The following is a 56,906-nucleotide window of genomic DNA, read 5'->3' on the forward strand; positions in this document are numbered from 1 at the left end:
GTGGGAGAGGCATCCGGCGCGCTGAGGAGCAACCGGAGGCCAGGATGAGCCGACAGGACGTCGGCGAGAGGACGGCACGAGCCAGGGATGGCGAGTCCGGACGGTCCGTCGGCCGCAGGGCGTGACGAAGGCACCCCGCAGCGCGGGGCGCAAAGGCTGCCGGACGCCGGGATTGTTAAGGGGCGGGCGTCCGCCCCTTGACGCGTCCGCCTGCACGGGCGAACTGAAACTCCCTCACGCCTGGCGGGCGAAACCCTCTCAGAGCCACCCCGCCGCCAGGTAATAACTCCCACAGCCTGGCAGGCGAAACCCTCTCAGAGCCACCCCGCCGCCGGGTAATAACTCCCTCTCTGCCGACAGGCGAACCCCTCTCAGAGCCAGCCCACCGCCAGGTGAAACGTCCCCGGCCGCCAGGCCACCATCAGGCGCTCAGCCAGCCCAGCTTAATCACAAACAGAATCGACAGGATAATCAGCGCGGCATTGACCTCTCTGGCGCGACCGCTCAGCAGCTTCACCAGCGTCCAGGTGATAAATCCAAAGGCGATACCGTTGGCGATGGAATAGGTCAGTGGCATGGTCAGCGCGGTAACCGTCACCGGGGCAGCAGTCGTGATATCTTTCCAGTCAATATCCGCCAGACTGGATGTCATCAGCACAGCCACAAACAGCAGCGCGGGCGCGGTGGCATAGACCGGGACGCTGGAGGCCAGCGGCGAGAAGAAGAGCGCCAGCAGGAACAGCACGGCGACCACGATCGCCGTCAGGCCCGTGCGGCCACCCGCACTCACGCCCGCCGCCGACTCCACATAGCTGGTGGTGGTTGAGGTGCCCAGCAGCGAACCAAACAGCGCAGCCGCACTGTCAGCAATCAGCGCACGGCCCATCTTCGGCACGTTACCCTGCTCATCCGCCAGACCGGCGCGTTTGGTGACGCCCAGCAGGGTGCCGGTGTTATCAAACACATCCACAAACAGGAAGGCAAAAATCACGCTGACCAGGCCGACGTTAAACGCGCCAGCAATATCCAGCTGCATAAAGGTCGGTGCGATCGATGGTGGTGCAGAGAAGACCCCGGCAAACGGCGACAGGCCGATGCCCATAGAGATAAAGGTTACCAGCAGAATACCGATCAGCACGGCACCGGTCACCCGACGCGCTTCCAGCACCACAATCACCACAAAGCCAAGCATCGCCAGCAGCGGACCCGGTTTTGTCAGATCGCCAAGGCCCACCAGCGTCGCCGGGTTATCGACCACAATGCCTGCGCCTTCCAGCGCAATGATCGCCAGAAACAGGCCAATACCGGCACCAATCCCCGCGCGCAGCGGCAGCGGAATACTGGCAATAATCCACTCACGGATTTTAAACAGCGACATCGCAAAGAAAATCACTGCCGAGAGAAACACCGCACCCAGCGCAATCTGCCAGGTGTAGCCCATGTGCAGTACGACGGTATAGGTAAAGAAGGCGTTCAGCCCCATGCCCGGTGCCAGTGCAATCGGGTAGTTAGCGATCAGCCCCATCAGCGCACAGCCAATCGCCGCCGCCAGACAGGTCGCGACAAAAACGGCGCCCTTATCCATGCCGGTCGCGCCCAGGATGCTCGGGTTAACAAACAGAATATAGGCCATCGCCAGGAAGGTGGTGATCCCGGCGATAATCTCGGTACGGACCGTCGTGTTATGCGCTTTGAGTTTGAATAGTTTTTCTAACATCATCATCTCTCGATACAGGAGACCGCACCGGTGTGGGTCTCGCTTGCCAAAGGGGGTTGCATGCTGATTATTCTGTTTTCGGGACGCGGATACCGGCCGCTGCATACTGACCTGCCGGAATCGTCTGAAATCCCTGACTGACCCACTGCCCAAAGCAATTGCCATGCCACTTACCGACGCAATCGATTACCTGGCAGAGCCGGATGCGCCTCAGAGAATTCCGAACCAAAACGAGGCGCGATTATGGTGCAATGCACCGAGGATGCGCAATCGTTTTCCTGCCTCCCTGTGTCACCCCCGCAAAACTCTGCGCCAGCGCACGCTTCCGCATACTGACGGGCGAGGCGTGTCACGTTTCAGCACGCTGCCTCAGCGCACTTTTCTGGCCTGTGTAGACTCCTGAATTAACTCTTTCGTAACATTGAGGCCGCGCCATGAAGCCAGCGATTTTGGTGGTGGATGATGATCCTGCTGTCTGCGACGTCCTGCAGGATGCGTTAGGTGAACATCAGTTAAAGGTCTACTGCTGTCATCAGGGAAAAGAGGCGCTGTTGATGCTCAGCATGCACCCGGAGATCACGCTGGTGATGCTGGATATGATGCTGCCCGACACCAACGGACTGCTGGTGCTGCAACAGTTGCAGCGTCAGCGCCCCGAGGTGCTGGTGATCATGCTGACCGGTATGGGTTCCGAAGCGGAGATGGTGGTCGGCCTGGAGATGGGTGCCGATGATTACATTGCCAAACCTTTTAATCCGCGCGTGGTGGTGGCGCGCACCCGGGCGGCCCTGCGGCGCGGCGCACGTCCTGTCCAGAGCGAAGCGGAACCGGCGGGCTGGCGATTCGGCGGCTGGCAGCTGGACGACAGTCGCTGCCAGCTGTTCAATCCGCAGCGCGAGCTGGTGCCGCTGACCCAGGGCGAGTTCAGCCTGCTGCGGGCGCTGGTGCGTCACGCCCGCAAGGTGCTGACCCGCGATCAGCTGCTGGAGCTGACCCACAGCGAAAGTCTGGATGTGTTTGACCGCACCATCGACGTGCTGATCATGCGCCTGCGCCGCAAAATCGAAATCAACCCGCATCAGCCCGATCTGATCCGCACCATTCGCGGGCTGGGCTATGTCTTTTCGGCTGACGTAATGAAACCTGAAACCGCCCCGCGCACCAGCCAGATCGCCTGAGTCGCGCTGCGTCCTGGCAATGTCGCCGCCGTGGCGGCGGATGTGGGCGATGAAAGTCTGACGCAGTTTACCCGCGAGTACGCACGGCGGTCTGGTGAACCGCCCGCGCGCAGCATAAGAACGATGAGGCAGCCCGCTCCCGGCGATCACGCGCAGCGATGATCAGCGTCCGGAAGGGTCAGGTAAAGCCGCGGGCGTAGTCATTACAGAGCAGCCAGTGCGGCGCTTCATCCTCCTCAAGCGGATTGAAGCGGGCGAGTGGCGTCAGGAACACGTTGTCGTTTTCGTCATCATTGGGCATCGACACCTCGCCTACCAGCACGTCGCCAAAACCCGGTTCGCCCCAGAAGCTGTGCCAGAGGCCCGCCTCGAGCGTCACGCTTTCACCCGGCGAAAGCCGTAGCTGCGAACCCGCAGCGTGGGTCTGGCGCAGACCATCCAGCGACACCGTGACCGGCGAGTCAGCCAGTGCCGCGCCGTCGCGGTTATGCAGTTCGACAATCAGATTCCCGCCGCCGCGATTGATGATGTCTTCCATCTTGCGCGGATGATAGTGCATCGGCGTCAGCTGCCCGTCGCGCACGTGCAGGATCTTCTCCGCATAGGGTTTGTGCCACGGCTGTCCGCCGGGCGAACCGTTGCGCAGCGTAAACAGCGTCAGCCCGGTCTGCAGAAAGTCGTCCGCGCCAAAACTGGTCAGATCCCAGCCCAGCCGCAGTGCCAGAATCTCCGCCATCGCCTCAGACGACTGCGCCCGCCACTGACCTGACCCGAAATCGGCCCACGGCGGCAGATGCACATCCTGCTGGCGGAAAAATTCGCGCGTCTGCTGCAGGTAGTGATTGACCTCTGAACGTTGCATGGTGGCCTCCTGAGGGTGCTGACAAAGTCTGCCCCGGTTAGCTGCAGGACAGAGCCTGCGCAGGAAACACGGTCAGATCGGAAAGTCGTTTAAACCATCCCTGGCCACTCGGCCCGCGCCGTCCCTGGCGCGGGACGCTTTCCTCCTCTGCCCGTGTTCCCTGCGCGATAAAGTTATGCGTTGCTGGCAGATTCAGTCTGAAGCGGCACCCGGAGGCGCCGCCCTGCGCCTTATTTCACCGTCCAGCCCTGATAGCTGCCGATGTTGTCACGATCGATTAGCTTCACCGGGATCAGCACCGGCTTTTCGGGTGCCGGTTTGCCCTGCAGAATGTCGTAGCCAATTTCCACCGCCTTCGCCGCCATCACCTGCGGGTCCTGCGCCGGGGTTGCGACAAACAGGGAATTTTTGCGCTTCAGCGCCTCTTCACCATCCGGCGATCCATCGACGCCGACGATAAAGAACTCACTGCGCTGCGCCTGTTTCGCGGCTAAATCCGCGCCGATGGCGGTGGGATCGTTAATGGCAAACACCGCATCGATTTTGGGGTTAGCGGAGAGCAGACCGGTCATCACCTCCAGTCCCCCTTCGCGACTGCCTTTGGCATTCTGGTTGTAAGAGAGCAGCTTGATGTCGGGATGGGTTTTCAGTTCGTTCATGCAGCCTTCAACACGGTTCTGCACCGCAGACACCGGCGGGCCGTTGATGATCACCACGTTGCCTTTCGCTTTCAGCCGGTCAGAGATATATTTGCAGGCCATCGCGCCCGCCTGGGTGTTATCGGAGGTAATGGTCGCATTCGCTCCATCGGCCGCCACGTCGACCGCCACCACCACGATACCGGCATCACGCGCCCGCTTCACCGCCGGGGCAATGCCTTTCGAGTCGGCGGCATTCAGGATAATCATGTCCACTTTTGCCGCAATAAAGTTATCGATCTGCCCCACCTGCTGGCCGAGATCGTAGCCGCTGGAGACCAGCGTCACGTTGACCTTGTCCCCCGCCAGCTCACGCGCCTTCATCTCCGCCCCTTTGGTGATCTGCACGAAGAAGGGGTTAGCCAGATCGCCGACCGTGACGCCGATGGATTTGAGTTCTTTTGCCTGAGCCAGCCCGGCGCTGAACAGCGTTGCCGCCAGCAGCCCGGTTACAATCGGATTAAAACGCATAGACCTTCTCCTGCTGTTATCAGAGTGCCAACCGCTTAATGGCGTTTTTACAGAGACGGCGGCGACATCGCGCCTCCGCCTTTCAGCCTTAACTCACATGATGACGGGTACGGTATTTGTCGATCAGGACGGCGATGATGATCACCGCGCCCTTGATCACCAGCTGCCAGAAGTAGGAGACGCCCATCAGCGTCATGCCGTTATTGAGCGTGGCGATAATCAGCGCGCCAATCAGGGTGCCGGTAATGGTGCCGATGCCCCCGACGAAGCTGGTGCCGCCCAGGATCACCGCGGCAATCGCATCCAGCTCATAGCCGACGCCGAGGTTGCCGTTGGCGCTGTAAAGACGGGAGGCGCTCATCAGACCGCCCAGCCCCGAGAGCAGGCCGCTCATGCCGTAGACAAACAGCAGTACCCCGCCCACCTTGATGCCGGTGAGTCGTGCCGCCTGAATGTTACCGCCGACCGCATAGATATGGACGCCCAGCGTGGTGCGCCGCAGGATAAACCAGCAGAGGGCGATCACCGCGAAGGCAATCACAATCAGCCACGGCACCGGGCCGAGGTAGCCGTTGCCAATCCACTCAAAATTGATGTCGGAGTTGATGACCGTGGTGCCATCCGCCAGCAGGTAGGCCGCACCGCGCAGGGCGGTATAGGTGCCGAGGGTGACGATAAAGGGCGGCAGTCCGGCCCAGGCGACCAGCACGCCGTTGAACAGCCCCATCACCAGACCCGCGCCCAGCGCCATCGGAATGGTCATGGAAGCGAGCATAGGGTCGAGCGAGGCCACCAGCGCCACCACCGCCGTGGTGCCGAGCATCGACCCCACCGACAGGTCGATGCCGCCGGTGAGAATGACAAAGGTCATCCCCGCCGCCAGGACGATATTGATCGACGCCTGACGGGTAATGTTCAGCAGGTTCGCTTCGGTAAAGAAGTTGGGGGTAACGAAGCCAAAAACCGCCACGATGAGGATCAGAATCGGCAGGATCCCTACCGTCTGCAGCAGATCGCCCATCAGGGCGCGTTTCAGCGTGGGCGCGGGGGTGCGGGCCAGTTGTGTCATGGTGATCTCCTCAGATTCCGCCTGCTGCTGCGCTGTGCGCACCGGTTGCCAGCGTCATAATATTTTCCTGACTGATGTGGCTGCCCTCCAGCTCACCGACGATGGTGCCTTCGTGCATCACGTAAACGCGGTCGCTCATCCCGACCACTTCCGGCAGTTCGCTGGAGATCATCAGAATCGCCACGCCCTGCCGCGCCATCTCCTGCATCATGCGGTAGATCTCGCTTTTGGCCCCGACGTCGACGCCGCGCGTCGGTTCATCCAGGATCAGGATGCGCGGGCCAATCGCCACCCAGCGTGAGATCAGCAGCTTCTGCTGATTCCCCCCGGAGAGGCCGCCCGCCCGGACCTGCGCATGCGGCACCCGGATATTCAGGGAGGCGATCGCCTCGCTGGCGATGGTCTGCCCTTTGCGGCGATTGAGCATGCCGTAACTGGCATCCCGCTCCAGCGTCGCCATCACGATGTTCTCCTGCGCCGCCATCTCCAGAAACAGCCCCTGCTCTTTGCGGTTCTCGGTGAGGAAACCGATGCCGCGCGCAATCGCATCGCGCGGTGAGAGGATGGTGACCTTCTCGCCGTCGATCCAGATCTCGCCCTCCTTCGGCTTGTGAACGCCGAAGATCAGCTGCGCCAGCTCGCTGCGGCCTGCACCGACCAGCCCCGCCAGCGCCACGATCTCACCGGCGCGCACCGCCAGGCTGCTGGGGTGCACTTTGCCGCCGTCGGTCAGGTGATTCACCGCCAGCCGGATATCACCCAGCGGAATCGACCGGTCTTTATTAAAGAGATCGCTCAGCGGCCGTCCGACCATCATCCGCACCAGTTCACTGGCGTTGAGTTGATCGCGCGTCAGGCTGCCGACATACTCGCCGTCGCGCAGCACGCTAACGCGATCCGACAGTTCATACACCTCCGCCATGCGGTGGCTGATGTAGATAATCGCCATCCCCTCGCTGCGCAGCCGTTTGATCAGCGCGAAGAGCTGTTCGGTTTCGCGGTTCGAGAGCGCGGCGGTCGGCTCATCCATCACGAGGATGCGGCTGTTACGCTGCAGCGCCCGGGCGATCTCCACCTGCTGCTGCTCGGCAATGCTGAGGCGGCTGACCACATCCCAGGCACTGAACTGCGCGCCGAGCCGGTCAATCACCCGCTGCGCCTCCTCCGCCATCTGCCGCCGCTTCACCAGCCCGCCGGGAGCGATTTCGCTGCCGAGAAAAATGTTTTCCGCCACCGTCAGGTTGGGGGCCAGGTTAATCTCCTGGTAAATCAGGGTGATCCCGGCGGCCAGCGCCGCTTTCGGCCCTTTCAGCGCCCGCGGTTCGCCTTCGATCAGAATTTCTCCGCCGCTGGCGCTGTAGGCCCCGGCCAGAATCTTCATCAGGGTGCTTTTACCCGCGCCGTTCTCCCCCATCAGCGCATGAACCTCGCCGGGCCAGACCGTGAGATCCACCCCCTTCAGGGCGTAAAAGTTGCCGAAGCGCCGGGTAATGCCGCGCATTTCCAGTATCGGTGTGGCTGTCATCGCCTCGCTCCTGCGGACTGTGGATAGCCGTCAGTTAAGCAACGCCAGATAAACGGAAAATGTCAGCGGCCATTCATATTTGTCATATTCACCCGGCTGCCCGCTCCTATACTCGGCCCATCGTTGCCGTGATAAAGAGGGCGTGAGATGCAGCGCACCTATCCGTGGCAGGCTGGCGCGCGGGGCCGCCTGTTGATGTTCAACCTGCTGGTGGTCGCCGTCACGCTGATGGTCAGCGTGGTGGCGATCGTCGGTTTTCGCCATGCCGGTTCGATTCAGGAGCAGGCACAGGCGCAGACGCTGGCGGACATGAACGGCAGTCTGGCGCTGGCGCGTGACACCGCCAATGTGGCGACGGCAGCCGTGCGGCTGTCGCAGGTAGTGGGCGCGCTGGAGTATCAGAGCGAATCACAGCGGCTTCAGCAGAATCAGCAGGCGCTGCAGCAGTCGCTGAGCCTGCTCGCCAGCGCCCCGCTGGCCGCGCGTCAGCCGGAGCGCATCGCCCGTATCCGCGCCCGCAGCCTGGAGCTGGAGCAGACGATTAACCGCCTGCTGCTCACCGGCCATCAGCGCCACCTGCAGCGCAATAACATGCTGAGTGACCTGTGGCAGTCGCAGATTCTGCTCGGCCACATCAGTCAGCGGCTGCGGCGGGAACCGCAGCGCCCGCCGGATAGCGGACTGCGCGAGCAGACTGAGCGGCTGCTCAGCATCGCCATCCGCACGCCGTCGCCGATTGCGGTGATTGAGCAACTGCAGCAGGTGATGACGCAGTGGCGCAGCGTGCCGCTGACGGGCACCACCGGCGAGAACATTGCGCGACTGCTGGCGACCCAGCAGCGCCTGCTGCCGCTGGCGGAGGCGCTGGAACAGAGCGATCTGGCGATCGCCTACGCCACCTACCGGATTAAGGCGCTGGTGGCGATGCTGAATGAGGATATCAGTGCCTCGGTACAGCAGGTGGCGTTGCAGAGCGAAGCGCGAACCCTGGCGACCCACCGCGAGCTGGACTCCATCATCGGCTTTATCGCCCTTTTCGTGCTGCTGGCGCTGGCGATCACCGGCTATGCCGGGATCTACATCTACCGTAATCTCGGGTCGAGCCTGACGGCGATTGCTGCCGCCATGACGCGGCTGGCACAGGGGGAGCAGAACGTCAGCGTGCCGGGGTTGCAGCGCCGCGACGAACTGGGCGAACTGGCGCGGGCCTTCAACGTCTTTGCCCGCAATACCGCCTCGCTGGCGCACACCTCACGCCTGCTGAAAGAGAAGAGCAGCCAGCTGGAGTCCACCTTTCTGGCGATGCGCGACGGCTTTGCCCTGTTTGACCATCAGGGTCAGCTGGTGGTGTGGAACGCGCAGTATGCCGAACTGCTCGGCATCGCGCCGCGGGAGCTTCATCGCGGCGTCCACTATCAGCAGCTGCTGGCTCCGCTGGCGGGAGATCTGCACGATCCCGGCGAACCGCAGGAGATCCGGCTGGCCGATGGCCGGACGCTGGAGCTGCGCTTCAGCCCGATCCCCCGGCGCGGCATGGTGAACACCGTTCTTGATCGCACCTCGCGCAAAACGCTGGAGGAGGCTCTGCAGCACAGCCAGAAGATGAAGGCGGTGGGCCAGCTGACCGGCGGCCTGGCGCACGACTTCAACAATCTGCTGGCGGTGATTATCGGCAGCCTGGCGCTGACCGAAGGGCAGCTGATGCCCGGCCCGCTCGCCAGCCGGATTGAGCGGGCGCGCCAGGCTGCCGACCGCGCCGCCCAGCTGACCCAGCGGCTGCTGGCCTTTTCACGTAAGCAGGCGCTGTTTCCGCGCGCGGTGTCGGTGGTCACGCTGGTGGACAACCTGCAGGGATTATTACAGCACTCGCTGCTGCCCGGACAGCAGCTGATTATCGATGCGCAGCGTCCCGGCTGGCCCGCGTGGATCGATGCCGGTCAGCTGGAGAATGCGCTGATGAACCTGGTGGTCAACGCCCGCGATGCGATGCAGCAGCAAAGCGGCGAAATCCGGCTGCGCATCTGGAATCAGCGGCGGATCGAGGGGAGTGAAAAACGTGACCGGGTCACAATTGAGGTGATCGACACGGGCTGCGGCATGTCGGCGGAGGTGCGTGAACAGGTTTTCGAGCCCTTTTTTACCACTAAGGCCACCGGCAGCGGCAGCGGGCTGGGCCTGTCAATGGTCTACGGTTTTGTACGGCAGTCGGGCGGTCAGATCGAGCTGGAAACCGCGCCGGGCCAGGGCACCACGGTGCGCCTTCTGCTGCCGCGCGCGCAGGAGGCGGTCGCCGCAGCGGTCGCGCCGCCTCCCCCGCAAGCCCTGCCGGCGGTGGCCAGCAACCGGCTGGTGCTGGTGCTGGATGATGAACCGGCGGTGCGGCAGACCCTGTGCGAACATCTGCACCAGCTGGGCTATCTGACGCTGGAGTGTGGCGACGGCGAAGCGGCGCTGGCGCTGCTGCGCCAGACACCCGATATAGACCTGCTGATCAGCGACCTGATGCTGCCCGGCGAGATCAACGGGGCGGAGGTGGTGCGTCAGGCACAACAGAACTGGCCGCATCTCGCCACGCTGTTAATCAGCGGTCAGGATCTGCGCCACCAGCCGGTCACGCTGCCGCTGTGTGAGCGGCTGGGCAAACCCTGGCAGCAGGCGCAGCTGGTGCAGGCGTTACAGCGCGCCTGGCAGCGCAGCGAACGGCTTAATCGCGCGCAGCAGGCTGCCACAGCGGCACCGGCTTCCCGATGATATAGCGTTTGCGCAGGCGACTGGAGATGATATCCATGACCATCACCACCCCGACCAGTATCAGCGTCAGGAACATCACCACATCCCAGTTCCAGAGCCGCATATTCTCGGCGTAGACCAGGCCCACCCCGCCCGCGCCGACAAAGCCGAGCACCGCCGCAGAGCGGGTGTTGGACTCGATCTGATAGAGGCTCAGCGCCAGAAACTGCGGAAAGGATTGAGTGAAAATGCCGAAACGGTGTTTCTGCAGGCTGTTAGCGCCCACCGCCCCCAGCCCGCGGCCCGGTGAACGTTCGACCGCCTCATGCCCTTCGGCGTAGAGTTTGCCGAGCAGGCCGACATCCTGCAGGATAATTGCCAGCACCCCGGCCAGCGGCCCCATGCCCACCGCACGAACGAAAATCAGCCCCCAGATCGCCATGTCAATGCCGCGCAGTAGGTCGAACAGTCGCCGCATCAGAAACGCCAGCGGCTTCGCGGCGCGATCGTGCATCACGTTGCGCGCAGCCAGGAACGACAGCGGCAGCGCAATCAGCGAGGCGGTCAGCGTACCGGCAAACACGATCCCCAGGGTGATCCCGACCTGCGACAGATAGTAGCTGAAGGGCCAGTTCATAAAGTCATGCCAGACAAACATCCGCAGAAAGTAGCGCCCCAGCTGCTGGCAGCCCGCCAGCAGGCGCGATCCCTCCAGCCCGAACACCGAAAAGAAATAGAGATAGTAGAGCAGGAGTGCCAGCGCCATCAGTGCCAGACGACGCAGATAGCGCGGCTGCGCGGCAAACAGCTCGCGATGCTGCTGCTTCAGCTGCGCGATGGCGGGAACGGAACGAATCATGCGCGCTCTCCTGTGACACGACGACGCAGCTGACCGGACAGCGTATCCAGCAGCGACACCACAATCAGAATCAGCAGCAGGGTGATGCTGACCTGGTCGTAGCGGTCGAGTTTGATGTTGGTCATCAGCTCCTGGCCGATGCCGCCCGCCCCCACCAGCCCGAGGATGGTGGAGGATCGGAAGTTAATCTCCAGCCGCATAAAGCTGTAGGAGAGAAAGGCGGGTTTCACCTGCGGCCAGAAGGCAAAGCGCATCCGCTGCAGTTTACTGGCTCCGCAGGCGGCCAGGCCGCGCACCGGCTTATCTGACGCGGACTCAATCGCCTCATAAAAGAGCTTGGTCAGGCTGCCCACCGTGTGCAGCGCCAGCGCCAGGAAGCCGGGTATCGCCCCGATACCAAACGCCATGACAAACATCACCGCCCACGCCAGTTCCGGCATGGTGCGCAGAAAGGCGACAAAGGCGCGAATCGCCATCCGCACGCTGACCGGCGTCTGCGTATTGTCGGCGGCGAAAAAGGCGAGCACCGCCGCCAGCCCCACCGCCAGCAGCGTCGCCGCCAGTGCCAGCTGCAGGGTTTCCCAGATCAGCGGCAGCTGGATCGGCAGACGGTAGCCCCAGTAGGCCAGCGAGCCTTCTGTTTTGCCGTAGGCAAACAGCAGCGGCAGATGCAGCACCGGCAGGATCTCATGCAGGTAGTCAAAGAAGTGCGGCAGCGACTGCCAGACGGTGAGCAGATTAAATTCTGCCACCCTGCCCGCCGCCAGATAGAGCGTGACCAGCAGCAGTGACCAGATAAGCGTGTCGCGTTTTTGCTGACGGCGGATGCGCTGGTAATAGTGTTCGAAGTCGGTCAAGGGGGATCTCCGGCGTGAAAGCAGCGGGACGCTGGCCGCGTCCCGCTCTCCCCGCAAGGCGGGGAAGTCAGGAAGAATCGTCAGCCGCGGCTGCCTTTCATCAGGTCGCGCTTCATATCGATAATGCTCTGATAGTCGGCAACGGTGGCCGGGCCGATATGCTGCTTGCCGCCCACCGCTTTCACGAAGCAGTCGTGATCGTCTTTATCCAGCTTTTTAATCGCCGCCACCACTTTCGCTTTGAAGTCGGCAGGCAGTTTGTTGCTGACCAGCACCGGACCGTTGGGGATCAGCGGCGACTGCCAGATGATGCGGATCTGCTTCATCAGGTCGGGGTGATCCATGCGGATCAGGCGGCCAAACGCGCCCGAGGTATAGCCGCTGTTATAGTCCCCCACCAGCGAGGTCCAGGTGACCGCGCCGTCAAACTGGTTGTTCAGCACGCCCAGAATGTCCTGCTCATGGCCGCCGGAGAAGGTGACGCTGGAGAAGGTGTTGTTATATTTGTCATCCACCGAGCCGCCGAACATCTTCTTAAACGCCTGATTCGGCATCAGGAAGCCGGAGGTCGAGTCCGGATCGGCCATGCCGAACGATTTCCCCTTCAGGTCTTCCAGCTTTTTGTAGGGGCTGTCCGCTTTGACGATCACCACTGAGTGGTAGCCGCGGGAGTTGTCTTTGTCATCCACCACGATGCCGACCACCTCCACCGCTTTCGGGTCCTGCAGGTAGACCGAAGCGAAAGAGGCGGGTGACATGCTCAGCACCATATCGATTTTGCCGCCCAGCAGTCCCTGAATCACGCCCGAATAGTCAGAGGCGTTGCGCATCTGAGTATCCACACCCAGCTCTTTATCAAAGAAGGTCTTCACGCACTGATTATCACCAATCTGCTGGGTGGCGTTCTGACCGCCCAGAATCCCCAGATTCAGCTGTTTTGGCGCATCCGCTGCGCTGACACCCGACGCCATAACGCCGATCAGTAGTGCTAAAGAAGTCAGTTTCATTCGGAGTTGTTCTCTTGCTGTGGAAGTTAATGGATCTGGTTAAGTTCATCGCCGTACAGCTGTTGCAGCAGGCTGTCAGTCAGTCGGGAAGGATGACCGTCAAACAGCACCACGCCGCGCTGGATGCCTATCACCCGGGTGCAGTAGCGTTTCACCAGCTCAATGGAGTGCAGGTTGACCATCACGCTGATGCCCTGCTCGCTGACCTGCCGCAGCACATCCATGATGCGCGTCGTGTTTTTCGGATCGAGTGACGCCACCGGCTCATCGGCCAGCAGGATTCGGGGGTTCTGCATGAGCGCCCGGCAGATCGCCACCCGCTGCATCTGTCCGCCGGAGAGATTCTCTGCCCGCTGCAGCGCCTGCGGCAGCATGTTCATCCACTGCAGCAGTTCGATAGCGTGCGCCCGGTCGTGGTCGGAGAAGATTTTAAAAAAGGATTTCAGCGTGCTGGTCTGGCTCAGGCGGCCCAGCAGCACATTGGTCAGCACGTCGAGGCGCGGCACCAGGCAGAAATCCTGAAAGATCATGCCGCACTGGCTGCGCCATTCCCGCATCTGGCGGCTGTTGAGGGTGACCACGTTACGCTCGGCTTCCCCTTTATGCAGGCTGATAATCGCCCCCGCCGTCGCGCTGATGGTGCCGTTAAGCATATGCAGCAGCGTCGATTTCCCGGCGCCGGAGCGGCCGATCACCGCCACCAGCTCACCGGCATGGAGATCGAAACTGACCCGATCCAGCACCGGCGTGTCACCGTAGGTTTTGCTCAATCCCTGCACCGACAACACTTTTTGTCCGCTGAAACTGACCGGGGGCCGATCGTGGTCGACCACCGTTTTCAGAAGTGCCTGTGCCATGCTGTTCTCCGTCATCTCTGATTGCGTTCTGCCGGTTATTAAGGCGTGGCACGATGAAAGCGGGATGACAGTCAGATGATCAAACTGTGACAGGCCAGGGCGCGCCGCACAGCAGCGTCTGGCCATCACGCGCAGCCTGCACCCCCTCCGGCAGCGGATTTTCCGCCAGCCAGTTATCCATCTCATGACTGAGATGGGTCAGCCAGCTCTGGCGCGGCCGCAGCAGCGCCACAATGGCCAGGGCCTGGGTGACATCGTTGTGGTTGCGCGGTCTGGCAGACGGCGGGTCGTTGCAGTCGATCACCAGCTGATCCAGCGGCTGACCGCGCAGAAAGTCGGCGGTGTCGGGGGGCAGCCCGCAGGTGTCACACAGCCAGGCGAGCCGGTGACCGTGCCAGTCGAACAGATAGCCGTGCGTCAGCTTTGAGTGCTGAAGCGGCAGCGGCGTCACCTGTAACTCGCCAAAGGCGTGTGCCACAAACGGGGTTAAGGCGGGACGAAAGTCGAGCAGGCCGGGATGTTTATAGAGATCGTCACAGCCGCGCGGGTCGGGCGGCCCCCAGACCGGAATCGGTGCCCCCCGCCCCCAGCGCAGCGCAAACAGTCCCTGCACATGGTCCATGTGGTAGTGGGTGAGCAGAATACGCGTCAGCGATCCGGGCGGAAAGCGCGACGCCAGCAGTGGCAGGCCGGCATCCAGCAGGATGCGCTCGCGCCCGGTCTCAATCAGCGCACTGCAGGGCGCACGGGCGTAATCGCTATGGCGCTGCGCCCGCTGGCAGGCACGGCAGTCGCAGCCCGGCAGCGGCGCGGCGGTCACCCCACCGGTGCCGAGAAAAGTGAGTTTCATTGCGCCGTCTCCACTATCTGACGCAGCTGCCGGACGGTCTCTGCCAGCGCGCCATCGTTGTTAAGGATCAGGCAGCCATCGGGCTGCGGCTGGGCGGCACGCGCCAGTCGCCGGGCGATTGCCGCCTCATCTTCCCGTCCGCGCAGGCGCAGGCGCGCCGCCAGCACCGCTGGCGTGACCTGCAGGCAGACCGGCAGCAGCTGCGGACCGAAGCGGGCCTGCGCCTGCGCCAGATGCAGCCGCGAGCCGTTGACCACCACGTTCTGTCCGCGCAGCAGCCACTGCTCTGTCTCACAGCCAATGCCATAGCTGAAACCGTGCGCCTGCCAGCTCACCGCGAACAGCCCCAGCGCCGCGCGGCGGGCGAACTCCGCCTCGCTCAGCGCCACGTGGTTTTCACCGCCCGCATCCGCTGCGCGGGTGATATAGCGATGGGCGATCAGCAGGCGCGGCGGCGGTGCCGCCCGCAGCGCATCCAGCAGGCTATCCTTGCCTGAGCCCGAGGGACCGGTGAGCCAGATCAGCCGCGCCATCAGTAGACCTGCCGGCCTTTGCTCCAGACGTGGCGCACATGCGGGTAGCCATGTGCGGTGTGCGCCAGCACCAGATCGGCGCGACACCCTTCGGCGATTACCCCGCGATCCTCAAGCCCCAGCGCGCGGGCCGGATTGCAGGTGACCAGCGCAATCGCCTGCGCCGTGCCGAGCGTGTTGCGCTCATCCTCAGCCAGCCGGAACGCCGCATCCAGCAGGCTGGCCGGGTAGTAATCGGAGGAGAGAATGTTCAGCAGGCCGTGAGAGGCCAGCTCCCAGGCGGCGACGTTGCCGGAGTGCGAGCCGCCGCGCACGATGTTGGGCGCCCCCATCAGCACCTGCATATTGCGATAGCGCGAGGCGCGTGCCGCCTCCAGGGTGGTGGGAAATTCGGCGATGCGGCTGCCCGCCGCATGGGACTCCTCCACATGCGCGGCGGTGGCATCATCGTGGCTGGCAATGGCGATGCCATGTTCCCGGCAGAGTCCGGCGATCGCCTGACGATTGGGCTGCGACCAGGCCGCCGCCAGCGTGAGCTGCTCGTGCTCAAACTGATCCATCTCCGCGTCATTCAGCTGGTATTTGCCCTGATAATATTCGCGATATTTTGTCAGCGACGCATACTGCCGCTGCCCCGGCGAATGATCCATCAGCGAGACCAGCGCCAGTTCCGGCGTGCCCATCAGCGCCTCAAACAGCGGCGCGGTGGTCGGGTGCGGCAGTTCACAGCGCAGATGCAGCAGATGCTCGGCGCGGTTCAGCCCTTTACGATTGCTGTCGCGGATGGCGTCGATCATCCTGCTGAGATTCTCCAGACGGTGACCGCCGTCGCGCACATCGCCGACGCCAATGGCGTCCAGCACCGTGGTAATGCCGCTGGAGACCATCAGCGCATCGTGGCTGCTCATCGCCGAATGCGCAGGCCAGTCCACTTTGGGGCGCGGGGTGAAAAACTTGTCGAGGTTGTCGGTGTGCAGCTCCACCAGCCCCGGCAGCAGCCAGGCCCCCTCGCCGTCCAGCGCGCCCGGCTGCTGGCTGCGGGTTTCGCTGAAGCTGCTGATACGCTCATCGCGGAACTCCAGCGACCCGCTGATGACCTCATTTTCCAGCACCAGTCTGACATTGTTGATGATCATGCCTGCGCTCCTGTCTCAATGGGGTGCATCAGATGCAGCCGATCGGCCACCTGCTCGCGCACCGCCCGATCGTGAAAAATGCCAACAATGGCGGCACCCCGGGCGCGCGCCTCTTCAATCAGACTCACCACCGCCGCGCTGTTGACGCTGTCGAGGGAGGCGGTGGGTTCATCCAGCAGCAGCACCGGATAGTCAGCGATAAAGCCGCGCGCAATGTTCACCCGCTGCTGCTCTCCGCCGGAGAAGGTGGACGGTGCCAGCGACCAGAGGCGCTGCGGCACGTTGAGCCGGCTCAGCAGGTCGGCGGCGCGCGCTTCGCAGAACCGGCGGTCGACGCCGCGCTCCAGCAGTGGCTGCATCACAATCTCCAGCGTCGGCACGCGCGGGATGACCCGCAGAAACTGACTCACCCAGCCCAGCGTGTCGCGGCGCAGCGCGATAATCTGCCGCGCCGGGGCCTGCGCCATATCGACCCATTCCCCCTGGTGCGCGACCCGGATATAGCCGCTGTCGGGCTGATAGTTACCGTAGAGCGTGCGCAGCAGGGTCGATTTGCCGCTGCCCGAGTGACCGTGCAGCACCACGCATTCGCCCTCGCCCACCGTCAGGCTGGCGTTGTGCAGCACCGGCAGCGCCGCGCCGTTCTGGTTGTGCAGCACAAAGGTTTTACACAGGTTTCCGACCTGCAGACGCGGATTGATAGTCGTCATTTAATTGAGCACCGAAGAGACCAGCAGTTGTGTGTAAGGATGATGGGGATCGTCAAGCACCCGGTCGGTCAGACCGCTCTCCACCACCCGCCCCTGTTTCATCACCAGCAGACGATGTGCCAGCAGGCGCGCCACGCCGAGATCGTGGGTGACGATCACCACCGCCAGGTTCAGCTCCCGCACCAGGGTGCGCAGCAGATCCAGCAGGCGTGCCTGCACCGAGACATCCAGCCCGCCGGTCGGCTCATCCATAAACAGCAGCTGTGGCTGCGTCACCAGGTTGCGGGCGATCTGCAGACGCTGCTGCATGCCGCCGGAAAAGGTGGTGGGCAAATCGTCGATGCGGCCGGGGTCAATCTCCACCGCCTGCAGCCAGCGGCTCGCCGTTGCGCGGATGTCGCCATAGTGCCGCGCGCCGGTCGCCATCAGCCGTTCGCCGATGTTGCCGCCCGCGCTGACCTGCGGACGCAGTCCGTCCATCGGATGCTGATGCACCACGCCCCACTCGGTGCGCAGCAGGTGACGGCGCTCGCTTTCACTCATCTGCCAGAGGTTGCGCCCCTGATAGAGAAGCGAGCCCTGCTGCGGTGCGAGGCGTGCCGAGAGGCTGTGCAGGAGCGTGGTTTTACCGGAGCCGGACTCGCCAACGATGCCCAGCACCTCGCCGGGATAGAGATCAAAGCTGACCTGCTCAAACCCTTTGCCCGGCGCATAAAGATGGGTGAGCTGGCTGACCGCAAGCAGCGGCTGTTCACTGTGCATGTTGCTGTTCCTGCTGCTGGTGGCAAAAGTCGGTGTCGGAGCAGACAAACATCCGCGTGCCCTGATCGTCCATCACCACCTCATCGAGATAGCTGTGGCGCGAGCCACACAGCGCGCAGGGTTCATCCCACTGCTGCACGGTAAACGGGTGATCGTCGAAGTCGAGGCTCTCGACGCGGGTGTAAGGCGGCAGCGCGTAGATGCGCTTTTCACGTCCGGCACCAAACAGCTGCAGCGCGGGCATCATGTCCATTTTCGGGTTGTCGAATTTGGGGATGGGTGACGGGTCCATCACGTAGCGGCCGTTGACCCTGACCGGATAAGCATAAGTCGTGGCGATATGGCCATAGCGGGCGATATCTTCATAGAGTTTCACCTGCATGATGCCGTACTCCTCCAGCGCATGCAGGAGGCGGGTTTCGGTTTCACGCGGTTCGATAAAACGCAGCGGCTCCGGGATCGGCACCTGGAAAATCAGGATCTGATCCTCCTCCAGCGGCGTTTCCGGGATGCGGTGACGCGTCTGGATCAGCGTGGCATCGCTGGTGCGTTCGGTGGTGGCCGCACCGCTGACCCGCTGAAAGAAGTGGCGGATCGACACCGCATTGGTGGTGTCATCAGCCCCCTGGTCGATCACCTTAAGCACATCCTGATCGCCAATCACACTGGCGGTGATCTGGATGCCGCCGGTGCCCCAGCCGTAAGGCATCGGCATCTCGCGCCCGGCAAACGGCACCTGATAGCCGGGGATCGCCACCGCTTTCAGGATAGCGCGACGAATAGTGCGTTTGGTCTGCTCATCGAGATAACCGTTGTTGTAACCCGTGAGTTCAGCCATGTTTTCGCTCCTGATAGTCATCCTGCAGCTGTTTGAGCAGCGCCAGCTCCGCCTGAAAATCGACGTAGTGCGGCAGCTTGAGATGGGAGACGAAGCCTGCCGCTTCCACGTTGTCGGCGTGCGACAACACAAACTCCTCATCCTGCGCCGGGCTGGTGACGCGCTCCTGCTGTTCGCGGCTTTGCAGCGCCCGGTCCACCAGCGCCATCGCCATCGCCTTGCGTTCCGCCCGGCCAAACACCAGCCCGTAACCCCGGGTAAAGTGCGGCGCGGCGTCTTCGCGGTGGGCCACGCCGTTGACCATCTCACACTCGGTCAGCAGCACTTCCCCAATCTCCAGTTCAAAGCCCAGCTCTTCGGGACAGATGCTGACGCTGACATAGCCGGTGCGGATCTCCCCGGCAAACGGGTGGGTGCGCCCATAGCCCCGCTGCGTCGAGTAGCCAAGCGCCAGCAGAAAGCCTTCGTCGCCGCGCACCAGCTGTTGCAGCCGTGCCGCGCGCGAGGCGGGAAACGCCATCGGTTCGCGGGTGATATCGGTCGGCTCACTGCCGTCATCCTCCTCCGCAGCCGCCAGCCCTTCGCGGCTCATCATGCTGAACATGTGCGGGCAGCTTTCCGCGACCGGCCGATCATCCCGCGGCGCGGCAGGCGTTTCGCCATTGGCCAGCAGCGTGAAGTCGAGCAGACGGTGGCTGTAATCACAGGTCGGGCCGAGCACCTGGCCGCCCGGCAGATCTTTATAGACCGCCGAAATGCGGCGTTCGATACGCATCGTCCCGGTCGCCAGCGGGCGACTCTCCGCCAGCCGTGGCAGCGTGGTGCGAAAGGCGCGCAGCAGAAAAATTGCTTCGACCAGGTCGCCGCTGGCCTGCTTAATCGCCAGCGCCGCCAGTTCCGGATCGTAAATCCCCCCTTCGGTCATCACCCGATCCACCGCCAGACCCAGCTGCTGCGCCACCTGATCGCAGCCGAGTTCAGCCACGGCCCGATCGCCACGCCGCAGATCGGCCTGCAGCTGGTGGGCATGCGTAATCGCTTTTTCGCCCCCTTTTACCGCGACATACATCAACACACCTCCACAACGGTGGTACGCGGCACGGCCATGATCGCTTCGCCGCAGGTGAAGATGAGATCCACCCCCTGCGGAAACGGATGCGGCCGGGTGCGCAGATAGTCCAGCACGCTCTCCGGCAGCTGCGGCGCAATGGCGCGGGTTTCGCGCAGGCCGGGGCCGGAGAGTCGCAGCGTCAGACCGCCATTCAGCGAGGGCACTTCGATAATCAGCGTGGTGCTTTTTTCCGGTGACAGGTTATCCCCCGCCGCAAACGCCGTCGGGTCGGGCTGCGCCGCCGCATGGCTCAGGGCAAAAGGCGCATCCTGCCGGGTGGTGATCGGCGCGCCGGTATGGAAGCGCAGATTGTTGCGCAGCTGTTCGTTGTCGATTTTCGCATCCAGCCAGACCGGACTCTCCTGATCGACCAGCGTCAGCAGCAGCGCCGTGGCTGCCGGAGAGAGCGCACCCCAGCCCTGCTGCAGCGGCAGCGAGACCATCACGCCCGGCTCACTCATCGCCTTCAGGATGCGGCGAAAGGCGCGCTGCGCGTCCGCAACAGGGTGGTTGAAACTTGCCAGTAAAGTCATCAGTTATCTCCGCGAACCAGCGTAAAGAAATCCACTTTGCTGCTGGCGATTTCGCGCGCGCGCAGCTGTCGCTGCTCTTCACGCCACGCCGCCAGCGGGGTAATAATCTTCTCTTCCAGCAGCGGCCGGGTTTCCGGCTGCTGCAACAGTGCATCCAGCAGGGCGCAGCGCTCAGCGTGCGCCTTGTCGCGTCCTAACAGGTAGCTGTATCCCAGGGTGCCGTCGCTCAGCTGCACCACGGCGCGGGTCACCGTGGCATCACCCATCACAAAGCGTTTCCCGGTGGCCCCCGTTCGCGCCTGCAGCCGCGTCATGCCGATTTCGGCCGGGCGGATCAGGGTAAACTCGGGGTGAAGATTCAGCGCCTGCCAGTGCGCTTCAAGCCGCGCGGCGTTGCTGTGTGCCAGCACCGACAGCCAGCGCTGGCGATCCGTTTGCTGTTCCATCAGTGCTCCAGAGTCAGTTCGATCATGTCACCGCGGGTCAGGCTGACGGAGTATTCTGCCAGCGCACCATCTGCGGTTTTGTTCAGGGTCCGCACGCAGAGCAGCGGCGCATGGAGTGCGATATCGAGCTGACGGCACTCCTTCGCCTGCGCCCGGCGGGTGCTGATGCGGGTCTGGGTGCGCACCAGCTGCTTGCCGGTGTGCTCCACCAGAAAGTCGTGCAGCGAGCCGCTGTTAAAGCGCTGAAGCTGCGGCCACCAGCTGAGGTCGGCAAGGAAGTGGTTAATCAGGCAGAGCGGCACGCCGTTGGCGCGGCGCAGGGTACGCAGATGAATGACGTTATCGCCCTCTTTCACGCCCAGCGCACTGGCCACGTCACTGCTGGCCGGACGCAGCACCGCCAGCAGCCGTTCGCTGGTCGGGTGACTTCCCTGCTCCAGCAGGTTCTGACTGAAGCGCGCCTGGGAATGCAGCGGATAGTCATACGGGCGCATCAGCACCAGGATGCCCACGCCGTGACGGCGTTGCAGCAGCCCTTTCTGCACCAGCTCATCGACGGCCCGGCGCAGCGTGTGGCGATTCACTTCGTAGTGGTCGGCCAGCTGCTGTTCGGAAGGCAGATAGTCGCCGCAGCGGTAACGCTCTTTCAGCGCCTGCTCCAGCTGCGCGGCAACAGCCTGGTAGACAGTGGTCGGATGTCTGGATAACTCCATCACGATGAAATCCTCACGGGTTACGGAGTGGGAACGCAGTGAAAAATCACTGCGGGATGGCGTTACCTTGACGGCTTCAGATGACAGCAGCGTGACGGCGGGGTGAAGGTGCGGTGAACGTGGGAATGGGGTGTCAGACGCTGCGGGTCAGTCCCCCATCAATCCGGATATTCTGCCCGGTGATGTAGGCGGCACCTTCGGACAGCAGAAAGGCGATCGTGGCGGCCACCTCTTCAGCCTTGCCGTAGCGTTTCATCGGCACGCTCTGGCGGCGTTCGTCGGTGGCGGGCAGCGAGTCAATCCAGCCGGGCAGCACGTTGTTCATCCGGACGTTGTCCGCGGCATAGCGGTCGGCAAAGAGTCTGGTGAAGCTGGCGAGACCGGCGCGAAACACGGCGGAGGTCGGGAACATCTCTGTCGGCTCAAAGGTCCACGCCGAAGAGATATTGACGATGGCCCCGCCACCCTGAGCTGCCATGATCGGTGCCACCAGACGCGCCATGCGCACGGCGCTGAGGAAATAGACCTCCATGCCTGTCTGCCACGCGTCATCCGTGAGGTCGGGAATGTCGGCTCGTGGGCCATGACCCGCCGAGTTGACCAGGCCGTCAATCCGTCCCCACCGCTGCATGACCTGGTCTACCAGCTGCTGCACATCCGCCTGTGACTGATTGGAACCCGTCACACCGATCCCCCCCAGCTGCCGCGCCAGCGCCTCGCCCTTACCGGAAGAGGATAAGATTGCGACGCGGTATCCCTCATCCGCCAGCCTGCGCGCGGCGGCTGCGCCCATGCCCGATCCGCCAGCCGTAATGATGGCGACTTTTTCTGCGGTCATCTTTTGCTCCTTTTGCTGTGAAAAACACATCTTCGCAGGAAAGCGGTGTATTATCGCGCGATAAATAAACCTCTGAGCATGTAAAAAAACTACAGGATAACTATGCCACTCTCACGTCGCGGTCTGCCCTCACTGAATGCCCTGCGGGCGTTTGAAGCCGCTGGCCGGAAGCTGAGTTTCCGTGCGGCGGCGGAGGAGCTGGGCGTCACGCAGGGGGCGGTTGCGCAGCAGATTCGCGCACTGGAGGATCATCTGGGCATCCGCCTGTTTAACCGGCTTGCGCGCGGGCTTTCACTGACGCCGCAGGGGGCGGCCTGGCTTGCTGACGTGACGCGCGCGTTTGATATGCTGGTCGAATCAACGGACCGATTGCTGGCGCGCCCGGATGTGGTGACGATCAGCGTGACGCCGACCGTCGCCGCCAGACTGCTGATCCCCCGGCTGGGCCAGCTTCAGGCAGACCTTCCTGACATTGAGTTGCGCACCGTCGCCACCGAGGCCCTGTCCGATTTTTCCCGTGATCAGGTAGATATCGCGGTGCGGCTGTCACGAACCGCCCTGCCCGCGACTCTGGAGAGCGCGCTGCTGTTTCGTCAGCATCTGATCGCCGTTGCCAGCCCACGTCTGCTGGAGGGGCTCAGCCTGCCGCTGAGCGCCCGTCAGATCGCGTCGCTTCCGCTATTGCATGACGCGCATGACGGCTGGCCGCACTTCCTGCAGCAGGACGGAAAGCTGCCCGGCGCCCGCTTTAACCAGACCACCCTTGCACTGGATGCCGCGATGGCCGGACAGGGCGTGGCGCTGACGAGCCGGGCTTTTGTGCAGGCCGATATCAAAGCGGGTCGGCTGGTCGTGGTGGCTGACGCGGGCGATAGCGCAGGTGACTATTATCTGGTGCGCAAACGTACGGATCTGCCTGGCAGGGCTGCGCAGGCGGTGTGGGAATGGTGCCTGGATCATCTCGGCGAATGTCCCTGAACCGCGCATCGCCACTTAAACGCGTTAACCTTCTGATTATCCGTTGATCTCAGATAATCACTGACTGAACAGATGAAGTCTGCTTCCCTTTTCTGTCCGTTAAGCGTCAAGTTTTCTTATGAACACCCGATATTATTATCAGGCTTCTTTCACACAACATGGAGAGAGTAATGATTAGCTCAATCGATAACGGGTTCAAAGAGAGTGACGTTTTCAGCAAGCAGGAGAATATGCCCAAAACTATTCCGCTTGCCCGGGAGACGGTAAACAGGCTGATTGCAGATGCCCCTTCTTCGACCACACAGCTCAGCAAGGAGGCAATAGATAAAAACCTGAAAGAAGTGATTCAGATACGCAACAGCACTATCGAAAAAAACAGCAGCACGACGAACGGCATTACCAACGATATTGATACCTATTTTTCCGCTTTACAGTCCCACTCCTCTCTTTCTAAAACCGATATGTCCGGACTGATTTCCGATGCCCTGCACTCCTATACCGGCTCCGGTAACTCCACAACCCTTTCAATGGATCTGGCCGTCACCCAGGGCATGTTAAATAAACTGGTTGAGCGATTTGTTCCTGCGGATCAGCAGGCTGAGAGTTACCGTGAAGTGGAAAAGTTTGTGTCAGATAAGGCCTCTGCGCAGGATGCTGTCCTGCAGGATCTGACCCAGCGCTCACTGGATATCGCCCGCCAGTACGGCGACACGGCAGGCGTCACGCAGTTTGAGCAACAGCTGGATAGCATCAGTCACGGTGAGCATGCGACGCAGAAAGAACGGGATGCCATGCTCAGCATCACTGACACCACAGCGAGCAGCGCCGGCTGGTTATCCGCCTTCACGCAGCTGGTGCACAACAGCGGTGATAATGACTTTTTCAAACGCATCAGCTATGACCATATTTCACAGCTGGCAACCCGCATCGAGCAGTTCAATAACAAGGCAAACCATTTTGACGCGGGCTTCTCGCTGACGCAATAACGTGGCCTGAGCCGGGTAATGAGGGGTAAGCCTGACAGGCTTACCTTTTCCCGTTGCCGCTGGTTTTCAGCCGACACATGCTGTATCTTTGCGAACTATCGTACTAGTTCACAGGTACAGAAATGATGTTCGCCACACTTGAAGAGGTCAGAAAAGAGATTGATCGGATCGATGTTCAGCTCGTGAGCATGATTGCTCAGCGTGCTGAATGTGTGAAAGCTGCGGCAACGTTCAAAGCCGATCACGCCGCAGTACGCGCGCCAGACCGGGTGCAGCAGGTCATTGATAAAGTCTGCCGACTCGCGGCGGAGAAAGGACTTCCTGAGGTCATTATTGCGAAGGTGTACAGGAGCATGATTGAGGCGTTCATAGAGTATGAACTTGCGCACCATGCGCAGATCGGCGACAACCCACCTGACCCGGTGAATTAATCTCTTTGTGCGTGCGTGTCATTACCGGGACAGAGGCTGTCTGATGGGGCGAACATGGCGACAGCTATCAGCGATCATTTAATGAAAGGCGCAGAATGAGGCCGGCGAACCGGCCTCAGGCATGATCAGATGGCGCAATAAACGCGCGCTTCACGTGGCGTGTAGATACCAAACGTCACCACGCTCAGTAAGCCATTAACAAAGGTCTGCTGCACTTCAACCCGACTGACTTTTTCCTGGCCGCCGCAGACCTGCGCCGCATCAATGCTCTTACGCTGACCGATACCTGAAACAAAGAACGGCTGGCTGGTGGTTTTCGTCGCCGCGCCAACCTGATTCTGTTTCATTACGAAAGTCTGCTGCGCACAGCCGGTTAAACTCAGAGCCAACAGCGCCGCAACACAAAGCTTGTTCATAAATATCCTTATCGTTTGAAATGTACAAATAAATGCTGAGTGAAATCATCACTCAGCCAGCCATCAGGTTATCGACAGCGAAAGCGAAAACATTAGAAATATTTTTGAATGATGACTGTGCTTCTCGCTCGCCGCAGCATAAAAGCTTTGTTACAGCTCACGCAGCAGTGACTCAGGCTTCCTGCTTATAGCGAATTCTGGTATCCCGTCGGTCTGCTTTGGGACAGAAGTGGACATTCTGATGACAGGCGGAGATAAGCAACAGAGAGCAGGTCAGTTAACCAGACTTTTTTACACAGGAATAAATGTCAGGCCTTGTGATACTCCATGCATAGTTTTCCCGATTAACAGGTTCATAGCCAAATTTTTCATAGAGCCAGGGAGCGGTGGTAGTAAACAACATGATTCTGCGAAGCCGCTCGAAAACAGGATGATGGTGTATGCATTGCATCATCCACCTACCTAGCCCTTCTCCCTGATATTCTTCAAGGATATAAACATCACAAAGGTAGGCGAACGTAGCGTAATCTGTGATTAAACGCGCGAAACCAATCTGAGCGTCATCGTGATAAACACCAAAATTAAGGCTGTTTTCGATTGATAGACTGACAATATTCCGATCAATCCCTTTAGCCCAGGTCGACCGCGTCAGATAACGATGGATGGCCTGCACATCCAGCCTTTTCCTGTCTGTACTTACGAGATAGTTATCCTTGTGCCATTCATATTTCTCTAACGTGCCCACGTTCACTCCTGTTTATAAATTTCCGGGAAACCCGACCTTATCACCTGATGAAAAATCGCACTATGCGCGCCTATTCCAAAACACATTCCTGAGCGCTTCTCCATGAGATACAGTATCTGTTTTCGCTCCTGCCATACTTCCTCTTTCATTTAATGAATCAACCCGAAATTCACCCTGAAGTTGCTCTGTTTACGTTCACTTTTCGCTCATAGCGGACACTAGCCTGCCGAATTCCGCGTTGTGCCAGAAGCGGACGTGAGTATTTGTGTTCAAGGATTACGCCGAGTCACCCTGACGGAGTGCGGCAAGCAGTCTTATGATAAATAACGCTGTCTGGCTCGCAGAAGAGTTCTGGCTGTCAAGCGCCAGCCTGCCCGTTAACTTCTCCAGGGTGGAATGATGACATTGCCCGGTTCACTGGCTTGCCTTATAACCTACAGGGAGCGTTTAATGCAGTTAATGAGAATGAGCTACGACGATCTGACTAAGGGCGGTGGCGAGGCAAAGCTGCACGTTTACGGCGTGGGTACCTTTCCGGTCTTTTCCGGCCAAAAGCCCTATACCAATGACCCAAACTGTACCTACAGGCCTGACAGTGCCATTCCGGTCGGGCCCTACTGGATTGTTCCGCGTCCTGAAGGCAGTATCGCTAACCGGATCAGAGGATGAGCCGTCGACACCTGGAACAGCTCAAATCATTCAGAGTGGTTTGCGCTGTTTAATTCGGAAACGATGAGTGATTCCATCTTCATCAATGGCGTTGCCCGCGGCGGTTTCCGCCTGCATCCTCTTCGTCCAGACGGCTCCGGAGAAAGTGAAGGGTGTATCACCTTCGTACGGCGTACTGATTTCTATACGGTAAGACAGGCGCTGCTCCGGAGAAAAAAATTCGCGTGCCGGGTTCGAGAAACAGCCTGATGGCATACGGCTATGTTGACGTTCAGGGAGAAAGTAACTTTGCAAACTGCAAAATTCGCTAGAAAAGCAGCGGTTTTTTTCGTCTGCTTTATTGTAGCCTTTATGGTTTCGCGTTACGGGATGCCACTCTATCCGCTGACGGCGTGGCTCGTTGAGCATTCTCACCAAATTTTCAGCAGTTATCAGGATGACGTATACGAAGCTGGTACGGATCCGGTTACGTTCTTTTCCCTTTTGATCGTTATCGCGTTTTACGCTTTAGCCATATATTGGTTAGTTAAAATGGCAGTTAAAAAAGTAAAACGTGGATAGGCTGCTTGCAGTAAAAAACGGCGGTTTTATACTGCCCTGCACTTTTGTCTGAAAAAGCAATACCAAAAAGGGTTCGCGAGCGGGTTGTTATATTTATTATGGCAGAACGTCCCTGCTGCTACCATTTGACGTCCGCTTTTCGCTCACAACAGCCCCTCACTGATTAATTGTGCCAAATCAACAAAACCTATCAGTTAAAGTCTGAGCTGATACACCTCCATACGAGTGTGAACACGGTCAATGTGCGACGCTTACTGATAAATAGCCTATGGAAGCGAAAGCATTTTGACTGGTAAGGCGTGATGGGACTGCCCTGAGTAAATGCTGGAACCCGGTCTGCAGTGATACCATCGCGGAAGACACGGCTGAATTTTATATGCGTCTGCTGCTCCCCCACCCGTCCCGATGTGAAAATTAACGGCTTCAACGGTGGCCTGCTGTACGGCGTACCGGGCGGTTATGAGTTTTATATCGCGCAGTACGGCGTGAAGAGGCCGGTGGGATATGCTCTGGAGGTGACTGATGGCGTGCCGGACTTTCTGGTGGTGGCTTTTGACACCCCTGGTCTCCGCCGGACAACCGGGTGTTTGAAGCCCCTTTTTAAGAAATCTGCCCTTTATCTGAGAAGTCAGCTGAGCCTGCTGTCGGGGGAATATACCGCGAATAATAGAAGAGATAATGGCGATGGCTTCAGGGCTGGCGCTGCCGGAAAGAATAACGCGACATTCCCCCAGGGCAGTAAAAAAGAGGCCGCAACGTTATCTGTTGCGGCCCCCATTAAGATCTTAACTGACAGGTATTACGTCATTCACGGGCTTTTTATCTCTGCACTTAAGCTGCATCGACACGGAATTGCTGTGCCCGCTGCGCGAGGCGATCAGAGAGTTCACGCAATTGCGTAGCAGAATTGACCTGATGGGCGTTGAGTGCTTCGTTTTGCTGCAGCTGGTTACTCATCTCCACCACTTCTTGCGCAATTTTACTGACGCGATGACTTTGCGCGATGCTATTTTGCTGTAACTCATCCAACTGTGTTACTACCCCCGAAACCGCGCCGCTGATTTGCGTGAACAACACTTCCAGCGCCTTAACTTTGTCAAAACCATCATTCACATGCTGCTGAGTGTGCTGAATTAAACCATCAATCTGACGTGTTGATTCACCACTCTTTTGCGACAGCAGTCCCATCTCTTTGGCGACAACGGAGAAACTGCGGCCGTACGTTCCGGCGTGAGCGGATTCAATGGCGGCATTTAACGACAGTAATCGGGTTTGCATTGACAGACTATCCAGCATGGCGACAATCCCGGCGATGTCGCCCGAGGCAGCAACGATCTGTTGCATTTTAAGTTCCATATTGTCGACTTCCGCGACGCAATTGCGCATCAGAGCATCAGCTGACTGCGCCTCCTGTGTGGCCTGCTGCGAGAGCTGTGCACCAATTTCGACTTCTTCAGACACGCGGTATAAACGCTGTGACAGATAGTGGAAGCTGGCATTCTGCGCCTGATGTTGCTGCATGAACTGTTCGTTATGCTGCTGCATATCTTCTGCACCGGCCGCCACGCTGACTGCAACATTATTAATGTCACTGACAATCTGCTGCAGACCGAAGCGCATCGATTCGATCGACTGAAACAGCTGGCGCGTCTCTAAACACTGGCGACCCGGCGTCTCATGGTTCGGTACCAGGTCGCCTGTTGCAATCTGTTCCAGCTGTCGGTTGGCTCGTCGAAGCGGCAATAGCACGCCGCGCATCAGCAGGCTGGAGGCCAGCACCAGTAGCGCCATCAAAATGGCACTGACGATCAGCGACATATTGCGGCTCTGCTTCAGTGTACTGAGGGTAAGTTGATTCACGCTGCTCAACTGATGGTTGGCCTGTTCAAGCTCGCTGAACCAGGCATCGTTAAATTGCTGCTGGAATGCCTGCATCGGCACAATAAAAAAGGCATTAATGTCATTGGCCGCTAACCCTTTCAACTGCTCTTGCAAACCTTCCGCTAACATCGCGAAGTCCTGAGCCAGGGGGCTGTCCGCTTTAGCATGGTAGGCGGTGAACAGCGACTGGGCTTTTGTTAACGAATTCCTGGAGGCGGCCGCCAGACTTTTCCAGCTATCGACCGAGCCGCTTTGCTGATCCTGCATTAAATAGATACCGGCGCGGTGGCTGTTATCACTGGCGGTGAGCAACTCGATACGCGCTTTATCCAGCAGGGCCAACCTTTCCCGCAGTTGATTGGCTTGCTCAAGTGAAATTTGCGTCTGATTAACGTGATTACTGAGCAGCAGTACGCCTGCGAACTGCAGTGAACAAAACAGCACGATAAACAGCAAAAACTGGCCGCGAAGGCTGGTGAGCCAAAGCGGCATACGCCAGGTAAGACGTGTGCGTAAACGTAGCGGTAACGAGATTACAGAAAGGAGTGACATCTAACGATCCCAAAAAAATAAAAAAGAGTATTGGGAGTGGGCATGACAATTTGGTGACAGCGGACGCAATTCAGCGCAAAACAGCATAATGCGCGGCCTTAAAAAAAATTATGGCCCTGTGGCGCTAAGTTTTTTGGCTAAGATGTTGTTCGATGAGGGGCAAAAGTAGCTGCTCCACAGCAATAAAACCGGAACCACTATGGAGTTTCCAAACTGCCCGTACGCCTGAGTATCCGAGACCGGAATAAGGAAATGAGCTTTGTTCCGGAGCCTCAAATTCCATCAGTCTGCTGGCTGAACATTCGGCCAGCGCGGCGGCTTCCCTTGAGGAGCAAGCTTTCCTTCTGCGTCAGGCAGTTGCGATCTTTAAAGCCGGCAGGTCTGACGAAGAACTTACTGAAGTTGTAACCCCTGTAAAAGCTGTAAAAAAGACGAGCGTGATGACCACAAAAAGCTCATAGCGGCCGTTGCGGCGCAACGGTCTGTCCAAGACAGAAGCGGACGTTTCCAACATTGCATTTGCTAATCCGCGTAGAACAGATCTTACCGCGTAGTAATGCAAACATACCGGGATCATCAGGGACGTCTTTTCAGGATACGGACAGGGAAAGGTGCCGGAAACGGCCGACAGGCAGCAAACAGGCGCTGAGCAGTCTTAATGTAAATGTCACTGTTGACGTAAAGGAAGGATATTCAAAACTTGTTTTCAGCATTTGAATATCCCGCCATCTGATTTATTCGTTAAGCGACATATCGAATTAGCCGGTTTTAAATGAATCAACCACGCGATTCAGATTCACGGTTTCACTCTCAACAAGCATTACTGCTGATGAGGTCTCTTCAGCCAGTGCAGAGTTTTTTTGGGTAACAGTGTCAAGTTCAGAAATAGCAATATTAATTTGCTCAAGCCCCTTGCTTTGCTCATCCGTAGCGGTTCTGATGTTGTGCATTACATCATGTATCTCCAGTATCGCGTCATAAACGCCTGAAATTGAATCCTGAGCGACATCAGATAGCTTTGCACCTTCTTCAATTTCCGTTACTGAATCACTAATAAGATCGCTGATTTCCTTCGCTGACGATGAGCTTTTTTGCGCAAGATTCCTGACCTCTCCGGCTACGACAGCGAATCCTTTTCCGTGCTCGCCCGCCCTGGCTGCCTCAACGGCCGCATTCAGTGCCAGGATATTGGTCTGAAAAGCGATGCTTTCAATAATGCCGGTAATATCGTTAATTTTTGACGATTTTTCCTGCATGGTTTTCAACCTGTCTGACAGTGACAGGACTACGGATTTACCCTGTTCAGACTTTGTTCTGGTGTCGTTAATCAGTTCAGAGACATCAGCAGAGTTTTGCGCGTTATTTTTAACCGCCACAGTCATTTCCTCCATACTGGATGCTGTCTGAACAATAGACGCTGCCTGCTGTTCCGTGCGGGCTGAAAGTTCATTGTTGCCGGAACTCACTTCACTGATACCCTTGACAATATTCAGTGACCCCTCTTTTATCTCGGAAATTACCCTGATAAGGCCTGACTGCATCTCACTGAGTTTAAAGAATAATCCCCCTATTTCAGTTTTGCGAGGGAATTCTGTTTTAACCTCACTGGTAAGGTCGCCTGACTGAATACGTTCCAGTTGCGCATAAACCTGTGACAGGGGTTGGATAAGCACGTTTTTAAACACCCTGATAAGTCCGAACATAAATATGAGATTGAAAATTATCATTCCATAGAAAAACACAGTCACCTTAGAGTAAGTCTCGCTGCTTTTTTCGGAAATATGGACGCTGATATCTGCCACCCTGCTTCGCCATGCATCATAATCGCTTTGCATTTTATCCTTATAGGGGCCGGCATTAATCGAGAACATAAGGTTGGCATCCTTCTTATAGCCATTATTTAACGACTGCTGCAAAATGGCTGAATATGCCTGAAAGCTTTTCTGGAGAGATTTTTGTATATCTTCTGGCACTCCCCTGATATCAGCCAGTTGCTGATAGCTGAAAAAATCTTTTCTTGACTGACTAAGGATCTTTTCACCATGGGCAATAAAATAATTTACTTTTTCACTGCCCGGACCATCTTTGATCAACCACAGAGCAATCCGGTTAGTGTCTGCTCTCACCTCGTTTAACTGTGTCCAGATGTCGCTCAAAAGCCGTACTTTTTTACTCACAACGTCAGCGTTTCTGAAATTATCTCTGTCAGACCTTAAATAGTTGAGAAATACTAATCCTACGCAAAGTTGAATAACGATGATGAATATGCCACTGATGAGCAGTACTCTTGAAAGTTTAAATTTTCTGATGGCCGACATTTTAATCTCCCTCTAAAAGATAAAATTTCTATCGGCAGCGTTACCGGTAACATTAGCTTTTTCTGATGAGATGAATGCACTATTAATTTGAGAAAATGCTGATAAAACAACCGAATTATTTTATTGTTATCTTTAAATTAAATTTGTTACATTCTTGTCAAAAACAAATGCAAAGGTATCTGCCGTGAAGGCAGGATAAAATTTTGGAGATTTGTTTTTTTACAGTAACCCAACCTCTGAATAATGAAAAATGCTTTAAAATGTAACTAAGATGTGTATTTAAATATCTATATGTAAGCAGAAGTTTACTCTGGGTGGTTTCTGGCAAATTAATAAAATGTATATGACTTCGTTCGAAAGGCGCAGGAAACACTGCCAGAATCTGCTTCTCGCTCATAGCAGACACAACCCTGCCTACAGCACCTGGTCTGTGGCTGCGCTTTGTAACACCCTTACAAACGTCCGGTATCCACGGGATGTGCATCCGCCTGGTGTGAATTTTCTGCACCGCCACTCAGGTATCGGCACCCGAAGTAACCAGAAGCAAAAATGAGCCTGTTACGGCTCATTTGTGTCATGTTAGTATCCGCTTCACAAATGGCAGTCTGGCAGCCACTGAATCTGATAAGCATGATCGACAAGCCGCGACGTCAGTGCGTACAGCAGCATGCCAAAGCGGGAAGCCATAAATGCGACAGTGAAGCACAAAATACATCCCGCCCTTTATTTTGCGAATTTTGCCATGTGCGTCATTAATCTCTCATTAAATGCCAATATAACCGTAAGCGATATTATATCAGCTCATTTATTGCTGAAGGAGAGTTTGGGCTTCCGGAAAGAGGGTCAATACTGGCAGGATTTATACAGCTGTCATCGGTTTCGCAGGGCACATAGCACCATTCGGCATTGGCATTACTTACCACGTAATCTGTCCCTCTGTACCGCTTTAGCGGCTTAGAGGAGCTATTTGTGCATTGCCTGGCATTTGTGTGCACCTCCTCGGAGACGATAATTCTGACTAGTTGAATTTCCGCATTGTGCCGGAAGGGACATCACTCCAGCTACCACAATTTATATTTTTATGAACAAGTCACTGATGGCATTGAACCCTTTTGCGTTTCAATAAATTTAAAAATTTTCTTTATTGATGCTTTGCCCGGGTTATTAAATTCACTCAAATGATCCCCCTTTCCAAGGATCATAGATAAGCCATATTGTTGCGCTATCTCAGCCATAGCTGAGTGATAAGGGTCACTGGCACCAGCCCAAAGTAGAATTGGTGTTTTGTAAGGAAATAAAGCTTCCTTTTTTTCCGAGTACTTTCTTAACTCATTGAAAAAGCATCTGATACTTTCTTGATCGTTCAATGAAAGCCCGGAGGTAAGCTCTGGGGCTGTGCTTGTTGCATAAGACATAAACATATCAAAACTAAGTTTTCCTTCAGGCGTCTCCGGAAGGCCATTTTTTAAATCCCATCCGCCTAATACGACAGAATGAAGCCGTTTCGGATGGTGGTTAAGTAGTCCTAATGCAGCCCATGCGCCAGAGGAATAACCTATCACATGCGCTTTATCATAACCCAACTCATCCATAACTTTGATGATGGATAACGCCTGGCCTTGTTGTGTGTATAATTCTGGTACTGGCTGCTTTTCGCTTTCACCGTGGCCTAAAAGGTCCGGGCAAACAACGTGAAAAAATGGACTAAATGAGGATATAAATCCATTCTTCCGCCACGACTTTCCGTCCATCAAAAGACCGTGAAGCATTATGACTAAAGGGCCTTTTCCTTCTGCAACATATGATAAATGTGGTGTTGCTGACGTAGATAGTATATGTACCCCTTAAAATTTAGAGTGGACAGAAAGCATACATGTATCCAGGCAAACAGCTCAACGAGTAATGGTATAAATTCCGCTTCTCGCTCCAAGAGGACGTTCAGGCAGCAATCCAACGGCGAATATTGTTTCGTAATGAAACAGATGACGATTAATGTTCTTTTTACGTAATGTAAATGCTGGTTTCATAGCTAAATAAAGGATTTGTGTGAGCAGATTTCAGGATAAACGGGTTTTAATTACAGGCGGCACCAGTGGCATCGGGCTGGCAGGCGCTCAGCGTATTGTTGCTGAAGGTGGCCACGTAGCCATTACAGGGCTTAATGAAGAAAGACTTGAACGTGCACGCGGCTTACTTCCTGCGACATCGCTTATTCTGAAAAGTGATGCTGCAAGCGAAGCTGACATAAACGGACTGGGGGAAGCTATCAGAGGCTGGGGTTCACTTGATGGATTATGGCTAAATGCTGGCTTTGCAGAGGTAGGCTCTCCGGAATCTGTCACTACAGACTCTTTCAATCATATGATGAATGCTAATGTGCGCGGTCCGATGCTACAGCTGGCCGCGCTTTCCAAATCGCTTAATTCCGGCGCATCCGTTCTGGTAACGTCATCCTCATCGGCATATGAAGGTGCGGCAATGACGAGCCTGTATGCAGCGACGAAAGGTGCCGTTATTGCCATGGTCAAAAGTTGGGCATCTGCGCTGGCTGAACGCGGTATTCGCGCCAACACGTTGGTGCCGGGTCCGATTGAAACTAACTTCAGGCATTTTATGCCAGAGACGTCGCGTCAGCAGTTCGAAGAGTTTGTGTTAAGCCAGGTTCCTTTGGGCCGCGCAGGAACAGCAGAAGAGGCCGCTGCAGTTGCGCTTTTCCTGCTATCCGATGACGCATCCTACGTTACTGGCAGCCAGTATGCTGTAGATGGCGGGCTGATTCATTACTGATTATTAGCAGGTTTCAGGAAATTCATTGAAATCAACCGAATGATGTCCCCTTTTCGCTCATAGCGGACATTGACTTGCACAACGTCCGCTTCTGCCCAAAAGCGGACTTTTAAGTGCCAGACATGGGCAGTTAACTAATCCGGTATACACACCCGGATACGGTGCCCGTCGGGATCTAACGCAACGAATGTCTTGCCAAAAACAGCTTGCATGGGTTCCTGTTCTATCGGCACACCGCTGTTTAACCACTGCTGATATAGCGCATCAACCTCCTCAATGTCTTTAACCATAAAGCTCAGCTCAGTTCGGTTACCTTCACCGCCGGATACAAAGTCACTCGCCGTTGTTGACCATAGTCCCAGGTTCAGGCCGTTCTTGAAGGAAAATGCCGCCCAGGTTGGAAACATTACGTCTGGTTCTTTATTAAATAGCCTTTGGTAAAATCCGCTGCTAGTGACTGGGTTATCAACATAAAGAATGATCAGGTTAGGTATCATGAGTCTCACTCGTCAAAAATAATGGGACTTCACTATCGCAGGGAGCATTGACAGAACATGTCAGCATCAGGACCAAAGCGCGCAGAGCGCCTACTCAATCTTCTACAGATTTTATATGAACATCGATATCCGGTAAGCGGACACTGGCTTGCTCAAGAGCTTTCCGTCAGCCTTCGCACACTTTACCGTGATATTTGCGCGCTACGTGCACAGGGGGCTGACATTCAGGGAGAAGCCGGGATGGGATTTATCCTCTCACGAAGCCATCACTTGCCGCCTGTGATGTTTACCCCTGAGCAGCTCGATGCACTAGCGCTCGGATTGCGTTGGGTATCAGCATATGGTGACGCAGGTATATCAAAAGCAGCTTCTGAAGTTACGGGTAAGATCCGGCAAGGTCTGCCCGCAAAGTTAAAGACTCTGTTTGATGAATCGACACAATTAGTTGGAAAAACTCTGGTTGCCCACCACAATTTTGAGAGTCTGAACTCTCTTCGAAGCGCCATCAGGAGTAAACAGAAAATCCGGACTGGCTATACAGACAGGCTGGGTAATGTGAGTGAAAGAACGATATGGCCTTTCGCCTTAGGTTACTTCACAGAGGATATATTGCTTGTAGCATGGTGTGAAAAACGTAATGCCTTCCGCCATTTCGACGTAACGCGATTAACATTACTACAGTTTGTGCCTGAAACTTATCCCTACTCCCGGCATCGTTTACTCCAGATGTGGCGTAGCGCGGGTCTGGATAAAGCGATTCCTGGGCGAGGCTGAACTGAATGCCAATATTCCAGAGTATTCTGGCCTGTCCATATTTATTAATGTTTCCCTTACTCGCCCATAGCAGACACTACCCTGCTTACAGTACCTGTTCTGTGGCTACGCTCTGTAACACCCTTACGAACGTCCGGTATCCACGGTATGCGCATCCGCCTGGTGTGAATTTTCTGCACCGCCACTCAGGTCACGGCACCCGAAGCAACCAGAAGCACAAATGAGCCTGTCAGGGCTCATTTGTGTCATTCAGGGGTGACGGTCACCCTCCCTGGAGCGCTAAAAACCACTCAGTCCGCCATGCCTGAAACCTGCTCAGCCACTCCTCTCTCTCCCTTCTCACGCCCGCTATCCGTCAGCGATGCCCTTACCTGCGGCAGGCTTTCCGGGTAGTTCTGCTGAATAAACTCGATCATCTTTTCCCGCACGTAGCAGCGTAAATCAAAGGCGATTGGCGAGTTCTGCGCGGTCATCAGCATCCTGATGGTCATGGTTTTCTCGGTGGTATCGGTCACCTGAAGCACCTGCGTTTCTCCATCCCAGAGTCGGGTTTCGCTCAGCACCTTTTCAAAGTGCGTCCGCAGAGGCTCAAGCGGCATTGAGTAGTCCACATAGAGAAAGACTGAACCGAGAATCTGAGCGTTGTTGCGCGTCCAGTTCTGGAACGGATTCTCGGTAAAGTAGGTGATCGGCAGCACCAGGCGGCGCAGATCCCAGATCCGCACGACCACATAGGTCAGGTTAATCTCCTCAATCCAGCCCCACTCTTTCTCTACCACCACCGCATCATCAATTTTAATCGGCTGGGTAAAGGCGATCTGGATACCGGCGAACAGATTGACCAGCGACTTCTGTAGCGCAAAACCTATGATAATCCCCGCCACACCGGCCCCTGCCAGGATGGTGGTGCCAAATTTACGCACGCTCGGGAAACTCAGCAGAATCAGCGACAGGCAGAATAACACCAGAATGACAATAACCACTTTTTTGACGTAGATAATCTGTGTGCGGATTTTACGCGCGCGCAGATTATTAGAGATATTGATGTCGTAGCGGATATAAAGCATATCCTGCGCCACATTGGTCAGGCGTATTAACACTGAGCAAAACGACATAATAATAAAGACATTGATGATGTTGGTAATTAGATCCAGCGAGTCTGGATGGAAGTTAATGTAATTAAGACCCACATTGATCATTAATAACGGGATGAAAAAGAACATCGACCCACTGAGGTGCTTCTCCAGCGATTTGAACAGCTTCCGGTCGCGACTTTGCCAGTAGCGGATAAACGCGAGCAGGATAAGACGGCCCAGGAAACCCAGTACAAATGAAAGCGAGACGAGTAATACAACAGGTACCCACGACGGGAAACCAGATAACTCACCGAATAACAATGGCATTATTTTCCCTTTTAGTAAGCTGACAACACCGGATTGTCAGATAAGTGACACATGCAGTAACCGTTGTCTTCACGGTCATCCGTCTGTAATACAATCAATGGGTTCAAGTATGAACCATACCTGCAAAGTTGACAGGAAAAGCCTCGCCAGCCCGCGCCCCTGATTCTCCTCTTTTGCCTTTCAGCCAGGGCGGACAGTGACAGAAGTTGCCTGCGGCCCTGGCCGATATCATTAACCCGCCTGATATAACCGTTTCGCTTTTCTGACCCTTTTCGTTCCCCTGCGACAACAAAAATTGCTGCCGGACTCACTATAACCCCCGCTAAATGTAGACGACAGAGTCTTGTCTGCTAATTTTAAACTGTGCCCCGCCGTCGCTGAGAAAAACAACAATATGATTAATAGCATTAAACTTTCTGCTGATTTCCGCCGCAGCTTTCTGCGTGAAGTGCTGGTACCACTGGTCGCCATCCTGCTGCTCACCTTTGCGGGTGCCGGCGCGGCGCTGTTTATCGGCACCTCTCTCACTAACGCCGAAGCCCGGCATCAACAGCAGCGGATGATTGAAGCCTCGTTTTCGCAGAGCCTGCATGAACATCTGCGCCAGCTGCACAGCCTGTCGCGCTGGGCGCCGCTTGAGCAGCACCTCGCAGCGAGCAACAGCGACCGCTGGCTGGATGAGAACATCGGTGAATGGCTCTACGAAATGTTCGGACATCAGCTGATTATGGTGCTGGATCAGCAGAACCAGATCGTCAGAGTCTGGCGCGAGGGCCAGCCGGTCGCTGCGCCGGATAGCGATCCGCTGGCGGCTGAGGTGTTGCAGAGTACGCTGGTCACCGATCCGGCGCGCCCGGACAGGGCCGACTATGCACGGGTAACGAACCGTGCCGCCGCCCTGGCTGTCGGCAATATTCAGCAGGAGAGCCGCACCCTGCCCCGTTTCCGGCTGGTGAGCCTGAAATTTCTGGATGATGGCTATCTGGCGAGCCTGGCGGAACGCAATCAGCTTCAGGACCTGCACTTCACGGACGGCACGGCGCAGCCAGGCAGCGCGGCGCGCTATCTGCTGGTGGCGCAGGCGGGCGATCCGGTTGGGTATCTGGAGTGGATTCCCTCCCGTCCCGGTGCACAGATGCTGCGGACCATTGGCCCCTCAACCGGACTGGCGGTGCTGGCGATCTCCCTGCTGTGTCTCTATATGGTGTGGCGGCTCTGGCATTCGCTGGTCAGCCTGTCGCAGTCGATGCTGCGGCTCGGCGCCTCAGAGGCACAGGCGCAGCATCTGGCGTTTCATGATGTGCTGACCGGTCTGCCCAATCGCGCGCTGGTTGAAGAGCGCATGACGCAGGCACTGGCGCTGGCGACGCGCCACGATCAGCGGGTGGCCCTGCTGCTGATCGATCTCGACCGCTTCAAAACCATTAACGACACCTATGGTCATCACGCCGGTGATGAGCTGATCATCGCCGTGGCGCAGCGCCTGAGCCGGATCGTGCGCGCCAGCGACACCGTGGGACGCATCGGGGGCGATGAATTTATTGTGGTGATGCCGGATGTCGAAAACCTGAGCCAGGCGCAGAGTCTGGCCCAGCGCATCGTCGACGAGTTGGCCCTGCCAGTGACGCTGTTTGGCAGCGAGGTGTGGAGCGGTGCCAGTATCGGGCTCTCCCTCGCGCCCAGAGACGGTATCGATCGGCTGGAGCTGATGCGCAAAGCGGATATCGCGCTGTATGAAGCCAAAAGCGGCGGGCGTGGCAAATATCGGCAGTTTGAACGGGCGATGGATGAGTCGGTGCGCACCCGCCAGGCGATTGCAGCGGATCTGCGCTCGGCGCTGCAGAGCCGTCAGGGGCTGGAGGTGTGGTATCAGCCGCTGATGGATATCGGCGGTCAGCAGATGGTCGGGATTGAGGCGCTGCTGCGCTGGCACCACCCGACACGCGGCCTGATCGCACCCGGTGAGTTTATTGCGATTGCCGAAGAGACCGGCCTGATTATGCCATTGGGTGAGTGGGTGCTCGCTGAAGCCTGTGCCACGCAGCAGCGTTTCCCGACGCTGCTGGTGGCGGTCAACGTCTCGCCCGTGCAGTTCCGATCGGCGGGCTTTGTCGAGCGCATTATGGCGATTGTCAGCCAGCACGGCGGCGACCCGAAGCGCCTGGAGCTGGAGATCACCGAAGGCGTGCTGATTGAGGATGAACGGGAGGCGCGCGCGATTATCGTGGCGCTGCGTGAAGCGGGTTTCCGCATTGCGCTGGATGATTTCGGCACCGGCTACTCCAGCCTCAACTATCTGAGTACCTTCCCGGTCGATAAAATCAAAATCGATCGCTCTTTCACCCAGTCGCTGGGCGTGGCAGAAAATTCCGTGGCGATTGTGGAGTCGGTGGTGAAACTGGGGCATGCCATGGGCCTGATGGTGACGGCGGAGGGTGTCGAGACGCCGGGACAGATGTCGGCGCTGGCGGATGCAGGCTGTAATCAGTTGCAGGGTTATCTCTTCAGTCAGGCGGTGCCCGCCGATCAGCTTGCGGCGCTGATGACCTCCGCCGCGCCAGAGACGACGCCGCAGGCGTAACGGCCGGGAGGATAGCCTGAACGCATCGGTGCGCCCGGGCTATCCGTATCAGCAGCAGACCGCTATGCGCCCAGGCTGTCCAGCAGCGCCGCAGACGAGGCGACCGCGCCGAAAATGCCGCCCTGCATATGGATCATGCTCAGCGCCGCCTCGTGGTGACGCCGTTCAGTTGCCGCGCAGCAGTCGGAGAGCACCAGACACTCAAAGCCGCGATCGTTGGCTTCGCGCAGCGTGGTGTGAACGCAGACATCCGTCGTGATGCCGGTCAGGATCAGATTGCGGATGCCGCGACTGCGCAGAATCAGCTCCAGATCGGTGGCGTAAAACGAGCCTTTGCCCGGCTTATCCACCACCACTTCATCCGGCAGCGGTGCCAGCTCCGGGATAATCTCCCAGCCCGGTTCACCCCGCACCAGAATGCGGCCACACGGCCCCGCATCGCCAATCCCGGCATTCATCCGCCGCGACCGCCAGCGCTTATTGGCTGGCAGGTCACTGAGATCGGGCCGGTGCCCTTCGCGGGTATGAATAACCGGAAACTGCCGTGCACGCATCGCGGCGAGCACCTGCTGCAGCGGGGCGATGGGCGCACGGGTCAGGCTGACGTCATAGCCCATGCTATCGACATAGCCACCCACGCCGCAGAAGTCGGTCTGCATATCAATGACGATCAGGGCAGTGTCAGCCGGGGTAAAATGGCCATCGAACGGCCAGGCGTAGGGGGTGGAATTAACGCTGTAGTCGGGCATGACTGTTCTCCATTTCCGGGCGCGGCATGCGCAGTTTGCTAATCAGGCTGTAACTGAGGGCGGCCGTGACCAGGCCAATGACGGCTTCACCGAACTGTGGAAAGGCCACATGAGCGATCACCGCACAGAGGCTGCCAATCGCCCAGGCGGCGAACGCGGTACCGCGGAAACGCTGCGCCGGACGCTGTTCGCTGATGCGCGCCATAAAGATCAAATCCACAATCATCACCGCACCAAACGGCGGCACCACGATGCCCAGCAGGCTGAGCCACTCCAGGAAGTAGGACCAGACCCCCGCCAGTGCCAGCACGCCGCCGATGCCACCCAGAATCAGCGTCCAGAGCCGCATTTTGCTGCTGAAGAGATGACTGAATCCCACCGCGCCGTTGTAAAGACAGTGTGTGCAGACCGATCCGAGGTTAATAAAGACAAACAGACAGGCGACCACCGAGAGAAACGCGCTGTGGCCCATCAGCATCGGCAGGAAATTTCCGCCGTTGGTCAGCGGGTCAACCGCCGCGCCTACCGCCACAATCACCACGCCGAAGAGGTAGGAGATCACGTTGGCAACCGGGAAAGCGGAAAAAGCCGCGATCACCGCCGAGCGGCCATTCTTCGACCAGCGGGTAAAGTCCGCCGTCATGGTGCCGGAGTCGGCGAAACCGGCGACCACCATCGTGACCGCGGTGCCCATACTCATGGCACCCGCCGCGCTGGCGCTGCCCTGCCACTGCGTGACGACGGCGAAATCATGATCCCGCCCTATCAGCCACAGCGCCACGATGCCGAGCACCACAAACAGCGGCGCGGCGATCATCCCCAGCACCGACAGCGCCCGCACGCCCAGAAAGGTGATGCCGGTATAGAGCAGCATGGCAAAGGCCGTCACCGCCAGCGCGTTCCAGCCAAAGGTCTGATTAATCACCGTGCCGGTGAGGCCGGTCTGAAAGGCATACCAGCCGATCACCACCGTCGAGAGAAAACCGGAGACCAGGATATAGCCTTTGCTGCCAAAGGTGCGCCGGGCCTGCAGGGCGAAATTCATGCCGCTGTTTCCGGCGAACCAGCTCAGCGCGCCAACATAGGCAAACAGCACCAGATTCCCCAGCAAAATGGCGATCAGTGCAGGCCAGAAGCCCAGATGCCAGGTGATGATGCCGCCAAATAACGCATTGGTGAGGATCATCGGAAAACCGAACCAGACTGCCGAGACCGAGCGGGTGGAGTGACGATGCGACACTGGCACCGGCTGGTGTTCAAACTCCTGCTCCAGCGCAGGTGAAGAAGATGTTTTCATTGTGTGATTCCCGGTTGAAGGTGATTCCACGGCTGAATGCGCTCGAAAGCGGCACTGGCAGCCAGCACTAAGGCATCATCAAGATGCCGTCCGACAATCTGGAGCCCTACGGGCAGGCCGCGGGCGGTAAAACCGGCGGGCACCGACGCCGCGGGCTGACCGGTGAAGTTGAACGGGTAGCAGAATGAGAGCCAGTGGTCGCTGCGGACCATCCGCCCCGCAATGATTTCCGGCCCCTGGCTTCCCAGCGGAAACGGCGGCACTGCCAGCGTCGGAGTGATCAGCAGGTCGTAATGCTGCATAAAGCGCCACAGGCTGTTGCTGACCGCTTTGCGGACCGCGATGGCGTCAGTGAAGTTTTCCGCCCGCCACTCGCGCTGCAGCATGGCGATCAGATGGGGTGACATGGCGCTGCCCTGCTCCGCCATCATCTGACGCATGCCGGTGAGATCGCTCTCCATCGCCACCAGCGCACCGAAAGCGGCGGCCGGATCGCTGAAGCCAGGATCGGCCAGCTCCAGTTCCGCGCCGGTTTCAGCGGCAAAGCGCTGCACGGCCGCACTGACCACCGCCCGCACTTCCGGGTCCACCGCGACATAACCCAGGTCTGCGCTGAACGCGATGCGCAGTTTGCTGGCTGGCTGCCGGAGCGCGCTCAGCCAGTCAACGTCGCTGCAGGGGATGGAGTGACGATCCCGCATGTCCGGGCCCGCCATCAGTGACATCATCAGGGCGGCATCGCGCACGCTACGCGTCATCGGGCCGATGTGCTCCAGCGACTCCCAGCTCGACACGCCGGGATAGCGTTCATCGCGGCAGCCGGGCCAGAGCGGTACCCGCCCCATCGACGCCTTGAAACCAAAGATGCCGCAGTGCGCCGCCGGAATGCGAACCGATCCGCCCCCATCACTGCCCAGCGCAATCGGGCAGAGCCGCGCCGCAACGGCCGCACCGGAGCCGGCACTGGAGCCGCCGGGCGTCATCTCAGGATCCCAGGGATTACGCGGCGACGGAAACAGCGGATTGTGCCCGACCGCGCTGTAGCCAAATTCCGGTGCGGTGGTTTTACCCAGCAGAATGGCATCGGCGGCCAGCAGGCGTTCTACCGTGATGTCATCCTCTTCCGGCACGAAATCCCGGTAAGCCGCCGAACCGGAGGTGGTTCTGACACTGGCCGTGCAGATCAAATCCTTCACCGCCAGCGGCACCCCCGCCAGCGCACCCAGCGTCTCTCCGCGAGCGCGACGGGCATCCAGCGCCCTGGCCTGCGCCATCGCCAGTTCGGGTGTGGGGGTACAAAAGGCCTGTATTGCCGGTTCCCGTTCCGCCATTCGCTCCAGTGCGGCCCCGGTCAGCTCGCAGGCTGACACCTCCCCGCTGCGGATAAGTGCGGCCATCGTGGTGGCATCTTCGTCTAATAAGGAGTCAAACATGGATTACCTCGCCAGAATTGTACCCGTCAGGTAGTGCATGAACCGTGCCAGCTGACACCAGGCCGGACGCTCTGAAGCAGGGATGCCAGATGGAATACGGCCTGGGATACAAGATCGAATTCTTATGGTGGCGGACGGGCGCGCCTGTTTATTTTTCCAGCACGATGATGGCGCAGGGCTGCGCGATAAGAGGGCGTGACAGGTGAATGGTTTTGCGGGCTGGCTTACAAAACGATGTTGTTAATCCGCAACGGCGGCTGAAATGCTGGAATGAATAACCTTATTTTTACCATGGATGTTTGACGGTGCTGCGCAGGAACTGAAAATCGGGTTTCAGGGATTTATAAGTTACGACAGGGATGAGAAGTGCGCATTGAAGAAGATATTTATGAAGTTTGTTTTGACGTCTTTGATGGTATGGAATGCCTGGGTGATTTCCGCCATATCAGCTTTGCAGGATTAGGCAGTGCTGTCGTTATCAAACGCGTATTCCTGGCATTAATGGCACACCATGAAAGCTTCTTTGTGGGCGGTTTTGTTTTCCAGGCTGCATCAGGAGAGATCGTTGACCGCAATCGTCCGACACCCCTTGAGGAGATCTACGACGCTTTGCCTGGCTTAAAAAATGAACTGCGCTACAATCGCCGGACCGGGTTGCCGAAGAAAGCGCCGCAACCTTTAATCCCGGACTATTTCCAGGCTTATAAAACAGTGACTACAGGGAGAGCTTGCTATGTCGTTTTACGATAAACACAATGGCATCACAGATGCGGCTGATGCCGAGAACAGGGAGTTAAGGGCACTTTTGATTGCTGAGTGGCTGGACAGGCCCGATCTACCCGCCATTAAAGCCCAGTTAGCTCAGGCGAGAAAACGTTCCTCATCTGCCCTGTTGCGCCGTAAGTTAAAAGAACTGAACGCGCGCGAAAGGCAGGAAGCTAACATCCCCGATTAGCGCTTAAAGGCCCACATACGGGCCTTTCCTGTTTTTAAATCGCTTCTGGTTAAACCGCAGCGGCTTCATGCCACCTGCAACTCACTGCGATTCCGGAAAATCGGTCTCCACCGATGTCTGTTTCCACGCCTCAATCTCCGCCAGCCGCTCTTTGAGTTTGCTGGTCACGGCGTCATGGCCCCAGGCTCCCATCACCAGATGCCGGGGCGGATGATCATGTTCAGTAATCGCGATCATCGCTGCGGCGGCGCGCGCCGGATCGCCCTTCTGCGTGCCGCTGTAGTCGGCAGTGGCTTTCATTCGCGCGGCGGCGGTCTCTGCATAGTCCGGCAGCGTGCTCGGCGTCTGATGCAGCGAGCGTCCGGCCCAGTCGGTGCGGAACGGGCCTGGCTCGACGCAGGTGACATGAATGCCCAGCGGCCCGGCCTCCTGAGCCAGCGCATCGGACCAGCCCTCCACCGCATGTTTGCTGGCGGCGTAATAGCCTGAGCTGGCAAAGCCGATCAATCCGGCCACCGAGGTAATGTTGATAACGTGACCCCTGCGCGCCTGGCGCATCGCGGGCAGCACGGCGCGCGTCAGGGCAAACAGACCGAAGACGTTAGCGTCAAACTGGGCGCGGATTTCGCTCTCCACCCCCTCTTCAATCGAACTCTGATAGCCATAACCGGCGTTGTTCACCAGCACGTCAATCGTTCCGAACGCACCGATGGCCGCCTGCACCGCCTGATCGATACTCGCCTGCTGCGTGACATCCAGCGCGACCGCCAGCGCATTATCATGACCTTCCACCAGATCGGCCACGGCCGACAGGTTCCGGGCCGTCACCACCACGTTAAAACCTCGCGCGATAGTCTGCTGCGCCAGTTCCCGACCAAAACCGGTCGAACATCCTGATATAAACCAGACTGGGCCTGATTGAGCCGCCATAGTAGGACTCCTGTTGCGTTTGATGAAGCGATAAGACCCGGATACGAACGTATCCGGGGAGAGACAGATAAGGCTAGCGAGGCGCCGTCGCCTGGCTTAGCCCTTCGTGCTTTTATGGAACAGCTGGCTGGCGGTGTCGCTGATGATCTGCGCTGCGCCGCGATCGCCCTTCGCCATGGAGGCCATAAAGGCTTTTGCCTGTTTAAAGGTGATATGCGGCGGTAGCGGCGCCACTTCCGGATCGGTTTTCACCTCCAGCAGCACCGGGCGATCGGCGCTGAGCGCCTGCTGCCAGGCCCCCGCGAGGTCGTCAGGGTTATCCACGAAAATCCCGACCATGCCCAGCGAGCGGGCAAATTCCGCGTACTTCACGTCCGGCACCTGCTGCGAGGCGTCAAAGCGGGGGTTGCCCTCCATCACGCGCTGCTCCCAGGTCACCTGGTTGAGATCTTCGTTGTTAAACACGCAGACGATCAGGCGCGGATCGGCCCACTGTTGCCAGTATTTCTGGATGGTGATCAGTTCAGCCATGTTGTTCATCTGCATGGCGCCGTCACCCACCAGCGCCACCACCGGTTTATCCGGGTGCGCAAATTTCGCTGCAATGGCGTAAGGCACCGCCGCGCCCATACAGGCCAGCCCGCCGGAGAGCGAGGCCCGCTGCCCCTGTTTGACGCGATAGTCGCGGGCAAACCAGTTGGCACAGGAACCGGAGTCAGAGGTGACAATGGCGTTGTCCGGCAGCTGCGGGGACATCTCCCACACCACCCGCTGCGGATTGACCGGGTTCGCCGGTGCCATCGCGCGCTCCTCCATCAGCGTCCACCAGTCACGCACCTGAACCGCAATCCCTTCCTGCCAGCTGCGATCCTCTTTGTGCTCCAGCAGCGGCAGCAGCGCGCGCAGGGTTTCTGCCGCATCGCCGTGCAGATTCACTTCGCTGGGATAGCGCAGGCCGAGCATGGCGGGATCGATATCTATCTGCACCGCTCGCGCCTTGCCCTCCTCCGGCAGAAATTCGGTCCAGGGGAAGCCGCTGCCGATCATCAGCAGGGTGTCGCAGTTCTGCATTAAATCGGATGAGGGTTTGGTGCCGAGCAGGCCAATCGAGCCGGTTACAAAGGGCGCATCGTCCGGCAGCACATCTTTGCCCAGCAGCGCTTTTGCCACACCGGCCCCCAGCACATTGGCGACCTGCACCACCTCGACAGCGGCGTTGCGTGCGCCTGCCCCAATCAGAATCGCCACTTTTTTACCGGCGTTGAGCACCTCAGCGGCGCGTTGCAGATCCTCCTCATAGGGGATCACTTTCGGCCGCTGATAGCCACTGCCGGAGTGGGTGAAACCGTGCAGGTGCTGCGGCGGCTGCCAGGCTTCATCCTGAATATCTTTCGGCAGGATCACCACCGCCACGCCATTCTGCGCTTTGGCAATCCGCACGCCACGATCAAGCAGGTGACGCACCTGCGCCGGGGTGGCGGCTTCCTGAACGAAGTTCGCCACATCCGAGAAGATGCGGTCCAGGTTCATCTCCTGCTGATAACTGGCCCCGCGCGCGGTCGCTTCCGCCTGTCCGGCAATCGCCAGCACCGGCGCATGGTCCATTTTTGCGTCATAGAGCCCGGTCAGCAGATGGGTCGCACCCGGCCCGCCGGTTGAGAGGCAGACACCCAGCTCACCGGTGAATTTCGCGTGACCGGCCGCCATAAAAGCGGCCATCTCTTCGTGCCGCACCTGAATAAATTCGATGCCGTCCCCTTTGGCGTTCGCGCGCTGAATGGCCCCCAGCACGCCATTGATCCCGTCCCCCGGATAGCCGTAAATGCGGCTCACACCCCACTCTTTCAGGCGCTGGACAAAAAAATCACTGGTTTTCATGCTCATCGTCGCGGTTCCCCTTGTAGTCCATGCAGACTTAAAGCGTAGTCGACGATGCGCCATCGCCGTTAATTGTTCGCCATAGCCGGGTAGCGCTGACGCAAATCACTGAATATCTGCGCCATGTCCGCCGTTTCGCCTGCCTCTGCGACCGCCCGAAAAACCTGAGTTTTCAGGAAGTGACGCCAGCTGACCGGCGCGGCGGCAAGAAAGGTGGTCAGTGACTGATAGCGCTGCGGTGTCCAGAGTTTTTCAAAGCGCTGACGCGCCGCGCCATGCTCAAAATGGTGCGTGACCCGTTGCGGCATGGCAGCACGCAGTTGCTCAGTCGCGACCCGATCCACGCGGTTATTCACCACCACCACGCCATACTGCGCCCTGGCGGCGTCGAGGCTGAGGTAACCGCAGCGCACATCCTGCAGGACCGCCTCCGCATCGCGCTGTGACGGCAGCCCGTAGCCCCCGGCACCCGGCCCGCGGACTTCGACCACGTCCCCCGGCTGGCAGTGGATCACATCGGTGTTGCCGTGCGGGATGACCTCGCCGTTGCGCCGGGTCTGGAAGTGGGAGAGCGCCCCGCTTTGTCCGCCCACCACCCCCGCCGAGGCGAAGACCGAGCGGTTGCGGTTGCGCGCGGTAATCGTGGTGTTGGGCGAGAAGATCTCGAACGCCATCTCTGTCGCCAGGCCGCCGCGATAGTGACCCGCCCCGGCACTGTCCTGCGCCAGGCCGTAGCGGTGAAAACGGATCGGCACCTCTGCCTCGTTAATCTCAATCGGGGTGTTTTTCAGGAAGGCGGAAAGACCGCCGGAGCCGTCAGGGCCATCGTGACGCGGGGTGCCGCCTGCACCGCCGCCCACCGGGCCCAGCGAGGCCACCACGCTGCGGTTGTGCGTCTGGGTGCGGATATTCATGATCGAGTTGCCGCCGGGCGAGTTGGCGGGCAGACGGTCGGGCATCGCCAGTGAGAAGACGCCGACGGTGGCAATCTGCGACAGCGCACAGGTCAGCGAGCGCATGCCTACCGCAGCGGGCGCTTCGCAGTTCATGACTGTGCCCGGCGGCAGAATGGCGCGGGTGGGCCGCAGCGTGCCCGCGTTAAGCAACAGGGAGCGATCCAGCGTGGAGAGCACATAGGTGACGCCGACCAGCGCCAGCGGATGTCGCTCCCGCCCGCCCGTGGGCATGTTCAGCGACGAGGCCAGCTGCGGGTCGCTGCCGGTGTAATCCAGCTCCAGCCGATCGCCCTGCACCCGCAGCGTGACGGCGATGCGGCAGGGATAGCCACTCTCGCCATCCTCATCGGCGTAGTCAGCATAAAAGTATTCACCGTCGGGAATGGTCGCGATGATCGTGCGCGCCTGCGCCTCGGCGTAATCCAGAATGCCTTCAATGCCCTGCAGGAAATCGTCGATGCCAAAGCGGGCAATAATGTCGTGAATTTTCCGCTCGCCCACGTTGACCGAGGCCAGCTGTGCCTTGAAGTCACCCCAGTTCTGGTCCGGCACCCGCACGTTGAGCCGCATGATGCTGGCGACCTCTTCGTTGAGCTGACCCTGTCGCATGATCTTCAGCGGCGGGATGCGAATCCCCTCCTGCACAATGTCGGTCAGCGAACGCGACAGCGAGGCGGGCACGGCCCCGCCGACATCGGTGTTGTGAATATGTCCCACCACGAAACAGACAATCTCACCCTGGTGGAACACCGGTTTCCAGATGTGGATATCGGGGGAGTGGGTCGCGACGTTTCCGGCGTAGGCGTCGTTGGTGATGCAGATATCCCCCTCGGCATACTCCTCTATCAGCGCCAGCACCGGCGCATAGTCGATGCCACTGTACCAGGGCGCACCAAAACTGCGGGGGGAGGCAAACGCCAGCCCGCTGCGGCTGACAATCTGGCAGGAGAAATCTTCCGTCTCCTTAACGAAGGTGGAGTGCGCAGTGCGCATCAGCGTAAAGGCCATCGCATCGGCGGCGGCAGCGCAGTAGTTCGCCAGGATCTGTAAGTTACGTCCGTCAATCGCCATGTTATGCCTCGTTCGCCGTAATCAGCAGGTTGCCAAAAGTGTCGACCGTGACGCCCATGCCGGGCGGCACACAGGTGGTGCAGTCATCCTGAGCAATGATGGCCGGGCCGCTGAGCTGATGGCCGGCGCGCAGCCCGGACCGCAGCACCAGATCAACCTGATGCCAGGCCCCGTCAATCCACGCTTCCGTCTGCTTCAGCACCGGCACCGGTTCCGTCGCCGGGGCCAGCGGGGCAATAACCGGTTTCTGCGTCGGTGAGGTGATCACCAGCCGCAGGTTAATCAGCTGCACCGGGGCCTGCGGATCATAGTGACCAAACAGCTGCTGATGCTGGCGATCGAAAGCGTCATGCAGCGCCGTAAAATCGGCCTGCGTCAGCCAGCCTGGCTCCAGCGGCACGTCGATCTCAAACGACTGCCCCTGATAGCGCATATCGGCGCTGAACTGCAGGCTGTAAGGCATCGCGCTGCCGTGCTCCTCAGTCAGCCAGTCGCAGGCGCGCTGCTGCAATGCCTGCGCTTCCGTGGCCAGGGTGTCGGCCAGGGCAGGAGTCAGATCGCTGTAGAGGGTGCGGATAAAGTCATTACGGATGTCAGCCACCAGCCCGCCCAGCGCCGACAGTACCCCGGGCGTCGGCGGCACAATCACCCCTTTCAGGTTGAGTTCACGGGCCAGGAAACAGCCCATCATCGGCCCGGCACCGCCAAAGGCGAGGAACCAGAATTCACGCGGATCGAGGCCGAACCGTGACAGCAGGCCGCTGGTGTCGCTGTACATACCGGAGATGGCCAGCTCAATGGCGTTTTGCGCGGTCTCCTGCACCGTCAGGCCGAGGGCATCGGCCAGCGGTTGCCAGGCGGCACAGGCGGCCGCGACATCGACGGCGACAGCGTTGTAGCCCAGCGCGCCGTGCCCCATCATGCCGCAGGCGGCAAAGGCGTCGGTGGCGGTCGGCTGCGTGCCGCCGCGGCCGAAGCAGACCGGGCCAGGCAGCGATCCGGCACTGTCCGGGCCCATCTGCAGCACGCCCTGCCCGTCAATCCATGCCAGCGAGCCGCCGCCTTGGCCTACCGAGGTAACGGCAACGGAGGGAATGTAGATCGGGAAGTCCCCGATGATTTCACCGTTGCCCTGCGCCACGTTGCCGTCGATGATCACCGCCACGTCAGCACTGGTGCCGCCGATATCGAGGCTGAGAATGTTGCCGAACCCACAGGCGCTGGCGAGATAGCTGGCCCCGATAACCCCGGATGCGGTGCCGGAGAGAACCATCTGCACACATTCACGTTTCGCCTGGTCGACGCCCATGACGCCACCGTTCGATTTGGTGATGCGCGGCGGCGGCTGCACGCCGAGCCGCTGCAGCGCCTGCTCAAAGGATTCGAGGTAGTGGATCACCATCGGCTGCACGTAGGCGTTGATGGTCGCGGTAATGGTGCGTTCATATTCGCGGATAATGGGCCAGATGTCGGCAGAACAGGAGGTCAGCAGCTCGGGTGCCTCCTCATTGATAATCGCTTTCACGGCTGCTTCATTGTGCCGGTTGCGATAGCTGTGCAGCAGGGAGACCACGATGCCCTGGCAGCCCGCAGCGCGCGCCTGCGCGATAGCGTCGAGTACGCTCTGGCGGTCCACCGGCTGGAGTACCCTGCCCTGCGCGTCCATGCGTTCACGGATGGCAAAAACCCGGTCGCGCGAGATCAGCGGTGCAGGACGCCGCGAAAAGAGGTCATGAATATGGGGAATTTTCAGCCGGGCCAGCTCCAGCACATCACAGAAGCCCTCGGTAGCGAACAGCGCCAGCCGCACGCCGCGCCGCTGGATCACCGCGTTGATGCCGACCGTGGTGCCGTGGGTAAAGTAGCCAATCTCCGCGGGGTCGATCCCCTGACGCTGCTGAAACTGCGCCAGCCCGGTGGTGATTTCACTGCCGGGCTGATCCGGGCGCGACAGGACTTTCAGGGTATGAATCTGGTTCGTTTGCTGATCGAGCACGGCAAAATCGGTAAAGGATCCGCCAATATCCACGCCAACGCGGTATCGCATCTCGGGTTAACTCCTGAGTCAGGGAGGGGGAAATTCCATCAGCGTCCCGGGGTGTTGCACCACACGCCAGCCGAGACGCTGGTAGACCTGATGCGCATCCTGGGTCGACAGCATCCAGCGATGCACCGTTTGCAGCTCCGGATGATCACGGACGCAGGTCGCCAGCCAGCTGCCCAGTCCGTGTCCACGCCAGTTTTCGTCAATGATGACGTCGCACAGCCAGCCAAAGCGGGTGTAATCGGTGATAAGACGGGCGAAGCCAATCTGCGCCTGCTGGTGATAGAGGCCAAAGGGCAGCGAACCGGCGATCGCCCGCAGGGTTTTCTCGCGCGGCTGGCCCTGTGCCCAGTAGGACTTCTCCGCCAGCTGGTGGTGTATCCACGCCAGGTCGAGCCGCTGACGGTCGGTGGAGACGGTGAACGCATCGCGCTGCCACTGCTGGTCAGCAATCAGTAATGAGCTCATAACAACTCCTGATAACGGTTAAAAACAGTCTAAGGGGGTTCGCTGATCGGGTGAGGCTGAAGCGCGCCCTGAAACCGGATGCAGCGACTGAATTTTGCGCCGGGAAGAAATTTTATGCTGAGAGGAGTCAGGCCGATGCATGATGCAGAGTGAACGGGCGGGTAAGGGAAAAATCCGGGTAAAGTGTGCAGGTCTGCACAGCCCCCGGAGCGCGGTCTGCGCCGGGTGCGGTGAATGGAGATAGTGACCCTCTGCCGTAAAAAGCGCAGAGGATCGGCCCCCGGCTCTGGTCACTACGCCCCGAGTTCGACAGAATTCTGCTTGTCGATAAGTGAACGCAACGGCACGCTGCTTTTCATGATGGGCGATTTGATCACGATATAACTGAAATATTTGTCGATGCCGATCTGCGCATCCAGCATCTTCTCAATCACTTCCTGGTAATGTTCAATGCTGCGGGTAATAAAGCGCAGCAGATAGTCGTAGCCGCCGGTGATCAGATGGCACTCCATCAGCTCATCGACACTGCGCATCGCCGTTTCAAACTTCATAAAATCTTCGCGGCGATGGCCCGACAGCGTGACTTCGGTAAAGACCGTCACAGAATCGGTAATGCGGGTGAGATTGATGTGGGCTTCATAACCGGTAATAAAACCAGCCTGTTCCAGACGTTTGACCCGTTGCAGGCAGGGGCTGGGGGAAAGGCCTACTGCGTCGGCGAGGTTAACGTTGCTGATACGGCCATCTTTCTGGAGTTGCACCAGAATGTTGATGTCGATGCGGTCGAGTTTCATTAAGCCGTTCATAGCACCCCTCATTGTCAGAGCCTGGCCCATCAGGCGTCAGTATTGCAGGCTGGCAATAACCTGGCCTGACGGGCCAGGCGCTTAAGCAAATGTTCAGAACCTCCGGAAGATATATCACGCTTTACGGTAAATGCGCCAGCGCTTCGCAGTGGTTATACCAGCAGGAGGTTTTTAAATTACTTCAATAAAATCAATGAGTAATCGCAGTTTAACCCAGACGGCCTGTGGCACGCGCCAGCGCAATATCGAAGATATGCAGCGCCTCTTCCAGCTGGGAGTCGGTCGTCACCAGCGGGGCCAGGAAACGGATCGTGTTACGGTGCAGACCACACTTGATCAGCAGCAGTCCTTCCTGACAGGCGCTGTCGAGGATCTTCTGCGTCAGGGCCGCATCCGGGCGGCCGGTTTCGAAATCGAGGATTTCCACCGCCTGCATAAAGCCCACGCCGCGCACATCACCGATGCAGGCATATTTATCCGCCAGCTGCCGCAGCCGGGCATTGAGCTGTTCACCGAGCTGGCAGGACCGCTGTAGCAGGTTCTCCTGCTCAAACAGATCCAGCACCGCCAGCGCCGCCGCACACCCCAGCGCATTGCCGCCGTAGGTGCCGCCCAGTCCACCCGGCGCTGGCGCGTCCATGATCTCCGCCCGTCCCACCACACCGGAAATCGGCAGGCCGCCGCCCAGGCTTTTCGCCAGCGTGATCAAATCCGGTTTAATGCCCAGCTGCTGGAACGCGAACATGGTGCCGGTTCGTCCGAAGCCGGACTGCACTTCATCACAAATCAGCAGAATGCCGTGCTGGCTGGTAATGCGTCGCAGCGCCTGCATAAAGGCCGGGCCTGCAGGCAGGAAGCCCCCGTCGCCCTGTACCGGCTCGATAATGATCGCCGCCACCCGCTCAGGCAGGATCTGTACCGCGAACAGCTGCTCCAGCGCCTTGAGGCAATCCGCCTCCGTAATGCCATGCAGCGGATTGGGGAAAGGCAGCCGGTAAATCTCGCCAGGGAACGGACCAAAGTTCTGTTTATAAGGGGCGGACATGCCGGTCAGGGTGACACCCAGCAGCGTGCGGCCATGAAATGCACCGTCAAAGGCGATGATGCCGGGGCGCTGCGTGTGTGCGCGGGCAATCTTCACCGCGTTTTCTACCGCTTCGGCGCCGCTGGTGAAAAAGACGCTCTTGTAGGCTTCGTCTCCGCCTACCAGCCGGTTCAGCCGCTCCGCTAACGCGATGTAGCCCGGATAAGCCACCACCTGAAAACAGGCGTGCGAGACCAGACCGAGCTGGCGGGTCACGGCGTTGACCACCGCCGGGTGGTTGTGACCGACATTGAGCACGCCGATGCCGCCGACAAAGTCGAGATAGCGATTGCCCTCCACGTCCCATACTTCACTGCCTCTGGCGCGCTCGATCACCAGCGGATGCGCGGTGACGACGCCACGCGGCACGTTCTGCTCACGTGCATCCAGTAACAGGTTGTTATCGGAGTATGCTTGCTGCTCTGCCATGACATTCTGCATTTTAAACCCTCATCCACGTAACGTTCGGTTGGCTCAAGTATCGCAACCTGTTGGTTTCCGACGCTGCCGTAATTCCGCAGGCAGCGGCATTTCCTGTCAAAATCCCGCTGCTTTCAGCAGGGAAATTTCTCTGCCAGCGCCTGACGAATCAGGGTGACAAACACGTTAACGCCATGCGGGATCAGCGCATCGTTAAAGTCGTAGGCGGCGTGATGTAACGGCCTGCAGGGCGCAGACCCCAGCCAGAGATAGGCACCGGGTCGCGCCTGCAGCATAAAGGCGAAATCTTCTGAGGTGAGCGCGGGCTGCGGCGCGGTTTCAGCGGCGATGCCCGCCTGTTTCAGCGCCTGCAGGCAGAACTGCGCCTCATCCGGGCTGTTCAGGGTCGCCGGGTAGTAGCGCAGATAGCGTACCTCGGCATGCAGGCCATGCGCGGCGGTGACATGTTCCGCCATCTGACGCAGCCGCGCTTCAATCGTCGCCTGTGCCGTCGGGCTGAAGGTGCGCACCGTACCGGTGATGTTCGCCTCCGCCGGAATCATGTTGTGGGAAAAGCCGCCCTCCATCCGGGTCACGGTGAGCAGCGCCGTTTCACAGGGGTCGAGCGCGCGTGAGACCAGGGTATTCAGCTGAACCACCAGCTCGCTGGTCGCCAGCAGGGTATCGCGGGTCAGGTGGGGCTGCGCGGCATGGCCTCCCCCGCCCAGCACCCGGATATCGAAGCGGTCTGCCGCCGCCATGATCGGGCCGGGCCGGGTCTGCACCTGACCCAGCGGCAGTTCCGGCCAGTTGTGAATGGCGTAGACCGCCTCACAGGGAAAGCGGCTGAACAGCCCGTCGTCGATCATCGCCTTCGCGCCCGCCAGCCCCTCTTCGGCGGGCTGGAAGATGAAGCAGACGGTGCCGTCAAAACTGACGTCACGCGCCAGTTTTTCTGCCGCCCCCAGCAGCATCACGGTGTGACCGTCGTGCCCGCAGGCGTGACTGACCTGCGTCACGCTGCTCTGCCAGGCGGTGCCGCTCTGATCCTGCATCGGCAGGGCATCCATATCGGCGCGCAGGCCAATCATCCGCTCGCTGTTACCCTTTTTCAGAATGCCGACCACGCCGGTCTGGCCGATGCCACGATGCACCTCAATTCCCAGCTGTTGCAGAAAGTTCGCCACCCTGTCGCTGGTGCGGTGCTCCTGAAAACCGAGTTCCGGGTGCGCATGCAGTTCGCGGCGCAGTGCCACTAAATGTTCCATCTCAATATCCTCGTGAGCGGTCGACCAGACCGTGCAGCGGCTCACCACGCTGATAACGGCGCAGGTTCTCCAGCAGCGCCGCAATGGCGCTCTCATTCTGTGTCTGGCTGGCAATGTGCGGCGTCAGCCACACGGCGGGATGGTGCCAGAAGGGGTGGCCCGGCGGTAACGGCTCCGGGTCGGTGACATCAATCACGGCGGCGCGGAGCTGGCCGCTCGCCAGCGCCTGCAGCAAATCGTCATGATTAAGCTGCTGACCGCGCCCGGCCTGCACCAGTGCCGCACCCTGCGGCATCTGCGTAAACAGGGTGTGATTAAGCAGCCCCTGGGTGGTGTCGGTCAGCGGCAGCAGGCAGACCAGAATCTCGCTGTGCGCCAGAAAGTCCGCCAGCTCTCCGGCACCGTGCCAGCAACGCACGCCGGGCACGTGGCGCGGTGTGCGGCTCCAGCCAGCGCAGTCAAACCCCAGTGCGACCAGCTGCTGCAGCGCAGCCTGACCGAGTTCGCCCAGCCCCATTACGCCCACCCGCCGCTGAGCCGCAGGCTTCACCTGATGCGGCTGCCACTGCTGCTGGCGTTGCTGATGAAGATAGCGTGGCATGTCACGATGCAGCCCGAGCACCGCGAAGGTGACATATTCCACCATGCCCTGCGTCAGGCCCGGCTCAATCATTCGTATGACCGGCAGATCGGGCGGCAGCGCGCTGAAGTCAAACTGATCGGCGCCGGCGCCGACAGAAAACAGCAGTTTCAGCCGGGGAAACAGCGCCGGAATATCGGCGGGGGGCTGCCAGGCTACCAGCGCCTCAACCTCTGCCGGATCGCCGGTCTCCGGCCAGATATGCAGCTGAATGTCGGGGGCATGCTCCGCCAGCCAGCGCTGCCAGATCCGTCCCCGCTCCGGTTCCGATTTATAGACGATATGCATCAGGCCATCGCCTGGGTCATTAAGCCAAAGGCCTGCATCCCCTGCGGCGTCCAGGGAGTGCCCCGGACCATCGTGGTCGGCGCATCCACCTGATCCAGCCCGAGGGTGTTGAGCCAGCTGGCCAGCGGCAGGCTGGCGTCGGTATCAATGCGCAGAAACTGGCCCTGCAGTGGCTGCATCAGGGTTGCCACCAGCGCCTGTGCCACCGGCAGCTCCGCGGCGATCACCGGCCCAATCGCCCAGCCGTGCCCAAACCGGCGCAGGCTGGCGAACCCCTGAATCTGCTGCTGATCGTCCTGTAACAGCAGGGTCTCACAGTCGCCCAGCAGATGGTTGAACAGCGCCGGACGATGCATGCCGTGCGCCTGCTCATCCAGCTTCACCAGCGCGGCGTGATCCGCTGGTGTCGCCGGTCGCAGATGCAGCCCGGCCGGGATCACCACGTCGGGCAGTGACGCCAGTGCGCGGGTCTGGTGCTGGCGGATCTCGCCGCAGCTGACAAAGCCGAGCTTTTCATACAGCCCTTTGCCCATTTCGGTGGCGTGCAGCCGCACGTTGCCGTCGGGGACTTTTTCCAGCTGCGCCAGCATCAGCTGTTTGCCGAGGCCCCGCCCCTGCTGCTGATTATCCACAATCACCAGTCCCAGCGTGGCGGCGTGTTCGCCCCAGCGCCAGAGCACGGCGCTGCCAATCACTCTGCCCTGCTCTTCAATCACCGTGCCTTCGCCCAGCTGCAGCGC

52 protein-coding genes and 1 pseudogene (1 of these 53 running past the window's edge) are annotated in these 56,906 nt (G+C 58.9%); 13 read left to right on the forward strand and 40 right to left on the reverse strand.

Annotated features, from left to right (window positions below):
* Positions 1-421 precede the first annotated feature (421 nt).
* Complete coding sequence (locus FJW00_RS20415; protein ID WP_219994855.1) at positions 422-1,720, reverse strand: NCS2 family permease; 1,299 nt, start codon at positions 1,718-1,720, stop codon at positions 422-424.
* Between the two features lie 431 nt (positions 1,721-2,151).
* Here FJW00_RS20415 and FJW00_RS20420 point away from each other — a divergent pair, with 431 nt between their 5' ends.
* Positions 2,152-2,895, forward strand: coding sequence for a response regulator (locus tag FJW00_RS20420; RefSeq protein ID WP_140925517.1), 744 nt, complete (start codon positions 2,152-2,154; stop codon positions 2,893-2,895).
* 178 nt (positions 2,896-3,073) lie between these two features.
* Here FJW00_RS20420 and FJW00_RS20425 read toward each other — a convergent pair whose 3' ends face one another.
* The 4 genes from FJW00_RS20425 to FJW00_RS20440 all read right to left on the reverse strand — a co-directional run bounded on the left by FJW00_RS20425 (position 3,074) and on the right by FJW00_RS20440 (position 7,520).
* Positions 3,074-3,757 (reverse strand): D-lyxose/D-mannose isomerase, encoded by a 684-nt coding sequence (locus FJW00_RS20425; protein WP_140925518.1) that lies wholly within the window; start codon positions 3,755-3,757, stop codon positions 3,074-3,076.
* 230 nt (positions 3,758-3,987) lie between these two features.
* A complete protein-coding gene (locus FJW00_RS20430) occupies positions 3,988-4,926 on the reverse strand; it encodes an ABC transporter substrate-binding protein (protein WP_046102116.1) in 939 nt (312 codons plus the stop codon).
* Positions 4,927-5,014: 88 nt separating this feature from the next.
* A complete protein-coding gene (locus FJW00_RS20435) occupies positions 5,015-5,995 on the reverse strand; it encodes an ABC transporter permease subunit (protein ID WP_009089493.1) in 981 nt (326 codons plus the stop codon).
* 10 nt (positions 5,996-6,005) lie between these two features.
* Entirely contained in the window at positions 6,006-7,520 is a 1,515-nt protein-coding gene (locus FJW00_RS20440) for a sugar ABC transporter ATP-binding protein (protein ID WP_009089491.1), read from the reverse strand.
* 147 nt (positions 7,521-7,667) lie between these two features.
* On the opposite strand from FJW00_RS20440, the gene FJW00_RS20445 reads away from it, so the two are divergent.
* Complete coding sequence (locus tag FJW00_RS20445; protein WP_140925519.1) at positions 7,668-10,271, forward strand: ATP-binding protein; 2,604 nt, start codon at positions 7,668-7,670, stop codon at positions 10,269-10,271.
* Here the strand turns inward: FJW00_RS20445 and phnE (FJW00_RS20450) are convergent.
* The 15 genes from phnE (FJW00_RS20450) to FJW00_RS20520 all read right to left on the reverse strand — a co-directional run bounded on the left by phnE (FJW00_RS20450) (position 10,225) and on the right by FJW00_RS20520 (position 22,300).
* Positions 10,225-11,109: a phosphonate ABC transporter, permease protein PhnE gene (phnE, locus tag FJW00_RS20450; RefSeq protein ID WP_140925520.1), complete on the reverse strand. Its 885-nt coding sequence runs from the start codon at positions 11,107-11,109 to the stop codon at positions 10,225-10,227. The genes FJW00_RS20445 and phnE (FJW00_RS20450) overlap by 47 nt on opposite strands.
* Positions 11,106-11,966 carry a phosphonate ABC transporter, permease protein PhnE gene (gene phnE / locus FJW00_RS20455; RefSeq protein WP_140925521.1) on the reverse strand — a complete coding sequence of 287 codons (861 nt, stop codon included), beginning with the start codon at positions 11,964-11,966 and terminating at the stop codon, positions 11,106-11,108. The genes phnE (FJW00_RS20450) and phnE (FJW00_RS20455) overlap by 4 nt, the downstream gene beginning before the upstream one ends.
* Before the next feature lie 80 nt (positions 11,967-12,046).
* Positions 12,047-12,973 (reverse strand): phosphonate ABC transporter substrate-binding protein, encoded by a 927-nt coding sequence (phnD, locus tag FJW00_RS20460; protein ID WP_009089484.1) that lies wholly within the window; start codon positions 12,971-12,973, stop codon positions 12,047-12,049.
* A 26-nt stretch (positions 12,974-12,999) separates the two neighbouring features.
* On the reverse strand, positions 13,000-13,830 hold the full coding sequence (phnC, locus tag FJW00_RS20465; protein ID WP_009089482.1) for a phosphonate ABC transporter ATP-binding protein: 831 nt from the start codon (positions 13,828-13,830) through the stop codon (positions 13,000-13,002).
* Between the two features lie 79 nt (positions 13,831-13,909).
* Positions 13,910-14,680 carry a phosphonate metabolism protein PhnP gene (gene phnP, locus FJW00_RS20470; RefSeq protein WP_046102121.1) on the reverse strand — a complete coding sequence of 257 codons (771 nt, stop codon included), beginning with the start codon at positions 14,678-14,680 and terminating at the stop codon, positions 13,910-13,912.
* A complete protein-coding gene (gene phnN, locus FJW00_RS20475; RefSeq protein WP_140925522.1) occupies positions 14,677-15,213 on the reverse strand; it encodes a ribose 1,5-bisphosphokinase in 537 nt (178 codons plus the stop codon). The genes phnP and phnN overlap by 4 nt, the downstream gene beginning before the upstream one ends.
* Positions 15,213-16,349, reverse strand: a complete 1,137-nt coding sequence (phnM, locus tag FJW00_RS20480) for an alpha-D-ribose 1-methylphosphonate 5-triphosphate diphosphatase (protein WP_009089476.1) — start codon at positions 16,347-16,349, stop codon at positions 15,213-15,215. Before phnM ends, phnN begins: the two co-directional genes overlap by 1 nt.
* Entirely contained in the window at positions 16,346-17,059 is a 714-nt protein-coding gene (gene phnL / locus FJW00_RS20485; protein WP_111208191.1) for a phosphonate C-P lyase system protein PhnL, read from the reverse strand. The genes phnM and phnL overlap by 4 nt, the downstream gene beginning before the upstream one ends.
* Complete coding sequence (gene phnK, locus FJW00_RS20490; protein WP_140925523.1) at positions 17,060-17,821, reverse strand: phosphonate C-P lyase system protein PhnK; 762 nt, start codon at positions 17,819-17,821, stop codon at positions 17,060-17,062.
* Positions 17,811-18,659, reverse strand: coding sequence for an alpha-D-ribose 1-methylphosphonate 5-phosphate C-P-lyase PhnJ (locus FJW00_RS20495; protein ID WP_009089470.1), 849 nt, complete (start codon positions 18,657-18,659; stop codon positions 17,811-17,813). Before FJW00_RS20495 ends, phnK begins: the two co-directional genes overlap by 11 nt.
* Complete coding sequence (locus FJW00_RS20500; RefSeq protein ID WP_140925524.1) at positions 18,652-19,728, reverse strand: carbon-phosphorus lyase complex subunit; 1,077 nt, start codon at positions 19,726-19,728, stop codon at positions 18,652-18,654. The genes FJW00_RS20495 and FJW00_RS20500 overlap by 8 nt, the downstream gene beginning before the upstream one ends.
* Positions 19,728-20,303 (reverse strand): phosphonate C-P lyase system protein PhnH, encoded by a 576-nt coding sequence (phnH, locus tag FJW00_RS20505; RefSeq protein ID WP_009089466.1) that lies wholly within the window; start codon positions 20,301-20,303, stop codon positions 19,728-19,730. The genes FJW00_RS20500 and phnH overlap by 1 nt, the downstream gene beginning before the upstream one ends.
* On the reverse strand, positions 20,303-20,749 hold the full coding sequence (gene phnG, locus FJW00_RS20510) for a phosphonate C-P lyase system protein PhnG (RefSeq protein ID WP_140925525.1): 447 nt from the start codon (positions 20,747-20,749) through the stop codon (positions 20,303-20,305). Before phnG ends, phnH begins: the two co-directional genes overlap by 1 nt.
* On the reverse strand, positions 20,749-21,462 hold the full coding sequence (gene phnF / locus FJW00_RS20515; protein ID WP_140925587.1) for a phosphonate metabolism transcriptional regulator PhnF: 714 nt from the start codon (positions 21,460-21,462) through the stop codon (positions 20,749-20,751). The genes phnG and phnF overlap by 1 nt, the downstream gene beginning before the upstream one ends.
* Before the next feature lie 133 nt (positions 21,463-21,595).
* Positions 21,596-22,300 carry an SDR family oxidoreductase gene (locus FJW00_RS20520; protein WP_140925526.1) on the reverse strand — a complete coding sequence of 235 codons (705 nt, stop codon included), beginning with the start codon at positions 22,298-22,300 and terminating at the stop codon, positions 21,596-21,598.
* A 102-nt stretch (positions 22,301-22,402) separates the two neighbouring features.
* Between FJW00_RS20520 and FJW00_RS20525 the strand changes: the two genes are divergently transcribed.
* The 3 genes from FJW00_RS20525 to FJW00_RS20535 all read left to right on the forward strand — a co-directional run bounded on the left by FJW00_RS20525 (position 22,403) and on the right by FJW00_RS20535 (position 24,695).
* On the forward strand, positions 22,403-23,278 hold the full coding sequence (locus FJW00_RS20525; protein WP_140925527.1) for a LysR substrate-binding domain-containing protein: 876 nt from the start codon (positions 22,403-22,405) through the stop codon (positions 23,276-23,278).
* Positions 23,279-23,448: 170 nt separating this feature from the next.
* Positions 23,449-24,264: a hypothetical protein gene (locus FJW00_RS20530; RefSeq protein ID WP_140925528.1), complete on the forward strand. Its 816-nt coding sequence runs from the start codon at positions 23,449-23,451 to the stop codon at positions 24,262-24,264.
* A gap of 122 nt (positions 24,265-24,386) precedes the next feature.
* A complete protein-coding gene (locus FJW00_RS20535; protein WP_140925529.1) occupies positions 24,387-24,695 on the forward strand; it encodes a chorismate mutase in 309 nt (102 codons plus the stop codon).
* Positions 24,696-24,820: 125 nt separating this feature from the next.
* On the opposite strand, the gene FJW00_RS20540 is transcribed toward FJW00_RS20535, so the two are convergent.
* Both FJW00_RS20540 and FJW00_RS20545 read right to left on the reverse strand, forming a co-directional pair.
* Complete coding sequence (locus tag FJW00_RS20540; protein WP_009089453.1) at positions 24,821-25,111, reverse strand: Bor family protein; 291 nt, start codon at positions 25,109-25,111, stop codon at positions 24,821-24,823.
* A gap of 277 nt (positions 25,112-25,388) precedes the next feature.
* Entirely contained in the window at positions 25,389-25,856 is a 468-nt protein-coding gene (locus FJW00_RS20545; RefSeq protein WP_009089450.1) for a GNAT family N-acetyltransferase, read from the reverse strand.
* 465 nt (positions 25,857-26,321) lie between these two features.
* On the opposite strand from FJW00_RS20545, the pseudogene FJW00_RS20550 reads away from it, so the two are divergent.
* The 3 genes and pseudogenes from FJW00_RS20550 (at position 26,322) to FJW00_RS20560 (ending at position 27,988) form a co-directional block, all read left to right on the forward strand.
* Positions 26,322-26,774: pseudogene (locus FJW00_RS20550) on the forward strand (DUF2778 domain-containing protein).
* 39 nt (positions 26,775-26,813) lie between these two features.
* A complete protein-coding gene (locus FJW00_RS20555; RefSeq protein WP_033736197.1) occupies positions 26,814-27,086 on the forward strand; it encodes a hypothetical protein in 273 nt (90 codons plus the stop codon).
* A gap of 407 nt (positions 27,087-27,493) precedes the next feature.
* Positions 27,494-27,988 (forward strand): hypothetical protein, encoded by a 495-nt coding sequence (locus FJW00_RS20560; protein WP_140925530.1) that lies wholly within the window; start codon positions 27,494-27,496, stop codon positions 27,986-27,988.
* On the opposite strand, the gene FJW00_RS20565 is transcribed toward FJW00_RS20560, so the two are convergent.
* The 3 genes from FJW00_RS20565 to FJW00_RS20580 all read right to left on the reverse strand — a co-directional run bounded on the left by FJW00_RS20565 (position 27,918) and on the right by FJW00_RS20580 (position 33,606).
* Positions 27,918-29,519 (reverse strand): methyl-accepting chemotaxis protein, encoded by a 1,602-nt coding sequence (locus FJW00_RS20565; RefSeq protein WP_140925531.1) that lies wholly within the window; start codon positions 29,517-29,519, stop codon positions 27,918-27,920. The two genes, FJW00_RS20560 and FJW00_RS20565, sit on opposite strands and share 71 nt — an antisense overlap.
* A 758-nt stretch (positions 29,520-30,277) precedes the next feature.
* Positions 30,278-31,837 carry a methyl-accepting chemotaxis protein gene (locus FJW00_RS20575; RefSeq protein WP_140925532.1) on the reverse strand — a complete coding sequence of 520 codons (1,560 nt, stop codon included), beginning with the start codon at positions 31,835-31,837 and terminating at the stop codon, positions 30,278-30,280.
* Between the two features lie 1,079 nt (positions 31,838-32,916).
* A complete protein-coding gene (locus FJW00_RS20580) occupies positions 32,917-33,606 on the reverse strand; it encodes an alpha/beta fold hydrolase (protein WP_140925533.1) in 690 nt (229 codons plus the stop codon).
* Positions 33,607-33,883: 277 nt separating this feature from the next.
* On the opposite strand from FJW00_RS20580, the gene FJW00_RS20585 reads away from it, so the two are divergent.
* Complete coding sequence (locus tag FJW00_RS20585; protein WP_140925534.1) at positions 33,884-34,624, forward strand: SDR family oxidoreductase; 741 nt, start codon at positions 33,884-33,886, stop codon at positions 34,622-34,624.
* Positions 34,625-34,758: 134 nt separating this feature from the next.
* On the opposite strand, the gene FJW00_RS20590 is transcribed toward FJW00_RS20585, so the two are convergent.
* The gene (locus FJW00_RS20590; RefSeq protein ID WP_140925535.1) at positions 34,759-35,121 is read right to left on the reverse strand and encodes a VOC family protein; all 363 of its coding nucleotides are present in this window, start codon (positions 35,119-35,121) and stop codon (positions 34,759-34,761) included.
* A 57-nt stretch (positions 35,122-35,178) separates the two neighbouring features.
* Here FJW00_RS20590 and FJW00_RS20595 point away from each other — a divergent pair, with 57 nt between their 5' ends.
* The gene (locus FJW00_RS20595; protein WP_140925536.1) at positions 35,179-35,895 is read left to right on the forward strand and encodes a helix-turn-helix transcriptional regulator; all 717 of its coding nucleotides are present in this window, start codon (positions 35,179-35,181) and stop codon (positions 35,893-35,895) included.
* A 290-nt stretch (positions 35,896-36,185) separates the two neighbouring features.
* Here FJW00_RS20595 and FJW00_RS20600 read toward each other — a convergent pair whose 3' ends face one another.
* A complete protein-coding gene (locus FJW00_RS20600) occupies positions 36,186-37,298 on the reverse strand; it encodes a mechanosensitive ion channel family protein (protein WP_058957638.1) in 1,113 nt (370 codons plus the stop codon).
* A 394-nt stretch (positions 37,299-37,692) separates the two neighbouring features.
* Between FJW00_RS20600 and FJW00_RS20605 the strand changes: the two genes are divergently transcribed.
* On the forward strand, positions 37,693-39,879 hold the full coding sequence (locus tag FJW00_RS20605) for a putative bifunctional diguanylate cyclase/phosphodiesterase (protein WP_140925537.1): 2,187 nt from the start codon (positions 37,693-37,695) through the stop codon (positions 39,877-39,879).
* A gap of 62 nt (positions 39,880-39,941) precedes the next feature.
* Here the strand turns inward: FJW00_RS20605 and biuH are convergent, their stop codons facing one another.
* The 3 genes from biuH to FJW00_RS20620 are packed head-to-tail and all read right to left on the reverse strand — an operon-like array spanning position 39,942 to position 43,358.
* On the reverse strand, positions 39,942-40,628 hold the full coding sequence (gene biuH, locus FJW00_RS20610) for a biuret amidohydrolase (RefSeq protein WP_140028931.1): 687 nt from the start codon (positions 40,626-40,628) through the stop codon (positions 39,942-39,944).
* Positions 40,609-41,925: a purine-cytosine permease family protein gene (locus tag FJW00_RS20615; RefSeq protein ID WP_009089438.1), complete on the reverse strand. Its 1,317-nt coding sequence runs from the start codon at positions 41,923-41,925 to the stop codon at positions 40,609-40,611. The genes biuH and FJW00_RS20615 overlap by 20 nt, the downstream gene beginning before the upstream one ends.
* Positions 41,922-43,358, reverse strand: a complete 1,437-nt coding sequence (locus FJW00_RS20620) for an amidase (protein ID WP_140925538.1) — start codon at positions 43,356-43,358, stop codon at positions 41,922-41,924. Before FJW00_RS20620 ends, FJW00_RS20615 begins: the two co-directional genes overlap by 4 nt.
* A gap of 366 nt (positions 43,359-43,724) precedes the next feature.
* On the opposite strand from FJW00_RS20620, the gene FJW00_RS20625 reads away from it, so the two are divergent.
* A complete protein-coding gene (locus tag FJW00_RS20625; RefSeq protein WP_230200888.1) occupies positions 43,725-44,108 on the forward strand; it encodes a hypothetical protein in 384 nt (127 codons plus the stop codon).
* A complete protein-coding gene (locus tag FJW00_RS20630; protein WP_009089432.1) occupies positions 44,092-44,313 on the forward strand; it encodes a hypothetical protein in 222 nt (73 codons plus the stop codon). The genes FJW00_RS20625 and FJW00_RS20630 overlap by 17 nt, the downstream gene beginning before the upstream one ends.
* Before the next feature lie 81 nt (positions 44,314-44,394).
* Here FJW00_RS20630 and FJW00_RS20635 read toward each other — a convergent pair whose 3' ends face one another.
* The 10 genes from FJW00_RS20635 to FJW00_RS20680 form a co-directional block, all read right to left on the reverse strand.
* Positions 44,395-45,243 carry an oxidoreductase gene (locus FJW00_RS20635; protein ID WP_009089430.1) on the reverse strand — a complete coding sequence of 283 codons (849 nt, stop codon included), beginning with the start codon at positions 45,241-45,243 and terminating at the stop codon, positions 44,395-44,397.
* Between the two features lie 96 nt (positions 45,244-45,339).
* Positions 45,340-47,127, reverse strand: a complete 1,788-nt coding sequence (locus tag FJW00_RS20640; protein WP_140028934.1) for a thiamine pyrophosphate-requiring protein — start codon at positions 47,125-47,127, stop codon at positions 45,340-45,342.
* Between the two features lie 62 nt (positions 47,128-47,189).
* Positions 47,190-49,148, reverse strand: coding sequence for a hydantoinase B/oxoprolinase family protein (locus FJW00_RS20645; RefSeq protein WP_140925539.1), 1,959 nt, complete (start codon positions 49,146-49,148; stop codon positions 47,190-47,192).
* A 1-nt stretch (position 49,149) separates the two neighbouring features.
* Positions 49,150-51,195: a hydantoinase/oxoprolinase family protein gene (locus tag FJW00_RS20650; protein ID WP_140925540.1), complete on the reverse strand. Its 2,046-nt coding sequence runs from the start codon at positions 51,193-51,195 to the stop codon at positions 49,150-49,152.
* An 18-nt stretch (positions 51,196-51,213) separates the two neighbouring features.
* Positions 51,214-51,660 carry a GNAT family N-acetyltransferase gene (locus tag FJW00_RS20655; RefSeq protein ID WP_009089424.1) on the reverse strand — a complete coding sequence of 149 codons (447 nt, stop codon included), beginning with the start codon at positions 51,658-51,660 and terminating at the stop codon, positions 51,214-51,216.
* A gap of 293 nt (positions 51,661-51,953) precedes the next feature.
* Entirely contained in the window at positions 51,954-52,466 is a 513-nt protein-coding gene (locus FJW00_RS20660; protein ID WP_009089422.1) for an Lrp/AsnC family transcriptional regulator, read from the reverse strand.
* A 208-nt stretch (positions 52,467-52,674) separates the two neighbouring features.
* A complete protein-coding gene (gabT, locus tag FJW00_RS20665; RefSeq protein ID WP_009089421.1) occupies positions 52,675-53,991 on the reverse strand; it encodes a 4-aminobutyrate--2-oxoglutarate transaminase in 1,317 nt (438 codons plus the stop codon).
* 113 nt (positions 53,992-54,104) lie between these two features.
* Positions 54,105-55,238, reverse strand: coding sequence for a M20 aminoacylase family protein (locus FJW00_RS20670; RefSeq protein ID WP_009089419.1), 1,134 nt, complete (start codon positions 55,236-55,238; stop codon positions 54,105-54,107).
* 1 nt (position 55,239) lies between these two features.
* On the reverse strand, positions 55,240-56,166 hold the full coding sequence (locus FJW00_RS20675; protein WP_140925541.1) for a 2-hydroxyacid dehydrogenase: 927 nt from the start codon (positions 56,164-56,166) through the stop codon (positions 55,240-55,242).
* Positions 56,166-56,906: the 3' portion of a GNAT family N-acetyltransferase gene (locus FJW00_RS20680; RefSeq protein ID WP_140925542.1), read on the reverse strand. It continues 102 nt past the right edge of the window; only the last 741 of its 843 coding nucleotides appear in the window; the start codon falls outside the window, past its right edge; its stop codon occupies positions 56,166-56,168. Before FJW00_RS20680 ends, FJW00_RS20675 begins: the two co-directional genes overlap by 1 nt.

Source organism: Pantoea anthophila, from assembly GCF_006494375.1.
Taxonomy (GTDB): domain Bacteria; phylum Pseudomonadota; class Gammaproteobacteria; order Enterobacterales; family Enterobacteriaceae; genus Pantoea; species Pantoea anthophila.

Bases quoted from the DNA above. Each gene is read 5' to 3' on its own strand.
- phnE (WP_140925520.1), bottom strand. From the start codon at position 11,109: ATGATTCGTTCCGTTCCCGCCATCGCGCAGCTGAAGCAGCAGCATCGC.
- FJW00_RS20415 (WP_219994855.1), bottom strand. From the start codon at position 1,720: ATGATGTTAGAAAAACTATTCAAACTCAAAGCGCATAACACGACGGTC.
- FJW00_RS20575 (WP_140925532.1), bottom strand. From the start codon at position 31,837: ATGTCGGCCATCAGAAAATTTAAACTTTCAAGAGTACTGCTCATCAGT.
- FJW00_RS20635 (WP_009089430.1), bottom strand. From the start codon at position 45,243: ATGGCGGCTCAATCAGGCCCAGTCTGGTTTATATCAGGATGTTCGACC.
- phnP (WP_046102121.1), bottom strand. From the start codon at position 14,680: ATGAAACTCACTTTTCTCGGCACCGGTGGGGTGACCGCCGCGCCGCTG.
- gabT (WP_009089421.1), bottom strand. From the start codon at position 53,991: ATGCAGAATGTCATGGCAGAGCAGCAAGCATACTCCGATAACAACCTG.
- FJW00_RS20620 (WP_140925538.1), bottom strand. From the start codon at position 43,358: ATGTTTGACTCCTTATTAGACGAAGATGCCACCACGATGGCCGCACTT.
- FJW00_RS20595 (WP_140925536.1), top strand. From the start codon at position 35,179: ATGTCAGCATCAGGACCAAAGCGCGCAGAGCGCCTACTCAATCTTCTA.
- FJW00_RS20650 (WP_140925540.1), bottom strand. From the start codon at position 51,195: ATGCGATACCGCGTTGGCGTGGATATTGGCGGATCCTTTACCGATTTT.
- FJW00_RS20420 (WP_140925517.1), top strand. From the start codon at position 2,152: ATGAAGCCAGCGATTTTGGTGGTGGATGATGATCCTGCTGTCTGCGAC.
- phnH (WP_009089466.1), bottom strand. From the start codon at position 20,303: ATGACTTTACTGGCAAGTTTCAACCACCCTGTTGCGGACGCGCAGCGC.
- FJW00_RS20615 (WP_009089438.1), bottom strand. From the start codon at position 41,925: ATGAAAACATCTTCTTCACCTGCGCTGGAGCAGGAGTTTGAACACCAG.
- phnM (WP_009089476.1), bottom strand. From the start codon at position 16,349: ATGATCATCAACAATGTCAGACTGGTGCTGGAAAATGAGGTCATCAGC.
- FJW00_RS20640 (WP_140028934.1), bottom strand. From the start codon at position 47,127: ATGAGCATGAAAACCAGTGATTTTTTTGTCCAGCGCCTGAAAGAGTGG.
- FJW00_RS20445 (WP_140925519.1), top strand. From the start codon at position 7,668: ATGCAGCGCACCTATCCGTGGCAGGCTGGCGCGCGGGGCCGCCTGTTG.
- FJW00_RS20500 (WP_140925524.1), bottom strand. From the start codon at position 19,728: ATGTATGTCGCGGTAAAAGGGGGCGAAAAAGCGATTACGCATGCCCAC.
- FJW00_RS20435 (WP_009089493.1), bottom strand. From the start codon at position 5,995: ATGACACAACTGGCCCGCACCCCCGCGCCCACGCTGAAACGCGCCCTG.
- FJW00_RS20535 (WP_140925529.1), top strand. From the start codon at position 24,387: ATGATGTTCGCCACACTTGAAGAGGTCAGAAAAGAGATTGATCGGATC.
- phnN (WP_140925522.1), bottom strand. From the start codon at position 15,213: ATGGCGCGGCTGATCTGGCTCACCGGTCCCTCGGGCTCAGGCAAGGAT.
- FJW00_RS20525 (WP_140925527.1), top strand. From the start codon at position 22,403: ATGCCACTCTCACGTCGCGGTCTGCCCTCACTGAATGCCCTGCGGGCG.
- phnD (WP_009089484.1), bottom strand. From the start codon at position 12,973: ATGAAACTGACTTCTTTAGCACTACTGATCGGCGTTATGGCGTCGGGT.
- FJW00_RS20660 (WP_009089422.1), bottom strand. From the start codon at position 52,466: ATGAACGGCTTAATGAAACTCGACCGCATCGACATCAACATTCTGGTG.
- biuH (WP_140028931.1), bottom strand. From the start codon at position 40,628: ATGCCCGACTACAGCGTTAATTCCACCCCCTACGCCTGGCCGTTCGAT.
- FJW00_RS20425 (WP_140925518.1), bottom strand. From the start codon at position 3,757: ATGCAACGTTCAGAGGTCAATCACTACCTGCAGCAGACGCGCGAATTT.
- FJW00_RS20440 (WP_009089491.1), bottom strand. From the start codon at position 7,520: ATGACAGCCACACCGATACTGGAAATGCGCGGCATTACCCGGCGCTTC.
- FJW00_RS20495 (WP_009089470.1), bottom strand. From the start codon at position 18,659: ATGGCTGAACTCACGGGTTACAACAACGGTTATCTCGATGAGCAGACC.
- FJW00_RS20645 (WP_140925539.1), bottom strand. From the start codon at position 49,148: ATGGCGATTGACGGACGTAACTTACAGATCCTGGCGAACTACTGCGCT.
- FJW00_RS20605 (WP_140925537.1), top strand. From the start codon at position 37,693: ATGATTAATAGCATTAAACTTTCTGCTGATTTCCGCCGCAGCTTTCTG.
- FJW00_RS20590 (WP_140925535.1), bottom strand. From the start codon at position 35,121: ATGATACCTAACCTGATCATTCTTTATGTTGATAACCCAGTCACTAGC.
- phnG (WP_140925525.1), bottom strand. From the start codon at position 20,749: ATGGAACAGCAAACGGATCGCCAGCGCTGGCTGTCGGTGCTGGCACAC.
- FJW00_RS20630 (WP_009089432.1), top strand. From the start codon at position 44,092: ATGTCGTTTTACGATAAACACAATGGCATCACAGATGCGGCTGATGCC.
- FJW00_RS20655 (WP_009089424.1), bottom strand. From the start codon at position 51,660: ATGAGCTCATTACTGATTGCTGACCAGCAGTGGCAGCGCGATGCGTTC.
- FJW00_RS20670 (WP_009089419.1), bottom strand. From the start codon at position 55,238: ATGGAACATTTAGTGGCACTGCGCCGCGAACTGCATGCGCACCCGGAA.
- FJW00_RS20520 (WP_140925526.1), bottom strand. From the start codon at position 22,300: ATGACCGCAGAAAAAGTCGCCATCATTACGGCTGGCGGATCGGGCATG.
- phnL (WP_111208191.1), bottom strand. From the start codon at position 17,059: ATGACGACTATCAATCCGCGTCTGCAGGTCGGAAACCTGTGTAAAACC.
- FJW00_RS20675 (WP_140925541.1), bottom strand. From the start codon at position 56,166: ATGCATATCGTCTATAAATCGGAACCGGAGCGGGGACGGATCTGGCAG.
- FJW00_RS20600 (WP_058957638.1), bottom strand. From the start codon at position 37,298: ATGCCATTGTTATTCGGTGAGTTATCTGGTTTCCCGTCGTGGGTACCT.
- phnF (WP_140925587.1), bottom strand. From the start codon at position 21,462: ATGGAGTTATCCAGACATCCGACCACTGTCTACCAGGCTGTTGCCGCG.
- FJW00_RS20530 (WP_140925528.1), top strand. From the start codon at position 23,449: ATGATTAGCTCAATCGATAACGGGTTCAAAGAGAGTGACGTTTTCAGC.
- FJW00_RS20540 (WP_009089453.1), bottom strand. From the start codon at position 25,111: ATGAACAAGCTTTGTGTTGCGGCGCTGTTGGCTCTGAGTTTAACCGGC.
- FJW00_RS20565 (WP_140925531.1), bottom strand. From the start codon at position 29,519: ATGTCACTCCTTTCTGTAATCTCGTTACCGCTACGTTTACGCACACGT.
- FJW00_RS20580 (WP_140925533.1), bottom strand. From the start codon at position 33,606: ATGCTTCACGGTCTTTTGATGGACGGAAAGTCGTGGCGGAAGAATGGA.
- FJW00_RS20430 (WP_046102116.1), bottom strand. From the start codon at position 4,926: ATGCGTTTTAATCCGATTGTAACCGGGCTGCTGGCGGCAACGCTGTTC.
- phnK (WP_140925523.1), bottom strand. From the start codon at position 17,821: ATGCACAGTGAACAGCCGCTGCTTGCGGTCAGCCAGCTCACCCATCTT.
- phnC (WP_009089482.1), bottom strand. From the start codon at position 13,830: ATGGCACAGGCACTTCTGAAAACGGTGGTCGACCACGATCGGCCCCCG.